The organism is Candidatus Omnitrophota bacterium, assembly GCA_030688425.1.
Classification (GTDB): Bacteria; Omnitrophota; Gorgyraeia; order Zapsychrales; family JANLHA01; genus JAUYIB01.
Map to the genome: position 1 here is coordinate 1 of JAUYIB010000022.1, position 41142 is coordinate 41142.

Consider the following 41142-nt stretch of genomic DNA (forward strand, 5'->3'; position numbering starts at 1 on the left):
GATCTGCCCGGACAGTCCTTCCAGCACGATCTGTGATTTTTGCTTACTGGTCCATTGGCGGTATTTCATGAATAAGGCTCCTTTCGATTGCGAGCCCTATTCTAACAAATTGGTCAAGCTCTGTTAACTAGTGGCAGTATACAAGAACTTATGCTTCGGGCCGGCGCTTGCGCTGGAATGTGTTGGACGAGCGGGGGCCCGGGGAGTATATTGAAACCCAAGGAAGATCGCGATGAAAATGCCCCCCTATCAATGCCCTGAGCACGGGAACGCATTGATTAAAAAATCTGTTGTGTATGGTTACCCGATACCGGGGAAAGATTACAGCAAGTGCATTTTGGGGGGTTGCTGCGTTTCGGAGGATTCGCCGAAACACGGCTACGAATGCCCGGTGGACAAAATGGTTTTTTATCTGAAAGATGGAAGGCTTACGGAAGAGGTGTAAAATAGTATGAAAGAGGAGAAAACATGTTCCGCGTTTTCAACATAACCGCGTTATTCATGTGGGCTGCCGTCTTCATCTTCACGGCGGCCCGCAAGCCCCTGATGCGGGACGCCTTCCTTTATTCTTCCTACTATATTATCTTTGCGTTGACCGTTTCCTGGGCGTATTCGCTGGTCATGCTTTGGCGCGAGAAGTCCCCCCGGCCGCCGCAGTTTTTCAGGACCCATTGGAGAGGACTGGCATTCTCGTTTGTTCTGGCGTCTATCGTCTTTGTGTCGGTGCCGAAACAGCTCCGGGTCCTGAACGACGAGACCAATCTTTTGTCCGTCGGGAAATCCATGATGTCTAACAGGAATGTGCATAACATCATGGAGGGGCAGCGGGCCTATGGGCGGTTCTGGCCGCTGGAACCGGCTCTTTTGGAAAAACGGCCGCTGTTATTCCCGTTTTTTGTTTCCCTGGCGCATACCGTGTCCGGTTACCGGGTGGAAAATGTTTTCGCGTTCAATTATTTCGTCCTGTGGGCGGTTTTGTTCTTGCTGTATTGGCTTGTGCGCCCGGGGATAGGCGAGGCGGGGGCCGCCGCCGGATTGCTCCTGGTGATGTCCCAGCCGATCATGTCCTGGTGCGCGACCAGCGGCGGATTTGAGCTCTTCAATTTCCTGTTCATCCTGATCAGTTTTATTCTTTTGCGGTCGTTTCTTCGGGCTCCGGGCGGCGCTGTGTTTCTGGCGCTTGTCCTCAGTTTAGCCATGCTGGGGAACATCCGCTATGAATCGCCCGTATTCTTCGTCGTGACAATGGTGATTTTGGCCGCGGCCGGTTATGTCCGGCGCGAATACCTGCCGCGCCCGCCGGTTTATGTGCTCACTCCGTTTTTCTTCCTGCCCTGGCTCTGGCAGAGGGCCCTGATGTTGACCGAGAAAAACTACGATTTCCCGGGAAGGACATGGCTGCAGGAACTTCAGCTGGAAAACGCCTCGCGGAATTCCCCGGCGTTTTTTAAATACGTTTTGGGTTTGAACGGGGAGCTGGGATACGCGGGTCTGGTGAATTGCGCCGGGATTCTCGCCGCGGTTTATTTTGCCGTGTTATTTTTCAAAAATTTACGTCGGCGGCCCGTTGCCCGACCCGATGCCGTTCTCTGGGCGACAGTTTCCTTGTGCCTGCTGATCGTGTTCGCCGGCGCATTGTCCTTTTGCCACAGCATAGCGGTCCATCCCTTCAATGGACGTTATTACATGGCGTTGCTCGTCATCCTGTCTGTTTTGCCGGTCTTTGTTCTTGTCCAGATCTTCAGACGCAAGGGCTGGCCGGCGGCCATCCTTCTGACGGGGGCCCTGGCGCTGTTCCTTTATTATCATGGTGCCGCCGTGGAAGACCGCTGGACGAATTCTTTGTATGCCACGAGGGAGCTGAGGTTCATCACAGATTTTTTGAAGAAAAACGCGGATGAGAACACGCTTGTCATTTGTGACCGGCCCGGCCAACTGATCGTCCACGGTTATGGGGCTGAATTCCCCGGCACGGCCAACAAGGATGTCTTGGATAACTTAAGAGCTTACAAGAGCCATATGTTTAGCTCGATTTATGTGATCCAGCCGGTGGGGCGATCCCCCTGGCCCAGCCAGGCGCTCGACAGAGCTTATCAACTGGAGCCGATCGTCGAAACACGGATCTCGGACGAATATTCCCTGCGGATTTCAAAAGTTAAAATTTCTGATTAGCGGCGGGACGCGTATGGTCATCCTCTTGATGGTCGCTTTAAGCTCTTATTTTTGTGCCGGGGTATTCTGGCCGTTGCGTTTATCTGAAAAATTTGTTTATGCCATCTCGATTTTTATCATTCAGATCCTTTTTGTCATTCTTTCCGCAGGTCATTTGGGTTTTCTGAACAGGCCGGCGGTCCTGGCGGCCTGGGGAGTTTTGTCCGCGGCCGTCTTTTTGTATGCCCAACACAAGCAGCCCGTTATTCAGCAGATGGCCGTTGACCGGGACAGGCTGATGTCGGGAACGCGGAAGATTTTTCGAGAACCAAACGGCTCCTTTTTTGCGTTTTCTATTTTTTTGTTCGGCTGGCTTCTCGCGTCGGCATATTTTTTCCCGCCCCGAGCCGTTGATGATATCGATTATCATCTGCCGATGGTTTGGGAGCATTGGTTCAAGGGACAGATAACACTTGTCCCTCCGCCCATCCAGCCAGAATTCGCCTTCCCGCAAAACGCCGACCTGTTTTTCCTCATGCCGGTCATTTTATGGGGGACAACCCGGTGGATCGATGCTGTTCAGCTGATCTTTTCTGTGTGCGGCTCCGTGGTCTTGTTTGCGTTATTGCGTTCCTGGGGAGTGACGCTCAGCCGCTCATTTTTTATCGGCCTAATGTTTTTTTGGGCTCCCGTCATTATTTTTCAAAACGGGAGCTGCAATCACGATGTCATTTTTTGCGTGACAGCGTTGATCATCCTTTACTTGTGCACACGGATCATCCATACTCCGTCTTTTGGACGGATAGGGCTTTTATGCGTCCTTTCAGCCGTCTTCATAGGCATGAAACAGACGGCGCTGGTTTATCTCTTGGCGTTTATGCCGATATTGTTTTTGCGCCGAAAAGAAGTTTTGAGATGGGAGTTCTTTGCGATTCTGGTTTTGGCGGCGAGCCTGTTTTGTTTTGTGTATTTCCGGAATTTCCTTATTTTCGGAAATCCTTTTTATCCGGCTTCGGAATTTTTTAAGGGTGCCGCCGGGGGTTTTTTTGATGGTCTGCTGTATAAGCTTGATTCCTTTGTTTCTGAACGACAGTTGGGAACCCTGAGCCATGGGTTCGGTCTTGTGTTTTGGTCATTCGCCGTTCCCGGAATCGCGTTGACGATGGTCCGCTTGCGGAAAAAAATATTCAAGCGATGGCCCCTGTTCTATTCCGCGTTTTTAATGCCTGTGTTCATGCTGTTCCTGCTGTTGAATCCTAAATGGAACATCGATTGGGCTCCGCGGTATGTCTTGATCATGATTCCTCTTGGGTATTTGCTGTTGGCCAAATCGAGTTATTTGTTGAGCTGGAGGGCGTTTTCCCTGGCGGCCATATTGACGAGCATGCTGGCCATTTTTATGATTCCTTTCCGATGGATGCCGCATCATCTGGTTCATATTGCGCTGCAGGACCGGCTGAAAGGTGACAATTTTAAGGAATATCATTATCTGCAATACGCGGGGTGGTATGTCAAATTCACCTATTTTTGGGTGGAACCGCTGGAATTGCTGACGAAAGACGCTGGCGGTCTATCGTGTTATGTCGCCTCAGACAAGGATTGGCTGGCCAATATGTACGGGACACGGCTTCAAAACCGGCTTTGGCAGACACAGGACCCCAGGCCGGATATGCCGGATTGTTTGATCTATGAGCAACTCGCGGATCCTTACGACTTTCCGATGGACCAGATTCCCATGGAATATATATTAGCAAGCCCGGAATACAGCATGATCGTTGCCGGCCCAACGTCATGGTTTTTTATAAGGAACAGCCTTTTGGAAGACTCTTTGCGCCTGCGCCCGCTGCTGGATTTTTACGAGTCATTTTTTACGCAACAGATCGAAAGTGCCCGGGAAATATACGCGGAGCTCCAAGACGATCGCTCTCCGCTTGTGGTAACGGATGCCCTGGGAAACGGGTTTAAATATTTATCATTGTCCGGGGAGATCCCGAACCCTGTGCATTTTATACCTTCGAAAATGATCCCGTACCACCAACAGCATATAAAGCTGCTGGACGCCATCAGGATTCTGTGATCATGAAAAAGCCGGGGAAAACGATGTTTCATCTTTTGTGCTGGGGGCTGCTCATTGCGGACATTTTGTTTTTTCACGGTCGTGTTTATTTGAAATGTTTTTTCTTGATGGTGTCTGCTTACTTCAGATAGATGAGCATTTGATATCCATCCGCCCGGTTAGCGGGGGCGCTGAGGATGTCGAGGTGTCTTTGTAACGGCGGCCCCCCAGCAAGGTGTTTTTGGGGTTCGCCCTGGGGGTTGTTTTCTACACTGCCCTCGCGACATTTCTCAACAATAAGCATTTTAATTCCTTCCCGTGGTTCGACGTCCACGAGATATTGTGTCCTTTTATGATGGCGGGAGGCTTTCCTTATTCGGATGATGTTGAGAGATATTCTGCACCTGAGAGCTTTTTGAAATCGTCGGGCCCGGCTGTATAGACAAAGCGGTTTTTTGTGATATGATGGCGCGCATCGAGTTTGCGGGCAGGGAGGCCCGGGCGCATGTCTGTGGATGGGTTGATAGTCCTTGCTTTTGTTGCCGGTTATCTGGCGATCGTGCTGGAGCACAATGTCAGCGTCAACAAGGCGGCCGCAGCGATCTTGACCGCCGTGGCGTGCTGGGTTTTGATCACGTTCCGGACCACGTCCCGGCCGGGGGAGGCCTTCCTTCACCTGAACGAGCACCTCGCCGACATCTCGCAGGTCATCATTTTTCTCATCGGCGCCATGACGATTGTCGAGCTGATCAACTCCCACGACGGGTTCCGGGTCATCACGGACGCCATCCGGACTCGCAACAAGCGGGTTTTGTTGTGGCTGATCTCCCTCATCACGTTTTTCGTCTCCGCGGTCCTGGACAATTTGACGACATCCATCGTGATGGTGTCCCTCTTGCGGCGGCTGGTGAGCGACAAGCAGGACCGGATGATCTTCGCCGCCATGATCATCCTCTCGGCCAACGCCGGCGGCGCCTGGTCGCCGATCGGCGACGTGACGACCACCATGCTCTGGATCGACCAGCGCATCAGTTCCTGGAAATTGATTTCGTTCATTTTTGTGCCCAGTCTGCTGTCGCTGTTGGTCCCCCTGCTGTATTTTACCTTTCGCGTTAACAATGAGGATGTCATTCCCCCGTCCGCTGTTGAAGAAAAGCCCCGGGCCTGGGGCGCCCGGCGGGTGTTCGTCCTGGGGATCGGCGCTCTGGTCTTTGTCCCGGTCCTGCGCGCGTTGACCGGACTGCCGCCTTACATCGGCATTCTGCTAGGGATGGGAGTCATGTGGGCCGTGACCGACCGCATTCACCAAGAGCGCCATTACCTTCGCGTTCCGCATGTGCTGACCAAGATCGACATGTCGAGCGTCATGTTTTTCCTGGGTATCCTTCTCGCCGTTGCCGCTCTGGAAACGGCAGGCCTGTTGGGCCAGCTCGCGTCCTGGATGGACGCCCATCTGGGCAGCAAAGACGTGATCATCTGCGTGATGGGGATCGCGTCTGCGATCATCGACAACGTGCCCCTGACAGCCGCCGCCATGGGCATGTATCCGGTCAGCGTTTATCCGGCGGATTCCAAGCTCTGGCTGGAGGCCGCCTATGCCGTCGGGACGGGCGGCAGTCTCCTGATCATCGGTTCCGCGGCCGGCGTTGTCGTGATGGGCATGGAGCACATCCGCTTTTCCTGGTATTTCAAGAAAATCGCCCTGCCCGGGCTTGTCGGCTACCTGGCCGGGTTCTTCGCCTTTCTTCTGGCTTTTAAGCTTTTCGGCTGAGCCGTCTTTCAGAGACCATAAGGTATTTTTAAAAAGACCATGAAAGTTACCCGACTCCGTATCGCTGCGGCGTTCGCGGCCGTTTATCTGATCTGGGGCTCAACCTATCTGGCCATCCGCTTCGCGATTGAGACCCTGCCGCCGTTTTCCATGGCCGGGTTGCGATTTTTGATCGCAGGGATCGCGCTTTACGTTTTTGCCCGCTATGTCCGGCGGCATCCTGCCCCGGAGCCGAGACATTGGAAGCCGGCGCTGATCATCGGTTTTTTGCTGTTGCTGGGCGGAAACGGCGGGGTGGTGTGGGCCGAACAGTATGTTCCCTCGGGACTTGCGTCGCTGTTCATTGCCACGGTTCCGTTATGGATGGTCCTGTTGGAATGGTTGTGGCACCGGCAGGCAAGGCCCGGGACAGGTGTTTTTGCCGGGATCGCCCTGGGATTTTGGGGCGTTTGGCTTTTGATGGCGCCGGGTTTTTCTCAGAATCCGCATCAACCCATTCACCTGGGGGGAACGCTGGCCCTGCTGACGGCCTCGTTGTCGTGGGCGGTCGGCTCGGTGTATTCCCGGAAGGCTGTTTTGCCGGATTCTCCGCTGGTGGCCACGGGCATGGAAATGACGGCCGGAGGGGCATGCCTGTTGCTCCTCGGGCTCCTTCAGGGGGAGGCGGCAGGATGGGATCCTGCGGCCTTTAGCATAAAGTCTGTGCTGGCTTTCCTGTATCTGGTGGTCTTTGGGTCGCTGATCGGATTTACCGCTTATATTTGGCTTTTGAGGGCCGTAGGCCCGGCCAGGACTTCGACGTATGCCTTTGTCAATCCGGTGGTTGCGGTTCTGCTGGGCTGGGGGCTGGGAGGGGAAGCCCTCACTGGCCGGACCATCCTGGCGGCGCTGACGATCGTGGCCGCGGTTGGCGTGATCACGTTTCACCAAAGGGAAGAGGGCGGCGAAGTTGAAAAACGCGAAGAATAGAGAAGTCGGGGCAACAGGCCGGCAAACTGGATTTTTTATGGGGTGTGATGGACATCACACCCCTCTTTTTATTATTACTTTATAATAATCATCGCTTGAGGAGGCGCATGATTAAAAAGATTTCCAATTTTGAAACCAGCATCCATGTCCTGGGAGACAATCACGAGGACTTGCTGGACAAGACAAACCAGCTTGATGACGCCCTCACCAGGCTCCGCTATGAGGGCAAGCTCTGTTTGAAAAAAAATATCCGGTCAGCGGAAAAGCTGGTCGGATTTTTTAATGCCACGATGCTGCCGCACATCGTGGTGGAGGATATCCTTTTCGATTTTGTCGAGCGGCATATTCCCAAGATCCAGATCGTGGTCCGCCATCTTCAATCCGAACATAAAGAATTGACGGCGTGTCTCAAGGAGATGGCGCAGCTGCTCCGCCGGCTCGCCGCGCAAAAGAGTGAGCCCCGCCGCGCCGAGATCATCGAGCGCGTGAAAGAGCGGGGGACCTACCTGAGCCATTTCATGCGCCAGCATATCCAGATCGAGCATGACAGCATTTATTTGATCGCGATGGAGGAGCTCCAGCCGGCGGAGAAACGCCGGCTGTTGCAAAAACTGCACGACTGTCCTTCCTGGAAAGCCCTGTTGAAAAACGGTGCGGGCCGGACTCGCCCCTGGAAAGGCCGGCTATGAATATTCTGGTTGCCGGCATCAGCCACAAGACTGCGCCGATCGAGGTCCGCGAGAAACTTTATCTCAAGGACGCGGAGCGGGCCTTGCTGTTGAGCGCGCTGAAAAATGACCCGGCCGTGGCCGAAGCCATAGTTTTGTCCACCTGCAACCGGACCGAGATTTACGCCGACGCTGTTGATGGTATGACGCCCGAGGCCTTGCTGCGGCATTTGCTTCGCATCAAGCATTTCGGGGGGGCAGACGACTGGGGCCGGCATTTTTACGCTTTTCAGGGAGCCGATGCGGTCCGTCACCTTTTGCGCGTGGCCACCGGGCTGGATTCTCTCGTTTTGGGGGAAAAACAGATTCTCGGGCAGATCAAAACCGCGGTGGATTTGTCCCGGGAGATGGGCATGCTCGGGCGGCCATTCAATATTTTGTCGAATATCACGGTGCGCGCCGGCAAGAAGGCCCAGAATGAAACCCAGGTCGGTTACGGCGGGGTTTCCGTGAGCTGGGCCGCGGTCACGATGGCGCAATCCCTTTTGGGATCGTTTGAGGACAAGTCGGTCCTGGTCATCGGCGCGGGAAAGATGAGCAAACTGGCGGCCAATCATTTTGCCAACCGCGGGATCCGGGAAATCCTGGTGATGAACCGGACCCAGGAAAAGGCCGCGTTGCTCGCCCGGCAGTTCGGCGGCACGGAGGTATCGTTCTGGGACTTGAAGGAAATGCTGGAGAGGGTGGACGCCTGCATCTGCGCGGCCAGCGCCCCGCATTATCTGATCACCAATGAATTGATCGCCGGAATCCTTCCGAAAAGACAGGGGCGTCCGCTGGTCTTGATGGATATCTCCATGCCGCGCAACATCGAGCCGCTGGACCAGGAGCTTCCCGGTGTGCGCCTGATCACGATCGACGACCTGGACGAGGTCACGCAGGGCAGTCTTCAGCGGCGGCAGGAGGCGGTCCGGCAGGTCGAGGAGATCGTCGAGCAAAAGGTGCTGGAGTTTCATAATAAAATTCTCAAGACCGGTCCGCTCGAAATTGCGGCCGGGGAGGCTTTTCTTTAATTAATTCTTATTCTTCTTATTCAGGGAAACGTTCCTGTTGAATGGTATGAATCAGCGGTTCCAAACAAAACGCGGAGGATGAGATATGGGCCTTAAAAGAATCCCGCAAATGCGGGGAAAAGTCATTTGGATCTTCATGATGGCGGGGCTGTGGGGCATGGCCCTGGCCGCCGGGTATGCTTCGGCGGAAGAGGCAAAAGTGTCGCAGACGGTCGACGGATTGACCGCAGCCAAGGGCGCCGAATACGTCGGCACCGAAACGTGCGCGAGTTGTCATGAAGAGGCATACAAAGAGTATCAGCTTTCCACGCACGCCCGTATCGAGGTGAAGGGCGAGACGGAAACCGCCCAGGGCTGCGAAATGTGCCACGGCCCGGGCAGTGTTCACGTTGAGAACGGCGGCGGCAAGGGGACGATCATCAATCCTAAGAAAAATCCTGAAATTTGTTTCACCTGTCATCTCGACAAGAAAACGGAATTTCGCTTGCCGTTTCATCACCCGGTCGTTGAAGGGAAGATGGGTTGTGTGGACTGCCATCAGCCGCACGGTGTGGATGTGAAGCCGTGGACATCCACCTCCATGGAAGACATCAATGAGGCGTGCTTTAAATGCCATTCGGAACAGCGCGGGCCGTATGTCTGGGAACATGAAGTTCTCCGTGAAGGATGCACGACCTGTCACAAGGTTCACGGTTCGATCAACGACAAAATGCTGGTGGCCCGAGATAATAATCTCTGCTTGCGCTGCCACGCCCAGATGAACTTTCCCACAATCGGCAACTCGAGCCATTCGAGTCGCCTGCCTAACAGTACTTGCATGTCCGCCGGCTGCCACACGGCCGTGCACGGGTCAAACTTTGACGAACATCTCCGCTATTAATTAAGGAGGGGTATCATGAAAAGAACATTCGTATATCTTATCGCAGCCCTCGTGATTGCGGCGGGGTGTGCGTCCTCTGTTTGGGCAGAGGAAGACGGGCAATGGTCTCTGGGTGTTAACGCGGGACGTTACGCCGCTGTCAAGGGGGACGTGGCGAAATTCCGCGCCCATCACTGGATGAAGGACGGTTACGTCGGCGGCATTGAGCACCTGTCCTTTGACGAAAAGGTGGGGACGGCGGATTTTTCTTTCGAAGGCTATACGATCCCCGAGGAGAACGATAACGAAGCGATTATTATTCTGAAAAAGGGGGAAGAGGGCTTTATCAAGACGGAATACAAATCGTTCCGGAAATATTACGACACCACCGGTGGGGTTTATAATCGATTTGTTTCAGGTTCCAGGGACCTGACCAACCAGGACCTGAAAATGGATATGGCTCACTTCATGTTGGAGCTCGGGTTGGGGACGGAAGCGCATCCGGATTTGAACCTGATGTATGAGCGTCATACCAAGAAGGGAAAAAAGTCCCGTCTCACCTGGACAAGCGTGACCGAAGGGGCCACGACCAAGTCCATCGGGCCGGCCTGGCAGCAGGTGGACGAGACCGCCGATATCGTGACCCTGAAAGGGACCAAGGAAGTCGCCGGTATCACGCTGAAAGGGGAACAAAAAGCGGAATGGGTGGAGTCGCGCAATGTCCGTGAAGAGAAATCGCTGGATGATACGGGGGCTTTATCCACCAATACAAAGATCCGTGTCCAGGAACAAAAACCGGAGGCCAGGGTCCTGGCTTCGACCCTGAGGGGGGAGAAGTGGATCATCGATGACAAAACATTTGCGGCCATCGGTTACCGTTTCGCCCATGTCAATAATACGGAATATGAATGGCTTCGGGAGTACGATCAGAATTACAGCCCGACGAGTTACGGCTCTTACCCGGAGCAAAAACTGCCGTCTGATGCCGAAAATCGGATGAACGAGCATATCTGGACCGGCCATTTTCAGAACAACCTCACACCAGACCTGAGTTTTATATCCAAACTGAAGGTGGCGGCCCAGGAAAGGGAAGGGAGTTCGACCTATCCTAATGACAAGACCCCATCGACCCCAGACGGGATCGTGAACACGACGGAAGTCAGCAATGTGGAGAACAAGGTTAATCGGATCGGAGAAAACATCGCCCTGCGTTATACGGGCTTTTCTCATGCCACTCTTTATGCGGATGCGGAAATGGAGCAGACGAGGAATTGGATCTCGGAGTTCAGAGACAGCATCGCCGGCCAATCCGCGGTGAACGCCTCCGATCAATTCTTCCGGGAGACGATTACGAATATCAATAAAACGGTATTGACCGCAGGGGCGCGCATCATTCCGTCCAAGACCATCAGCATGACTGCACATGTCCGGCACAAGGATGAGATGAATGATTATGACGACCTGATAGAATCCCCCATCACGACTTCGGCAAAATCCGCTTTTTTGGATGCGCTGCAATTGAAAGGGGATGAAGTCGCTACCAAGTTCACCTGGAAGCCCGCTAAATGGTATCAGAATTCATTCCGTTATCAGTTGATGAACAACAAGTACTACCCCCGTGTTGAGAATGAGGGTAATACCGAAAATTTGATGAGGTCGCACACGTATACGTATGATATCACGGTGCAGCCGATCAACCCCTTGCTGATGACCGTGGCATTTTCTCATCAGCAGTATTTCACGAAAACGACTGCGGGCAGTGCCTCATCGACAGCGGTTCCGGCGTTCAATTCCGGGGTCAATAGCTGGCTGTTTTCCACCAGTTATATGGCTTCGGAAAGCATCAGCCTGATCAATACCATCCTGTATTCCCGGGCTGACAATTACAATGATTTCAGCGGTACGGGGCTCCCCCTTGGTGCTGATTTTAAACAATACGACATGACTACCAGTCTGGAATGGACACCCAAGAAGGGGATGAAGGTGAAGCCGACATACGAATATGCTTCGTACAAGGCCAACCCTTTGGTCGAGGTCGGTGATTACAGCGCCCACATTGTCTGGATGGACGTTGGTTTTGATTGGTAAATCATCGGGTCTTGAGAAAGAGAGCTTTCTCGTCTTTCCCCGGATTCTGCAATGAAGCCTTCTCAACTCCCTGTGGTTCTGTGACCGCGGGATTCCTGTGGAAGGCTTTATTTCTTGTCAGTGGATTTGAGAATTGATTCAATAAACAAATTTGTATGCGAACCCCATTTTTATTTTTTGTCATATTCTTCACCTCTGGGACCCTGGCTTTGGCCCAAGAGAGTCAGGGGAATTCCTGCATCACCTGCCATTCGGACATGTGGGAGGAGATGAAGGGAAGCATCCATTCGCAAAACGGGATCACGTGTAATAAATGCCATGGAGGCGACCCCACGCAAGCCGACATGGACCGGGCAAAAGCGCCGGAGACGGGATACCGGGGAATTCCGGACAAGAAAGATATCCCTCTTATCTGCGGAGAATGCCATGCTGATGTGGAGGTCATGAACTTCTACGGTATCCGCACGGACCAGCTGGCCCGGTATAAGACAAGCGTCCATGGGAAGAAGCTTTTGCTGGAGGGGGACAATCGCGTGGCGGCCTGCAGCGATTGCCATGGATACCACGATGTTCTTCCTGTCTCGGATCCCGGCAGCCCTGTCTATCCTTCCAACCTCCCGAAGACTTGCAACCAATGCCACGGCAACGCAAAACTCATGGGTTCCTACGGTCTGCCCTCGGACATTTATGAGACCTATCGGAACAGTGTTCATGGAAAGGCGTTGTTCGAGAAGAAGGATATCTCGGTGGCCCAATGCGCGAGTTGTCATGGCGGCCATGGGGCTGTCCCCCCGGGAGTTAAAGATGTCGGGGCCACCTGCGGCAAATGCCATTTGAATGAAAAGAAGTATTTCCTGGAAAGTGTCCATGCCCCTTTGACGGAAAAGGGGAATTTCCATGAGTGCATCTCCTGCCATGGGAATCACGGGGTCCAGCACCCGACGCCAGACCTTTATCAAACGGCCTGCGGGACATGCCATGATCCGCAAAGCCCGGAGGCGCAGCAGGGTCAGGAGCTGGCCCGGATGATCCGGGGGGCCCAGCAGAGTTTGGCCGGTGCGCAGGCCCTTGTTAAGCAGGCGTCCGTTGAAGGGATCTTCGTTGAGCAAGAAGAGGCTTCTCTGGATGAGGCCAAGACAAAATCCATCGAGATGGGGCCCGCGCAACATACCCTTTCCCTGTCAAAGATCGCCGACTTGCATGACAAGATCGTCGCAACTGTCGGGGAGGTCGAAGCCAAGATCCTTGAGAAGAGGGAGAATCTCCGGTGGCGCAAGGTTTCCCTTATTTTCGTTTGGATTTTTGTGCTGGGCATGGTCGTCGCTTTGAGGGCTAAATATAAACAGCTGAACGCGGACAGGAAAGACTATGAGTGATCCCGCGATGGATAAGCGCCAGGCGAACGGCCCTGCTGGAAATGCCGGGGACGGCAAGGTTTCCCGCCGGGATTTCCTGGGGATGATGATCAACGGGGGACTCCTTGTCACGTTGGGAGGGATGATCCTGCCGGCGTTGCGGTATCTTTGGCCGGTAACGCAAGGGGGGCCTACGTCCGGTGCCTTGGAAGTCGGGCGGGTCGATGATATCCCTGTCTGGGGCGCCAAGAAGGTGGTCATGGGCGGCAGCGCGATCCTTGTGATTAGAACGCCGGACCAAATCAAGGCGTTCTCGGCCAGTTGCACCCACCTGGGATGCCTTGTGGACTGGGACGGCCCCAAGCGGGAGATTTTATGCCCCTGCCATGCCGGATCCTTTGGGCTGGATGGGCGGGTTATTGCCGGGCCTCCGCCCCGGCCCCTGCCGACTTATGAAGTCAAGGTTGTTGACGGAAAGATCTTCGTGACGGTATGAGATGCTCCATTCCATGGAGAAAGAAATGCTAAAGGGCTGTATCAAACGCTGGTTCTATGAGCGGTTTGAGGTCGAAAAACTCAAGGAACCCGTCAAATATCAGATCACAAAACCGCTCCCGAAGAGTATCGGATGGTTTCATACCCTGGGGAGCATGTCGCTTTTTCTTTTTTTCAGCCAGGTCATCACCGGGATCTTGTTGCTGATCTATTATCGCCCTACGGTGGATGAGGCCTTTGAGAGCGTGAAGTTCATCACGACAACGGCTCACATGGGATGGCTGTACCGGCAGGTCCATGCGTGGGGCGCCAACCTGATGGTGATCATTGTTTTTCTCCACATGTTGAGGACCTTCGTCACGGGGTCCTTTAAAAAACCGCGGGAATTGACCTGGGTGATCGGGGTCTTCCTTTTTGTGCTGACATTGGTGTTTGGGTTTACCGGTTATCTTCTGCCCTGGAACCAATTGGCCTACTGGGCGACGACTGTGGGGACGGAGATCGCCGGATCCATTCCTGTCATCGGAGAGCCCCTGAAAACCCTGCTCCGGGGCGGGAGTTCCGTGGGGGGCGAGACCATTTCGCGGTTCTTTGTCGTGCATGTGATCATCCTGCCATGGGTGGTTTTCTTCCTGGTGGCGGTCCATCTTTTTCTCGTCCGCCTTCAGGGGATCGCAACGACAGAGCCCGTCGGCAAAGAAGAGAAAGTTAAGGAGAAAGAGGGTATCCCCTTTTTCCCGCATCATGTCGTTAAAGAGGGGATTGTTTTTTATTTTCTGTTGGGGATCTTGATCACGTTGTGTATTTTGATGCCGTTTGACCTGGGGGAGAAGGCTGACCCCCTTCAGACGCCCCATGCCATTAAGCCGGAGTGGTATTTTCTTCCCATGTACCAGGTCCTGAAATATTTTCCAAAGCTAACCGGTATTTTTGTCACGTCCCTGGCCCCGCTGTTGCTTTTTCTCTGGCCTTTTTTGGACAGGAGCAAAGAGCGGCACCCTTTGAAAAGACCCGTTTCCATGACGATCGGGGTCTTGGTGGTCCTTTCGTTGGTGGTCTTTGGGGTGCTGGGGCATGTGGCGGAAACGAGAGTCAAGGTCTGGGGGAAGGTATATGAATTCGATATTTATGGTAAGCCGCATTTGATTTCACCTGCCGCCGGAGATCCGGGCAGCCGGTCTTCGGATCAGCGGGAGCCTCATTAATGCGCAAAGGGGGAGAAAAAATGGATAAGGAAAATTCTTGCGCTCAAGTCGGTTGGCTGTCGGTGGCATTGGTTGCTTGTCTTTTTCTCTGTGCCGTCCCCGCCTCTGCTGCAGAGCATGAATATATCGGGGCGCAGAAGTGCGCCATGTGCCATAAAAAACCGGAGAAAGGGGAGCAGTACCGAGTTTGGCAAGAGTCAAAACATTCCAAGGCCTATGAAACCCTGGCCACGCCTCAGGCGAAAGAGTTTGCCGCAAAAGCCGGGATTGATGACCCTCAGAAAAGCGGGAAATGCCTGAAATGCCATTCCACGGCGTATGGATTCTCTGAAACCAAGGTGACGGAAAAGATCCCCGTGGAAGAAGGGATCTCCTGCGAGTCCTGCCACGGCCCGGGGAAAGATTATATGAAGAAGAGTGTGATGGAGGATAAAGAGGAAGCCGTCGCCCAGGGTTTGATCATTCCGACGGAAGAGACCTGCCGCAAATGCCACAATGAAGAAAGTCCTAATTTTAAAGAGTTTGATTACCCGACGATGTGGGAGAAGATCAAGCACCCGATTCCAAAACAATGATAGGTCCGTGAATGAAACTTCCAAGGATTCCGCAACAGGTCGTTAGTCTATGCGTTCTTTTTTCGGTCGCCATCACGGTTTTCATCTGCGCCCGTCGATTTTTCATGCCACCGACGTTTGGCCTGTACGGGCATTACCGCGCGAAAGCGGTTGATGAAATCAAGGCTAAAGAAACCAAGTACGCGGGAGCCGAGGCCTGTGCCGAATGCCATGATGATATCTATGCCCTCAAGGCGAAGTCATACCATAAAAACATCTCTTGTGAGGTTTGCCACGGCCCGGGGGAACAGCATATCCAGGATCCAACGGAATCAAAGCCGGAAATCCCCCGGTACCGCAGCCAATGCACCATCTGTCACGATTATAATCCGGCGCGGCCTACGGGATTTCCACAAATCATTGCCAATCAGCACAACCCCGGGAAATTTTGTACACAATGCCACCAGCCCCATAATCCAACGCTCCCTCATACGCCCAATGATTGCAGCGCCTGTCATCGAGGGATCGCCAGCCAGAAGATGGTTTCCCATCACGCCGCGTTGGAATGCACGACGTGCCATGAGGCCGCTCCCGAGCATTTAACGAATCCCCGGGCTTTTGAGGTCAAGAAGCCGGAAAATAAAGAATTTTGCGGTCAGTGTCATGCCCGCGACGCCAACAGCCCCGCGGAAATTCCGAGGGTCGATCTTCTGACCCATGGAGGGCGTTATCTGTGCTGGGATTGTCACTATCCCCACAATCCGGAGGCGAACCGATGACAACAGAAAATATCATCAGCAGGAGAGACTTTCTGATCTATTGCATGAAAACCGTGCCGTCCGTGGCATTTTTTCTTCTGACCTTTCAGATCGACAAACTCCTGGCCATGGGGATCGAGGAGTATGATCCCACGAAGCACAATTATGCGATGGGGATCGACATCAGCAAATGCATCGGCTGTGGGAAATGCGTGGCGGCGTGCAAAGAAGAAAACGGCGTATGCAAGGAACCCTTCTTTTTCAGGACCTGGGTGGAGCGATATATCACCCCCACCGATGGAGAAACCAGGGTCGATAGCCCCAACGGAGGGATGGACGGTTTTCCGGATTTCAAAGGCGAAGGAGAGATTTTGAAAGCGTTTTTCGTCCCCAAGTTATGTAATCATTGCGCTAATCCTCCCTGTGTCCAGGTGTGTCCCGTTGGGGCCACGTTCAAAAGCCGGGACGGGGTTGTGCTGGTCGATCAGGAATATTGCGTCGGCTGCCGTTATTGTATCCAGGCCTGCCCTTACGGGGCGCGCTATATGCACCCGGAAAAGCACGTTGCCGATAAATGCACGCTTTGCTATCACCGGATCACCAAAGGAAAGCTCCCTGCCTGTGTTGAGGTCTGTCCGACGAAAGCGAGAGTTTTCGGGGAATTGGGCCAGCAAAGCAGTCCGATCTCGAGATTCCTCCGTTTTAACGACACGAGGACGTTAAAACCGGAGTTAAACACCAAGCCCAAGGTCTTCTACGCCGGCGCGGACGGAGAGGTGAGATAAAATATGCACCCACCTTTCAGCGGATTCATTTATCCCAATGAATATGAACTCCAGTGGGGGTTGCTGATCGTCATTTATCCGTATTTGACCGGCCTGGTCGCCGGGGCTTTCATCCTCGCCTCCCTGAATAGGACCTTTAACGTCAAAGTGTTGGAACCGGTGTATCGATTGGCGCTTCTGACGGCCCTGTCTTTTCTCATCGTCGCGCCTTTGCCGCTTTTTTCCCACCTGGGTCATCCCGAGCGCGCATTAGAAATGCTGTGGACCCCTCATGTCAGCTCGGCCATGGCCATGTTCGGCTTCGTTTATGCGTGGTACTTACTCGTGGTTTTATTGCTCGAGATTTGGTTTGATTACCGTAAAAATATAGTGATCTGGGCAAGAGAAAAAAAGGGATTGGCAAAATATTTCTATGGGTTGCTAACCTTGGGCGCCACGGATATTTCCGAGAGGGCCGTGCACTTTGACGACCGGGCAGGGAAGATCATCACGATTATCGGAATCCCATCGGCTTTTTTATTGCATGGGTATGTCGGGTTTATTTTCGGCTCCATTAAAGCAAACCCCTGGTGGAGTTCGGTCCTGATGCCCATTGTGTTCCTGTTCTCGGCCATTGTCTCCGGGATTGCGATGGTCTTTCTGCTGCACATGATTACTGACATGTTCCGCTGGAAAGCCCCCGACATGGCCTGCCTGAACAAGTTGGCGGAGTTTTTGCTCTATGCCATGCTGATTGATTTCTCACTGGAAACTCTGGATTTTATTCACCGGCTCTATGAATCGGAGGAGTCCATCCATATCCTGTCCGATTTGATAGAAAACCGGTTGTTCTTAAGTTTAATCATCACACAGATTATCTTCGGCACCCTGACACCTATCGTTGGCATCACCGTCGCCAGGTTTGGCGGGTTGCCCGACGAGATGAAGAGGATGATCTATTTCCTTTCAACGCTTTTGGTTCAGGTTGGCATTTTCAGTACTCGCTGGAACGTGGTGATCGGGGGACAGCTTTTTTCGAAAAGCTTAAGGGGGCTGACCGTCTATAAAACGCAGATTTTCGGGTTGGAAGGTATTGTGATGTGTATTTTCTTGCTCACATTGCCATTTGTCATTTTGTTCGTGCTTGCCAAAATTCTCCCACCCTGGTTTGAGCCGGAAACGAAAAAGGCCTGAGGTCGGCATATCAATGGACCAGTTGCTGATTTTTAGCTGACACAAAAACCCAATGATCCAAAAAACATAAGGAGGACGACAATGAAAAAAGTTCTGTGGGTAACACCTTTCCTAATCGCAGCCTGGGTGACACCAGCTCTTGCGAATGTGGAACAGATCAAGATCTATAAGGGGGCCTTCCCTGATTCCAAGCCGAAGTGCCTCTTTTGCCATGTGGACGCCGTTCCCAAGAAGGACGACGGGAAGCATGAGCCGAACGCCTATGGCCAGGCGGTCCTCAAACTCAATCCCAAACCAACAGCAGACACTTATCAGCAGGCCGGCCCTGCCGAAGACTTCAAGGAATAAGGGAAATCAATACCTCCGTTATTTCGCGCGCATAGCGGGCGGGATCCGGATTGATTTTATCTCTCAGGGGCGCTCGAAGAGTGTTTGCGTCCCCATTGTTTTTACAGGGATATTATAAAAACTTTCCTTGATTCCGGGAGGGGCGTGGTGTATGAACAGTAATATGGGGAGGGTTTGAATTGACGCAGGAATCTTCAAATAAGAATTTGGCGGCACGGAGATGCAAGTTTTCCGATTATTTTTACAACGGAGTGACGGCGGCCGGAGTCATTCTGACAATCGTTTTCTTTGTCATTGAGGCGGTCCTCTTCGGGATCGATTTTTTCTCCGGCGGCGCAAATTTTTATTTGGGGATCCTGACATATGTCTTTCTGCCTCCTTTTTTGATCATCGGCCTGATTTTGATCCCCCTGGGGGCCTTGGGGAAACGGCTAAGGATACAAAAAGGCCAATTGGATGGTGTTTTGAGGCCCCTGGTTTTTGACCCCACCGTCCCCACGCACCGCAACGCGGCGATCGTTTTTTTGTCCGGATCGACGATCCTTCTGGTCATGACCATCGTCGGCGCTTACAAGGCGTTTCATTACACCGAGTCCGTGCATTTCTGCGGGATTGTCTGCCACGAAGTCATGAAGCCGGAGCACACGGCCTACATGAATTCTTCTCATGCGCGTGTCAAGTGCGTGGAATGTCACATCGGGCCCGGAGCGAACTGGTATGTGCGATCGAAGATGTCAGGCCTGCGGCAGGTGTACCGGACCGCGGCCAACAATTTCGACAGGCCGATCCCCACGCCGGTGCACAATTTGCGCCCTTCTAAAGAAACCTGCGAACAGTGCCATTGGCCCGCCAAATTTTTTGGGGCTCAGCAGAAGGTCTATACCCATTACCTGGCCGATGAGACCAATTCGCCATGGGAGGTCCAGATGCTGATCAAGGTCGGCGGCGGCGACCCGTCGAAGGGTGCCGCCATGGGTATCCACTGGCACATGAACATCGAAAACACCATTGATTATATTGCGACGGATGACAAACGGACCGTGATCCCTTGGGTGAGATCCACCGATCCCCACGGCACTGTGACGGAATACATGTCCACGGAAAATCCCATAACCCCGGAGAAGGTCGCCACGTCCGAGGTCAGGCGCATGGACTGTATCGACTGCCACAACCGCCCGAGCCACGTGTTCCATCCCCCGGACCGCGAGCTGGACCAGTCGTTCATAATCGGCCGGCTGGACGTTTCTCTCCCTTATTTGAAACAAAAATCCATCGAATTGCTGAACGCTTCTTACACGAACGAACATGAAGCTGAGCAGGCGATCCTGACCGGGCTGTCCGATTATTACCAGAAAAGCTATCCAGAGATCGTCAGGGAAAAAGGCGCCGCCATCCAGCAGGCCACGCAGGAGCTCATCCGGATATACAAGAACAATTATTTCCCGGAAATGAAGGTGGACTGGCGGACCCATCCGAACCACATCGGGCATATGATCTCGGATGGCTGTTTCCGGTGCCACGACGGGATGCACAAGAGCAAGGACGGCAAGGTGATCAGCAACGACTGCAACGCCTGCCACACTTTTATCGCCCAGGGCCCGCCGGACGAGGTGGCCAAGACCCCGTCGATGGCCCAGGAGTTCCGCCACCCCGTTGACGTCGGCATTGATGTCACGGAAGAGAAGTGCACGACCTGCCATGCCGCGCAATAATCCTCTTGCCATATCCCTGGGCCGCCATATCCGGGCCGCCGCCGTTTTTGTTCCCCTTGCGCTGACAGCTGTCCTTCCGCCGGCCGCGGGCCAGGACCTGGACAACGATAGCTGTCTGGCCTGCCATAGCGACAAGGACTCCGCCCCTTTCGTCGATATCGAAAAGTTTGAAAGGTCCATTCATGGCCAGAACGATTGCATCAGTTGTCATGACGATATCACCGGAATTCCCCACGCCGAAAAATTAAAAAACGTCAGTTGTTCCGGCTGTCACGCGGTCGAGTCCGAAATTTATATTAAGAGTGATCACGGCCTGGCTTTAAGCAAAGGCACCACCGAAGCCGCGACCTGTGTCAGTTGCCACGGGGAGTCTCACGCCCTCCTGGACTCCCGCGACCCGGAGTCGCCTGTATATCGGTTGAATGTTCCCGCCACCTGCGCGAAATGCCACGACAATATCAAGGGGATGGCGCAGTTCCATCTTTCGCAAACAATGCCGATCGAGTCATATCAGCAAAGCGTTCACGGTCTCGCCTTGACGGAGAAGGGCAACAACGCCGCGGCCGTCTGCACGGACTGCCACGGCTCGCATGATTTGCATAAATCCACGAACCCGCAGTCAAAACTTTTCTGGCAAAATATTCCCGCCACCTGCGGCAAATGCCATGAAAATGTCCGGCAGACCTATGACCGCAGCATTCATGGGAAGGCGGTCAAGGCCGGAAAGCGTGACGCCCCTGTCTGCACCGACTGCCATGGCGAACACACCATAGATGCGGTCAAGCTTGCGACATCGAAAGTTTATCCGTCCCATATCTCCGAAACATGCGGGCAGTGCCATGCTTCGGAACGGATCACGACCCGCTATCAACTGCCGAAGTACGTGGTTGAGACGTACATGGAAAGTTATCATGGGCTGGATGTCCGTTTAGGGTCGGTCACATCCGCGAATTGCGCGTCGTGCCACGGCGTGCATGATATCCTGCCGTCCATAGACCCGCGTTCGTCAATCCATAAAGATAACCTCTCCAAAACATGCGGGAAGTGCCATGCCGGCATGACCGGCCAGGTCGCGAACGGGCAGATCCATTCGGGCCGCAGGCCTTCTCTGGAGCATTTCGCCGTCATGGTCGTGCGCCGGTTTTACGTCCTGCTGATCGCCTTTGTCATCGGCTTTATGCTGTTTCACAACGGCATCGATTGGGCGCGTAAACTCCGTCAGCATTACCGGGCGCACGCCGCAGTCGGAAAGACGATGCGCATGACGGTCAATGAACGAGTCCAGCACTTCATCCTGCTCCTGTCATTTTCGGTGTTGGCGTATACGGGTTTCGCCTTGAAATACCCGGAGACGTGGTGGTCGGCGCCATTTGCCGGGCATGGCGAGTGGAGGCGGCTGGGGCACCGGATCGCCGCGGTCGTTTTTTGTGCCTTTCTGATTTATCACACCATATACTTGTTGGCGACAAAGCGGGGACGCGAGAAAATAAAGGCGCTCTGGCTGAAGGGGAGCGACTTTGTCCAGCTCTGGGAGACGCTCCTGTATAATCTGGGAAAGCGGACACAGCGGCCGCTCTATTCACGGTATAGTTATGTTGAAAAGTTTGAGTACTGGGCCCTGGTTTGGGGGTCGATCGTTATGATCGTGACCGGGACGCTGATGGTCGCCTCGGACTGGCTGTTAAGCGTTCTTCCGAAATGGGTTTATGACGTGGTCGCTGCGGTGCATTATTATGAGGCGGTCCTGGCGTGTCTGGCGATCATCGTCTGGCACGGTTATTCGACGATGTTTGATCCGGACGAATATCCCATGAAGCTGACCTGGCTTAACGGCTTGCCGTCAAAGGCGGATAAGAAACACCGGCGGGATGATCCCGAAAAGCCCGTTGATCCTCCGGATCAAAACGAACACGGCCAATAAGCGTGGACAGGGTTCATTCTTGAAAATTCCGGCAGGCGGGGGGGGGGAGTGATCAGTTGCGGGATGACCTGTTTGCCAAATGGCTGTGAAGATTATGACGGAGTTCGCGCGATGAAGGCGCGGATGCGGACGCCCTTGCTGTAGGCCTCGCCCAGGGCGCAGATATCCTTGCACTGGATGGACATGCCGGCCCCCAGCTTTTCGTCCACGTCAACTTCCTGCCATTCCCCGGCCGCGGCTAAAATCGTCCGGGCGGCTTTTGAGATGTCCTCGCCGCGGAGATCCGGCAGGGTTTTTTTCAAAATGTCTTCAATTTCGCTCTGGGTCAGCGGCATATGTGCCCTCCTTCATGAGAACAGCCCGCGGTTGCAGGATCTTCAAAGCCTGTTTCGAATTTATTGTATCAAAAAACCGCGGCTTTGAGGGAAGAAACTCACCGGAGAGGACCCGGGGGAAGACCATTTTTTGTAGTCGAAGATTTGGCGGCGCTGTGATAGAATCTTTTGAGTGAAGTCCCGGCCCGGTGGCGTTTCTTGACCCCGGAAAGCCCCGGGGCCGAATCCGCCATGGCAGAACATTCTGCGTCCATCCCGATTGCCGACATCCCTTTATTTCGAGGCCTTTCTCCCCAGGATCTCCGGGCCATCCAATCTTGTCTGATTGAAAAGCGTTTAACCAAAGGCCAGTTTCTTTATACGGAAGGCGACGGCTGCCAGCGGATATTGATCGTGCGGTCGGGGCGGATCAAGATTTTTAAAATGTCGGCGGAAGGGCGCGAGCAGATTCTGGAAGTCTTGAATGCGGGGGATACCTGCGCCTGCAACCCCGGGAAACAGAATTGGTGCTGCTCCTCCTCGGCCCAGGCGTTGACAGACTGCGTTGTGTGGTATCTTCCGCGCGAGCAATATGTCCGGCTGGTCCAGGACAATTCGCGCCTGTCCCGTGCCCTGATCCAACTGCTGGCGGAACGGCTTTTCCGGTTCGGAAGCCTCATTGAGCAAGTGTCCCTGAACGACACCCAAAAACGGCTCGCCCGTTTTATCCTGGACATGAATGAAAACAGCGTGGCCAAACGAAATCATCAGAACCTTGTTTCCATTCCCTTCACAAGAGGCGAGATCGCGCAGAGGGTCGGTTCGACCCGGGAGACGGTGACGCGCCATCTCAACGCGTTCAAGAAGGCAGGTTACGTCGAGATCCTCCCGGGGGAGATCCTGATCCGGGATGTTGAAGGGTTAAGAAAGATTTCCTCGCAGGACGCCCCCGCGTCGCCGTAATGTCTTCCCGGCACCATGCTGTTCGCAGGCAAACTTCAGTCTTAGGCGTAAAATTGACAGGAGTTGACAGAATGTCCGACACCCACGAAGCCTTTCATCTGCTGAGGGCCGCCCACGAAGAGATCTCGGATGAATTGCGAAAATTCGAGACCACGCTGGTGAACCTGCGCTATGAAGGGCGGTCGAGCGATGGAAGGAATGAGGCGGCAATGAAGGAGGTCTTGGACTTCTTCAAGGAGACAATGGTGCCGCATATCGATGATGATGAGAGAGCCTTCGATTTTTTGGAAAAACATATCCCGCGGCTCTCCCCGTTGATCGGGCTTCTGCGCAAGGACCATCAGGAGTTCCGTGAACGGATAGCGGAGCTGGGAATTTTCTGGGCCGAGCTCCACCAGGAGAATGTCCTGTCCCGGCGGCTGGAGAGGGTGGAGCGGTTGATGAAGCAGGGGACGTTTTTGATCTGCTGCATGCGCCATCATCTGCGCGCGGAATATGAAAAGATTTATCTGGCATTGGACACGGAGCTCAAGCCATTGGAAAGGGAAACGCTTTTCCAGGGGCTGAAAAGATTGTGATGGGAAGGCCGGGGGATGCTTAAGTTCTTCTCGGACAGGGTCCGCTTCAACCGCAACGAGTTCTCCGGAAGCTTCGGCGACATCGGGACAGACTTTCCCTTGATCACGGGGATGATCCTGGCCTGCGGGCTGGACGTGACCAGCACGTTTGTCATGTTCGGGGCGATGCAGGTCCTCACCGGAGTGGTCTATGGGATCCCCATGGCGGTCCAGCCGCTCAAGATCATGGCCGTGATCATGATCACCCAGAAATTGAGCGGCAACATCCTTTACGGCGGGGGGCTGGCGATCGGTGTTCTGATGCTGGCCCTGTCCCTGTCCGGCCTCCTGGGATGGGTGGCCAGGGTCATTCCCAAATCGGTGATCCGCGGCGTACAGTTCGGGCTCGGCCTGCAGCTGGCCATGCTCTCCCTGAAGGATTATATCCCGTCGGAAGGGGCGGGCGGATATGCGCTGGCCGGCATTGGGTTTTTGATGATCGTTTTTCTGCTGGGAAACAAAAAGTGCCCTCCGGCGCCGTTTGTGATCCTCCTGGGGATCATTTACGCTCTTGTTTACAAAGCGGATTTTTCAGCCCTGCCCGGCACTTTCGGCGTGACCTGGCCCCAGCCGCGCGTCCCGGCCCTTTCGGACATTTTGACAGGGCTGGTGATGCTGACCCTGCCGCAGGTTCCGCTGTCCATTTGCAATTCCATTTTCGCCACCCGCCAGACGGTTGAAGATTTTTTTCCGGAAAAGCCCGTGACGGTCCGGAGGATCGGGCTGACATATTCGCTGATGAACCTTTTGAATCCGTTTTTTGGCGGCATTCCGACCTGCCACGGGTCCGGCGGCATGGCCGGCCATCATGCCTTCGGCGCGCGGACCGGCGGCTCGGTCGTGATCTACGGAATCTTTTACCTGGTCCTGGGCCTGTTTTTCAGCAAGGGGTTTGGGGAGGTGATCCATTTCTTTCCCAAGCCGGTCCTGGGGACGATCTTGGTCTTTGAAGGCCTGGCCCTGATGCGGCTCATGAGGGATTTGAGGGAGTCCCGCGGTGAATTCGCCCTGGCGCTTCTGGTCGGCGTAATGGCGGCCGGGTTGCCGTACGGTTATCTTGTGGCCATGATTTTAGGAACATGTTTGAAGCGCTGCGTGGACAAACAATGGATCCGATGGATGGATTAATGAGCGCGTGAGTTATGGAGCCCTGGTTTGCCGGGCGACATAACTCATCCGCGCGAACCCGTTCACTTCGTTCAGGGTGGTTTGGCCCAGAGGGGCCAAACCATTAACCCCGGACGACTTGCCCCGCCCCGCGGTTGGGGCAGCCGGGGTGAAGCGATCCTGCGAGTGAGCGTTGACGGAGCAGGGTAAATGTGATTATCAGCGGTTTAAAGGGGAGGTTGTCATTCCTTTTGTTTTAATTGTTGTTGTCTCTTTCGTGGCTTCCGGGTTGACGCTATTTTCCGGGTTCGGCCTCGGCACGATCCTGATGCCGGCCTTTGCCCTGTTTTTTCCCATCGAGCTCGCCATCACGTTGACGGCGATCGTGCACTTGTTGAACAATATTTTCAAGCTGTTTTTGGTGGGACGGCGTGCGGACCGGCGCATTGTTCTTCTGTTCGGCGTCCCGGCCTTGCTTGCGGCGCTCATCGGCGCCAAGGTTCTTGTGTGGTGCGACCGCTTTGCCCCCTGGCTGCAGTATGAGTTGGGCGGCCGGGAATTTGCCATAACTCCAGTGAAGGTTCTCATCGCTGTTCTGATCATTGCTTTCACGGCCCTGGAATTGAGCCCGAGGTTTGCGCGGGCGGCGTTCGACAAGAAATATCTGCCGCTGGGCGGGGCTGTAAGCGGATTTTTTGGCGGGGTTTCCGGGCATCAGGGCGCCTTGCGCAGCGCGTTTTTGATCAAATATGATCTGCCCAAAGAGGTTTACATCGCCACCGGGGTCGTGATCGCCTGCCTGGTGGATGTGTCCCGGATTTCTGTTTACGCGACACATTTGTCGTCTCAAAATTTGCAGGCGCATATTCCTCTTTTATCCGCGGCGGTGGTCAGCGCCTTTGCCGGAGCCTGGCTGGGCAACCGGTTGATCAAAAAGATCACCTTGCCGTTTGTTCAATGGCTGGTCAGCGGGATGCTGATCGTTGTCGCTCTGTTGCTGGGGTTGGGGTTGATTTGACCCCGGTCGGACATTAAAGAATTTTAGAATCAGCGGAAAGGATTGATCGATGGTTCGTCTTATGGGATGGGTTTTGTGTTTTGTTCTGGGAATGAGCGGTGCCGCGCAGGCCGCGGAAGAGGCCGGGCGCTGGACGTACAAAGCCGGGGTCGAAGAGAGGGTCCGGTATGAGCAGAAGTATGATTTTGATTTCAACGACGGCCGCAAGGACAACGGCGGGGCATTTTTCCACCGTTTGCGGCTGGACCTGAAATCCGTCTTGAAGGATGAGGACGGGGACAAATTGGAAATTTTTGTGCAAGGGCTCGACGCCCAGACCGGCGGGTACCGGATCAAGCCCGTTGCCGCGCAGAAGGATGATTTCGATTTTCATCAGGGGTATATCCGCTGGAACCGGATTCTGGGTTCGGATTTCGGCCTTAAGCTCGGCCGGCAGGAAGCGGAATACGGCAAAGGCCGGCTGATCGGGGCGCCGGCCTGGTCGAACCGGATGCGGACGTTTGACGCCGCCATTTTTAATTATGAGAACGCCGGTTGGAAGGGTGACGCGATCTATCTGCAGGATATGAAGTACGACGACAATAATTTTAACGATTCTTCGCCGCAAGAATTCCTGGCCGGCGTTTACGGCGGGTACCAGAAAGACAAGGCCTCTTTTTTGACCGAGGGGTATTTTTTGACCCAGCGGATCACCAGCGGGACCAGTGACGTGGAGCGTCATACCTTCGGCCCGCGCCTGCAAGGGAAACTCGGCCGCCTGCTGGATTTCGACATTGAAGCGCCCTACCAGTTCGGCTCAACCGGCGGCAAGGATATCCGCGCTTATGCCCTGGCTGTTGTCTTGAGCAGGGGGTTTGACAAGACGGCATGGAAATCGAAGGTCAATTTTGAGTATAATCAGGCCTCGGGCGACCGCGATCCCGGCGACGATGTGTCCGGCACGTTTAATCCGCTTTACCAATCCACCCACACAGCGTACGGTCTTCTGGATTTCTTCCGTTGGCAAAATATGCGGGAGGCCGCGCTCGGCGTGACGGTGTCCCCCACCGCCAAACTCAAGCTGACCCCGCAGACGAATTTCTTCTGGCTGGAAAGCACGTCGGACGCCTGGGTCAATTCTTCCGGGACGGTCCTGCGCAGTAAAACCAGCGGGGAACGCGGACATTATGTCGGGCAGGAGGTCTCTCTGCGTGCAGCGTACGCGTGGAATTCCCATGTTCAATGGGAGACGGGTTACGCGCATTTTTTCACCGCTGACTACGTGGGCGACACGGGTTCCAACGACGACACGGACTGGATCTATACTCAGGTCAATCTCAAGTATTAATGAGCCATCAACTTGTGGAGCCGTAGGCTGGCGCAAGTTTGCCTGACTTTACCAACTGAACCAGCGGTGCGGTGGGGGAGGGGGCAGGCCGAGGTGCTCCATGATGTCCCCGAGAGCGCCTTGTTCTGGCAGGCCGTAAGCTCCGTCCGAAGCGATGATGGCTTTCCCGGTCGCGATAAGAGAATTTTTGGCTTGAGGGTCCAAGGTTTTGTTCAGGGACCGGCAGATGCTGCGGGCGTCAAATCCGTTCTTGTCCCCGAAGTCGATGACACGGTATGTGGCAAGGATTTGCTGGTAGCTGTTCAGGCCGATCTGCCGGGCTATCTGCACAATGATGCGGCGTTCCGTGTCGGTGAATTGCCGGTCGCTTTTGGCCAGGTAACAGAGCGTCAGGATGATCTGGAAGGGGACGCTTCGCCGGACGGCGGCGATGGTTTCCCTTTCTTCCCGGGAGATTTTTTCAGCCCAGAGAGCGCCGGCCCCCAGGCCGACCGTGAACGCGGCCGCGAGAATGAGCGGCTTGAAGAGAGCACGGAGTTTGGGTGGAGAGATCGTCATCGTTTGGGGGCCGCAAGTGCGCGCCGTCGGGAAAACGAAAATTATGATGGGCCGACAGACGGATATCATATATTATATATAAAATAACGGTGGAACGCACGGTTTCTCGCGTTTCCGCGTTCTCCTTCGTTACCGGGATGGCGCGGCCCCCCGGAAGGTGGAAACGCAAGCCGGCCTTGTCATGAAAAATTCCAGTTCTTATTTCCTTCCTGTCCTGTGTTGCCTGACGCTCGGCCTGCTGGCCGGCCTGTCGCTGGTCCACCTGCCCGCGGTTTACCGTGTTTTCGTTTTCATGCACAAAAACGCGCTGGATGTTTCCTTCACGGGCTTTTCTGTCCTGACGGTCATTTATTTGGCGGTCAATTATCTTACGGTGGCATTCTTCGGTTACCGGCTGAGCCACCGCCTTTATCGGTATCCGGCAGATATGGGACGCGGGCTGCAGGTTCTCGCGTCTTTTTTTGTTGGTTTTTTGTGCACCATCGGCCTGTTGAGGGTGATGACCCTTTTTGTTCCCTACAAGCAGATTTATTGGCCGACGATGGTGGTGATCGGAATTCTGATGTTCTTCCATCGTCCGGATAGCCCCCGTAATGGCTGGCGGGGCATCTTCGCGGGTTGGAAAAGATTTTTGAGCGCCCGATTCCTGTGCGTCGGGGTCATCCTGACGGTATTTTTTGTGTATGCCCTGCTCCATCAAGTCCGGTTCGCGGATTTCATCTGGGTCGGCCACGGGCCTTACCAGTATGCCTATCTCCACAATATGTGGGACCAGGCCGCCCTGTCCCATTTCCCCGTGCTTTCCAAGCATTATGACGAGCTGATTTTCCATTACTGGTTGTTGTCCCCTATCCAGTGGCATTTTAATCCGATCCTGCCATGGTGGGTCACCTTGGGCGTGATCAAGGTCTCTGCCTGGGTGTTCCTCTTTTCCATTTTCAGGAACCTTGGCGCGTCTAACGTCCTATCCCTGGTGATGTCTTTGTTCCTATTCCTGGGAACAACATCCCTGGATCCGACGAAGTATTATTTGATCTTTGATTCCGCGAATTTGCTGTTTTTTTGCGCACATTCCGGCCGGGTGGTGGGGCCTGTGCTGGTGCTTATGATGCTGGCGGAAATTTTTGCGGCCCCGGGAGAGCGAAAACCGTTTCCCTGGGTGTTTTTTCTGCTGGCGGGGCTGGGATTGACGGCGACGTCCTGCTCGAACGTCTTCTGGCTGCTGATGGTGGAGGCGGTGCTTTTGATTTCCTGGGTGGCTTACCGCCGGCCTTACCGGTTGAGAGATGAACCCTGGAGCGGAACACTGATCTGTTATCTTTCCGTGGCCGCCTGCCTGTTGCTTTATGGCATGGCGTTTGATGGGCGGTATGTTTATGCGGCAAGGCTGGCGGCTGTGGCGGCGGTCCTTTTGATTTTGTTTTTCCGGATGGCCGTGAGGGGTTACGGGGTTTGCGTGAACTGGGACCGCGCGGCGAACGGGCGATTGCTCCGGCTGGCCGTCCTGGGGGCGGCCATGGCGGCCGGGATGATCTTTCTGGGCAATCTTTTTGTCGAAAACCGCTTCGCCGTCGCGTTTCTTAAATTTTTAGGGAAATTCCTGGGCGAGATTCCGTTTCAGCCTCTTTCTCCCGGATTCCGGGCTCCCATGGAGCCGGTTGAGACGGGAGGCTTTGCCCTGGGAGATTACCGGGAGGTCGCGACTTACAACGAATATTGCCTCGGGCTGTTACAATTCGTGGGCTATTATGGTATGATATTGGCGGCCATTTTGACCACGAATTATTTTTTTGTTTCCGGCGCGGCCAGGACGCCGCTTTCCAGGGCTGACGGCGTAATCTATGACGTTTTTCTGATGGCTGCAGCGGTATTGCCGTTTTTTCTTTTTTTTATGGATTTCGTCAAGTTCGGCACGCGTGCCTGGCTTAAGTCGCGGTTCCTGGAAGGGCCGGTTTACCTGATCCTGTTCGCCATGTGTTACGCGATAGTCCGGTTCGGTTCGCGGGTTGTTCAGGGAGTGGCTGTTGTTTTGTTCTGCGTTTATATGCTTGTGCCGTTTGTGGCCACTGAACGACACCGCCAGATATTGCACAATTGGAATCTTTTGATCGAGTATTACCAAGACAACCGTGATGCGCCGGGAGCGCTTCACGGGAAGTGAGGGTTCGCAGCGATGAGCAAGCTTCATTTTGTTCTGGACGTGGACGGTGTCCTGACCACCGGGCAGTTTTTGTATTCCAGCGACGGAAAAGCCTATAAGGTTTTTGGGCCGCATGACGCGGACGGGCTGAAGATGTTGAGGGACAAGGTCAACATTTCCTTTATCAGCGCCGACCACCGGGGTTTTGGCATTTCGAAAAAGCGGGCGGACGACATGGGCTATCCGATTGCGCTGGTCCTGGAACAGGACCGCCACGAGTATATGAGAAAGACATACGGATTCGAGAACCTGATTTTCATGGGTGACGGGATTTTCGACGTTCCGATCCTTAAGGATTGCCTGTTCGGGATCGCCCCGGCCGGGGCGCGGAAAGAGGCGCGGAAAGCCGCGGATTTTGTCACCGAATCCGGGGCCGGAGGAGGCGCCGTGCTCGACGCCTGCCAGGAGATTTTAAAACGGTTTTTTAAACCCAAGAGGAAACGATGAAGTATAAAGCGTGTATTCTGGCCGCGGGCGCCGGCGCCCGCATGGGGACCTTGTCCCAGCACGTCAACAAGGCCCTCCTGCCGGTCAATTTCAAGGCCACGATCTCTCATATCATCGAGAAATTTCCCGCGGATGTCGAGGTCGTCGTGGCGGTCGGCCATAAAAAAGAGACCCTCATGGATTACCTGGCTCTGGCGCATCCCGACCGGACGTTCAAGTTCATCCGGATTCCGGAATACGTCGGACCCGGGACCGGCCCGGGGTATTCGCTCCTGCAGTGCCGCCAGGAGCTGAACTGCCCGTTTGTCCTGTTCACCGCTGACACCATTGTCCTGGAAGAGGTGCCGGTTCCTGACAAAAATTGGTACGGCGTCGCGCCGGTTGAGAACACGGAGGACTATTGCACGATCAAGATCAAGAACAACCTGGTTTGCCAGATCGACGACAAGGTCAAGACCGACAACCGGTTCGCCTGGATCGGGCTGGCCGGGATCCACGACCACCAGGTCTTTTTTTCAGCCCTGGAAAAGAACAAGGACGTGATCGCCGGTGAGATCCAGGTATCCAACGGCTTCAAATACCTCATCGAGAAACAGCTGGTCCCCATCCATTTCACCTGGTTCGACACGGGCACCCTCAAGAAATACATCGAGACCAACAAAAACCTTTCCGGCCAGAACCAGGGGTTCGATTTCAGCAAGAGCGACGAGTTCCTGTATTTCGTCGAAGACCGGGTGATCAAGTACTACGCCAACCCCGAGATCATCCGCAAGCGTTATGAGCGGTCGCTGGCGCTGGGCGGGCTGACCCCCAGGATCGAAGACCGCCGCGAGAATTTTTATGTTTATAAAAAAATCGACGGCCAGACACTTTACAGCATCCTGAACAACCAGCTGCTCAACGATTTTCTGTCGTGGGCCGAGGCCTATCTTTGGAAGAAACAGGAGTTGTTCGCGGACAAGAAAAACGAATTCTCGGCGGCCTGCCGGAAATTTTATTACGACAAGACCATGGAACGGCTCAAGACTTTTTACGCCAAGACGGGCCTGTATGACTGCGCCAGCAATGTCAACGGCGAGGACATCCCGCCGCTGAAAGAGCTATTTGAACAGGTGAACTGGGATTACATCTGCGACGGCATCCCCGCGACCATCCACGGCGATCTTCAGTGTGACAACGTCCTGGTCATCAAGGACAAGCGCGGCCGCAAGGAACAGTTTGCGCTCCTGGACTGGCGCCAGGATTTCGGCGGGCTTATTGAGATGGGGGACCTTTATTATGATTTGGCCAAGATGTACGGCGGGTTGACGTTGTCCTATCAGCTCATCAAGGAGGGGATGTTCAATTTCGACATGAGCGGATCGAGCGTTTTTTACAAGTATTACGTCAAGAGTGACCTTCTGGAGGCCCGCGAGGAGTATGAGAATTTCATCGTCCACAACGGTTTCGATCTGCACAAGGTCAAGGTCATGGCCAGCCTGATCTTCCTCAACATGTCGCCCCTGCACAACGACCCCTTTGATCACCTGCTGCATTTTCTCGGCAAGAAGATGCTGTATCATCTTCTCACCGAGGACCAGGGCCGGAGCCAGGCGAGCCTCGCGCCTCTGGGATAGATCTCCGGCGGGATAACCTATGGCAAAAATCGGCATCTTCCTTCCCTGTTACAACGTTCAGAATTCGATCCCAAACGTCCTGGGGTCGTTTTCTGATGAGACCCTGCGCTCGGTGGCGGAAGTGGTGGCCGTGGACAACTGCAGCCAGGACAAGACCCTGGACATCCTCAAGGGTCTCCAGCGCCAGGGCGGGGAACTGGGCCGCCGTCTGGTCATCATCAAGAATCTGCAGAATTACGGCCTGGGCGGAAGCCAGAAGATCGCTTACCAGTATTTTCTCGACCACGGCTTCACGCACTTCATGATCATTCATGGCGACGGGCAGGGGGGCGGGGAGGATGTAGCGCGGAGTTTTTTAAAAGTCCTTGCGGAGAACCCGAACGTCGACCTGGCTGTGGCCAGCCGTTTCACCCAGAAGAGCGATACCGCCGGCTATAACCGCATGCGGGTGATCGGGAATTTGCTGTTCAATTTTCTCACGTTCCTGCTGACCGGCCAGAAGATGACGGATTCCGGCGCCGCGATCCTGCTCATCCGGACAGACATCCTTAAACAATATCCTTTCCGGCACCTGACGAATTCGTTCCAGTTCAACCCCGAGCTCAACGTCCTTTTCTATGCCACAAAAGGGCTGAAGATCGTCGAGATCCCCCTGAAGTGGGTGGATTCCAGCGACAAGTCGAACATTACGGCCCTCAATTACTGCTGGACCCTCCTGAAAATCCTTCTGCGTTACCGCTGGAACAAGACGTTCCTGCGCAAATCCGGCTGGCAGTTATTCCACGACCAGTCGCAGGAGATCCTTCCCCAGTTCCAAATCCTCAAGGCGTAATTCTTTTGATGGTGGTTATGGCCGCCCTTGAATACGGCTGCGGAGAGCGAAGGCCAGGACAGCCGCCAGGGACAAAAGGCTGAGCAGGGCTCCGGCATAAAAAGATACCGGCGCGAAGCGGAACCGTACCGTGTGAAGGCCCGGAGGCAGGAAGACCGCCCGGATCAACCCGTCGGCAAAAAAGATCTGCGTTGGCTTTCCGCCGACATCCGCCGTCCAGTCCGGGTGGTAGCTGTCCCCCAGCATCAGGAATCCCGCGTGCTCCATGTTGGCTTCGACGATGACGTCATTGGCGGTGTATTTGACGATCCGGGCGGAAGAGCCGTCTGACAGAGGGACGGCCTGAAGTTGTTCGACGATCTCAGGCACGGCCGGATGATGGATCACCGCGACCTGCCGGAGATTGTTGCGCAGGAGTTTGATTTTCGCAACGGCAGAGGTTTCGTCCGGTTCGAATTCGGCCTTGTGCACAATGAACGCCCTGGGGTAGGCCGACGCGTGAAAAAGCAGCGCGGCCTCGCCGGAATAAACGGTTTTGGCAAAGATGTTGACGGCCTGCGGCGGAATGGTGGCCGGCATTTGCGCGGGCGCGACGGTGAATGCGATGTTCAGGAGGTCAAGGTAAGGGCGCGGCCCGGGCATGAGCGTGATGGGGATTGCCCACAGGGACGCGTGTTTCAAGTCCTGCTGAAAATATCCTTCAATGAGAAAGTTGTTCACAAAATTGACGTACCGCCGGGGAAGAAGGCCGCTGGCAACGCCGAAATCGTTCACGCCGTAACCGGAGGCGGTGTTCGGATGAAACGTCCAGAAGATCCCGTAAGCGCGGATGGGATCAGCGGATTTTTTCATGGCCTCGATGTAGGGGACCTTCGGATAACTGTCAAAGCGGTTGACCCGCCCCCTGTGGATGTATCCGAAAAGCTCCCCGGTGAGGAGGAGGAGAACCAGGCCTCCGATCCAGAAATTCTTGACCCGCGACAGGTTTTTCAGCGACAGCGCAAAGGACAGCGCCGTGAGCGCTCCGACGGCCCATAGCCCGGCGTGCAGGGACAAGGGAAAATGGGCGGCCTGCCGGTAGACCCACAAATATCCTGCGACCATCAGCGCGAGGGGAAGGACAACAGATAGGCTTTTGACAAACGCTTTGCGGTCGTTGAGGATCACCTTGATCCCCATGCCGGCCAGGATCGCCACGCTGAAAGCGAACAGATGCCCGGTGTGCACAAAGAACCGGCAGTCGCGCAGGATGGGAAGATATCCGATCCAGTTGATGAAGGGAAAGCCGAAATAGGATTTGGAGATGTTCAGGAACGCCGCGAGGAAAAAGAAATAATTCAATCCCCGCCGCTGGTTGCGGAACAGGCCGATGAATGCCAGCGCCAGAGGCAGAAACCCGACGTATCCGCCCAGCCATCCGGCCGGCGTGAATTCAAAATTGACCGGTTCCTTTTGGAAGAAATACGGGGAGGCCAGGGTGATGAGCCGGGAGAGCGGAAGCCCGTCGGGCTTCAGCCCGATGAGGGGAGGGTGGTTATGCCACAGCTCCGCATGGAGGTTGCGCAGGAAGGGAAACAGGACCATGGCGGAAAGCCCCAGCCCCAGGAGATATCCGGCCGCCAGTACGGCAGAGACACGGCCCAGCGGTGGCCGCGGCCGGACGGTCAGGACCCGGAAGACAACGTAAAGGCCTGCGAAGAGGTTAACAAAGAAAACGTGCTCAGGATGGCCGGCATAAAACGTCGCGGCCACAGCCACAGCCACCAGCCCGGCCGACGGTAGGCGCGGGTGGCGCACCAGCCGCTCCAGCGCGAGCAGAACCAGCGGTGTTAATATTTCCACGTTGGTAAACAGGTATTGCAGGAGGACCATCGGCCCGCTGAGCGTGAACGCGATCGCCGACCCCAGCGAAGGAACGGGCTTATAGCGCAAGGTCCGCATGAAGGCGTACGTGAACAGGCCGCCCAGGAGAAATCGCAGAAAAATCATGACATCCCAGGCATAGAGCGACGGCAGGACGTAGAGAACAAAATTCAACGGGAAGAAAATTCCCAGTTCCAGCATGGCGATGAATGGATAGCCGCAGGCCTGGTGAGGGTTCCAGAGAGGAATCTCTCCGGCGCGCAGGGAGCGCCTGACGAATTCGTAGAAGGGTTCTTCCATCATGGACGAATCCGTGCTGGTCACGGGAAAGAATTTGGGTTTGTTCTGTTCCTGCCCGTAGGGTCCGGAGGAAAGGGCCTGGGGGTTGGCGGTGGTGACCTTGAAGGTTTTACCGAAGAAAACGACGTCGTAGAAGGAGGCGCAGAGCAGGACGGCGATGGCAACGGCAGCGAGGCAAAATTCTCGGAATGGTTTGGGATGGCTCATGTTAGAATCAAGTTGTTAAGATTTCCCTTATTATACATGAGGGCTTGAAAAAGGAAAGGGCGCCGCTTCCGGGTTCGGAGACTGTTGTGGCAGCCCCCCCGGGGTGATGGCGCGAATCCCGATATTGCAAACCCCTATCTGATGGGGTAAGATAATACCTTAATATGCCTTCCGAATATGCCAAACATAACGTGCATCTGAAGGATGTGAAATTGTTCCAGGGTTTATCTCCCGCAGTCCTGGCGTCCCTGAAACCGTTGCTGCAAGAGCGGAGCTATCAAAAGGGGCAAATTCTGCTCATGGAAGCCAACCGCTGTGAGCAGGTCTTTATTGTCCAGAGCGGCCGCGTCAAAATGTTCAGGACATCGGCCCATGGCAAGGAGCAGATCCTGGAGGTTCTCGAAGCGGGAGATTCCTGCGTCTGCAACCCCGGCGACCCCAAATGGTGTTGCGCGTCCACGGCCCAGGCCATGACAGACTGCAAAGTTTGGTATTTTCACCGGGACCAGTACACCCGGCTTGTCCGCAGTAATCACGAGCTCATGATCAAGTTGAATCACCTCTTTGCCGAGCGTCTTAACCGTTTTTGCTCCCTGATCGAGGGGGTCTCCCTGGATGACCCTCAGCGCCGGCTGGTGAAGTTCATCCTGGACATGACCGCCAGCGCCAACGGCAAACCCCTGGATTCCCAGCATTTTAAACTCCCTTATACGCATGAGGAAATATCCCAGAGGATCGGGGTTGTCCGAGAGACTGTGACCCGCCATTTGAATAACCTTAAACGTCTGAAACTTATAGACATACAACCTCACCGTATCGTTGTCCTGGACCGCGCCGGCTTGGAAAAGCTGTTAAAGTCCTGAATCCGGGCCTTTCCGGAAGTTTTTTCTCCCCTTGTGACTCCAGTCACAGACAGTCTTCCCTAAATATCTTATACTTAGGCGGATTCAAAAAGGATCCCATGCCAGCCCTGGACAGCGGATGTCCGCTTCGGGGCCAGTCTCTTTATCCTGAAGGCATATCCAGATCCAAGCACCACCCCAACCACGAGGCGCCTATATGCTGAAAGCGGAAGAGATCATGAAGTCCATCGCAAAAAGCCATGAAGATTTTTTGGCCACCAACGACCGGCTGTATGAATCTGTCAGTGACCTGCATTACGGCGGCAAATGTTCCTTTGAGAAAAGTCTCCGGGACATCGACGCTATTCTGAAATACTTCCGCGGCATTCTCGGCGGGCACATCCAGGAGGAAGAGAAGGTGATCTTCCCGTTCCTGAACAGGCATATCCCCAAACTGGAACCGGTTTTGAATTTTCTGAGAGGGGACCACAAGGAATTCCAGGAAAGCCTGATTTCCGTCGACGTTCTGTTAAAGAAGCTCAGGCAGGAAAAAAACGGCATCCGCCGGCGCGCCATTACAGAAAAGCTCTGGGAAAAAGGCATCTATCTGTATTGCCTGATCCGCAATCATATCAAGGCCGAAGACGAGAACGTTTACAAGGCCATCCAGTGCCAATTGCACCGTGACGAGCGGCGGAGGCTGGCCGAGGAGCTCAATCGCAGAAAATTCTTGAAAAAGGAAAGAGGGCGGTCATGAACCAGGAATTTACCTTGATGATCCAGGCGGCGTTTGCCGTCGGAATTGTCCACACGCTTTTGGGGCCCGATCATTACGTGCCGTTCATCGCCCTGGCGAAATCCCGGCGATGGACGCTGGCCAAAACGATCGGCGTGACGCTGTTGTGCGGACTGGCCCATATCGCCGGCGCCGTGGTTCTCGGGCTGGGGATTGTCGGCCTGGGGCTTTCCCTGCAGCGTTTCGGGGTGATCGAGTCTGTCCGGGGAGGGGTTGCCGCCTGGGCGCTCATGGCTTTCGGTGTTGCCTACATGGTTTGGGGCGCGCGCCGGGTTTTTCAAAAGAGAGAAGCTGAGGTTAAAATCGAAGACAGGGCCAACAGCCCTGTCTTTTGGTTTATGTTCTTGATCTTCCTTTTCGGGCCGTGCGAGCCGCTGATCCCGTTGATGACGCACCCGCTGTGCTGGTCTGAACCGGCGCGGCTGTTCATTATCGTCGGCGTCTTCGGACTCTCAACGCTGGCCGCGATGACGGTTGCCGTCACGGTCTCTGTCTGCGGGCTGAACGTGCTGGGGCTCGGCCGTGTCGCGCGGTTTTCCCATGTCCTGGCCGGCGGCGCGATCGTTCTTTGCGGGGCCGCGATCCGATTCCTTGGCCTATAAAAAAATAGAAAAGAAAGCAGGTCTTATGTCACGTCCAAAAGTCACGATCGACGGCAATGAAGCCGCGGCGCATATCGCTTACCGGATCAGCGAAGTGATCGCGATCTACCCGATCACCCCGTCTTCAACGATGGGGGAACTGGCTGACGAATGGGCTTCGGCGGGGCTTAAGAACATCTGGGGGACGATCCCGCTTGTTCAGGAGATGCAGAGCGAAGGCGGCGCCGCCGGTGTTGTCCACGGCGCTTTGCAGACCGGGTCTCTGACCACCACTTTCACCGCGTCCCAGGGCCTGCTGCTGATGATCCCCAATATGTACAAGATCGCCGGCGAGCTGACCTCGACGGTGTTTCATATCGCGGCGCGTTCCCTGGCGGCCCAGGCCCTGTCCATTTTCGGCGACCATTCGGACGTGATGGCGGCGCGGAGCACCGGCTATGCCATGCTCTGTTCCTCATCGGTCCAGGAGGCCATGGACCTGGCGCTGGTCTCCCATGCCTCGGCCCTGGAGGCCCGCGTTCCCTTCCTGCACTTTTTCGACGGATTCCGCACCTCGCATGAGGTTTCCAAGATCGAACAGCTCACAGATGATGATATCCGCGCCATGATCCGGGAGGACCTGGTCCTGGCGCACCGGCAGAGAGGCCTTTCCCCAGACCGGCCGGTGATGCGCGGCACGTCGCAGAACCCCGATGTCTATTTTCAGGGGAGGGAAACGGTGAACCCTTTTTATGAGGTCTGCCCCGAGATCGTGCAGAAATATATGGACCAACTGGGCGGGCTCACCGGGCGGAAGTACAAGATCTTTGAATATTACGGTGCCCCGGACGCCGAGCGTGTGATCGTTCTCATGGGGTCAGGCGCCGAAGTGGCCCATGAAACCGTGGATTACCTGATCAAGCGCAACGAAAAAGTCGGGGTCCTGAAAGTCCGGCTGTACCGGCCGTTCTCGAACAATGCTCTTATCCAGGCGGTCCCCAGGACCGTGAAGGTCCTGTCGGTGCTGGACCGGACCAAAGAGCCGGGCGCGGCCGGCGATCCGCTGTATCTCGATGTGGTCAACGCGGTCATGGAGGTCGGGCCGGAAAAATGGGGCAAGGACTTCCCGAAGATCCTGGGCGGCCGTTACGGGTTGTCGTCCAAGGAATTCAACCCGGCCATGGTCAAGGGGATCTTTGACGAGATGGCCAAGAGCGCGCCCAAGCGGCATTTTGTGGTCGGGATCAACGACGACGTGTCCCGCAAGAGCATCGAGTATGACAAAGAATTCAATACGGAGAACGAGGGCTCCGTCCGGGCCGTGTTCTACGGCCTGGGCGCCGACGGAACGGTGAGCGCCAATAAAAATTCGATCAAGATCATCGGCGAGCACACGCCCAACTATGCGCAGGGGTATTTTGTGTATGACTCGAAGAAGTCGGGCTCCATGACGATTTCCTTCCTGCGGTTCGGCCCCAAACAGATCCGTTCGTCCTATTTGATCACCAAGGCGAATTTCGCGGGCTGCCACCAGTTCGGTTTCCTCGAGCGGTATGATGTCCTCAAAGAGATCGAGGAGGCCGGCGTATTTCTGCTCAACGCGCCGTACGGCCCGGATCAGATCTGGGACCATCTTCCGAAAGAGATCCAGGAAACGATCATCCGCAAGAAATTGAAGTTTTATGTGATCGACGCTTTAAAGGTCTCCCGCGAGGTGGGGCTCAAGGGCTTGATCAACACCATCATGCAGACCTGCTTTTTCGCCGTCGCCGGCGTCCTGCCCCGCGAGGAAGCGATCGAAAGCATCAAGACGTTTATCAAGAAAACCTACGGCAAGAAGGGCGAGGAAATTTTAAATATGAATTTTAACGCCGTGGACCAGGCCCTGGCAAATCTCCATGAGGTCAAGGTCCCCGGACAGGTGACGAGCAAGTTCTCCCGCCATCCGGCTGTGCCGGCCGGGGCCCCGGACTTTGTCCGCAAGGTCACGGCGCGGATCATCGAGCAGCGCGGGGACGAGATCCCGGTGAGCGCCATGCCGGTGGACGGCACGTTTCCCGTCGGGACGTCACAGTGGGAGAAGCGCAATATCGCCCAGGAGATCCCGGTCTGGGAGCCGGAGATCTGCATCCAGTGCGGCAAGTGCGTCATGGTCTGCCCCCATGCCGTGATCCGGACCAAGGTTTATGAGCCCGCGTCCGTGAACGGCTCCCCGGCGACGTTCAAGTCTGCCAAGGCCAAGGACAAGGAATATGAGGGATGGGATCTCACGATCCAGGTCTCGCCCATGGATTGCACCGGATGCGGCCTGTGCGTGGATGTCTGTCCGGCCAAGAGCAAGACCGAGGCCAAAATCAAGGCCTTGAATATGAAGCCGCACAACGATTTTCTTGAAGCGGAGAATGTCAACTGGAGTCATTTTCTCAAGATTTCCGAAGTGGACCGCGGCCGGGTGAAGCAGAATTCCGTGCGCGGGGTCCAATTCCTGCAACCGTTGTTCGAGTTCTCCGGCGCCTGCGCGGGATGCGGGGAGACGCCTTACATCAAGCTGGTGTCCCAGCTGTTCGGCGACCGCTCGATGGTGGCCAACGCGACCGGCTGTTCATCCATTTACGGCGGTAATCTGCCGACAACGCCGTGGACAAAGAATAACGACGGCCGAGGTCCGGCCTGGGCCAATTCCCTTTTTGAGGACAACGCGGAGTTCGGCCTCGGGTTCCGGCTGTCCGTCGACAAGCAAAAAGAATTCGCGTCCGAGCTTTTGAAACGGCTCGAATCCCAGGTCGGCACGCAGCTGGTCACGGAGGTCCTGAACGCCAACCAGAGTGACGAAGCCGGCATCCTGGAGCAACGAAAGCGCGTTGAGATTTTGAAAAAGAAACTGGAGACCGTCAAGGTCCCGGAAGCCCGCCAGCTTCTGGGCGTGGCCGACATGCTGGTCAAGAAAAGCGTGTGGATCATCGGCGGCGACGGGTGGGCTTACGATATTGGTTTTGGCGGACTCGATCACGTCCTGGCTTCCGGCCACAATGTGAACGTCTTGGTGCTCGACACCGAAGTTTACTCCAACACGGGCGGGCAATGCTCCAAAGCCACACCGCGAGGCGCTGTGGCCAAATTTGCCTTTAGCGGAAAAGCTCTCCCCAAAAAAGATTTGGCTCTCATCGCGATGAGCTATGGCAGTGCATACGTGGCACGGGTGGCCATGGGAGGCGGGGATACGCAAACCTTGAAGGCATTCCGGGAAGCAGAGGCTTACGACGGACCATCGTTGATTATAGCCTTCAGTCCCTGCATCGCCCACGGATACGATCTGATGTATGGGATGGAACAGCAGAAAGCAGCCGTGCAATCGGGCTATTGGCCGCTGTTCCGCTACAATCCCGAGCGGACCAAGGACGGTGGCAATCCCTTGCTGTTGGATTCGCGAGCGCCGAGCATTCCCGTCCAGAAGTACATGAATAACGAGACGCGATTCAACATCTTGAATCACAGCGATTCCGACAAGGCTGAAAAACTACGACGCATGGCTCAAAAAGAGCTAATGGATCGCTGGCGACTTTATGAAAGACTTGCCGCGCCGCCTGCTGTCAATACGAAAACTACGGCTGGA

34 protein-coding genes are annotated in these 41142 nt (G+C 55.0%); 31 read left to right on the forward strand and 3 right to left on the reverse strand.

Translation table 11 applies throughout. The features are described from left to right. The first annotated feature begins 468 nt into the window (after positions 1 to 468). From Q8Q08_10245 to Q8Q08_10330, 18 genes are all read left to right on the forward strand, one after another. A complete protein-coding gene (locus tag Q8Q08_10245; protein MDP2654395.1) occupies positions 469 to 2172 on the forward strand; it encodes a hypothetical protein in 1704 nt (567 codons plus the stop codon). Positions 2173 to 2185: 13 nt separating this feature from the next. Beyond that, complete coding sequence (locus Q8Q08_10250) at positions 2186 to 4228, forward strand: hypothetical protein (GenBank protein MDP2654396.1); 2043 nt, start codon at positions 2186 to 2188, stop codon at positions 4226 to 4228. 484 nt (positions 4229 to 4712) lie between these two features. Further along, positions 4713 to 5978: a sodium:proton antiporter NhaD gene (gene nhaD, locus Q8Q08_10255; protein ID MDP2654397.1), complete on the forward strand. Its 1266-nt coding sequence runs from the start codon at positions 4713 to 4715 to the stop codon at positions 5976 to 5978. Between the two features lie 39 nt (positions 5979 to 6017). Then, the gene (yedA, locus tag Q8Q08_10260) at positions 6018 to 6947 is read left to right on the forward strand and encodes a drug/metabolite exporter YedA (GenBank protein MDP2654398.1); all 930 of its coding nucleotides are present in this window, start codon (positions 6018 to 6020) and stop codon (positions 6945 to 6947) included. 107 nt (positions 6948 to 7054) lie between these two features. Then, on the forward strand, positions 7055 to 7636 hold the full coding sequence (locus Q8Q08_10265) for a hemerythrin domain-containing protein (GenBank protein MDP2654399.1): 582 nt from the start codon (positions 7055 to 7057) through the stop codon (positions 7634 to 7636). Then, complete coding sequence (gene hemA, locus Q8Q08_10270; GenBank protein MDP2654400.1) at positions 7633 to 8688, forward strand: glutamyl-tRNA reductase; 1056 nt, start codon at positions 7633 to 7635, stop codon at positions 8686 to 8688. The genes Q8Q08_10265 and hemA overlap by 4 nt, the downstream gene beginning before the upstream one ends. A gap of 85 nt (positions 8689 to 8773) precedes the next feature. Further along, the gene (locus Q8Q08_10275) at positions 8774 to 9568 is read left to right on the forward strand and encodes a cytochrome c3 family protein (GenBank protein ID MDP2654401.1); all 795 of its coding nucleotides are present in this window, start codon (positions 8774 to 8776) and stop codon (positions 9566 to 9568) included. Positions 9569 to 9583: 15 nt separating this feature from the next. Next, positions 9584 to 11635 (forward strand): hypothetical protein, encoded by a 2052-nt coding sequence (locus Q8Q08_10280; GenBank protein MDP2654402.1) that lies wholly within the window; start codon positions 9584 to 9586, stop codon positions 11633 to 11635. A 155-nt stretch (positions 11636 to 11790) separates the two neighbouring features. Beyond that, a complete protein-coding gene (locus Q8Q08_10285) occupies positions 11791 to 13011 on the forward strand; it encodes a cytochrome c3 family protein (protein ID MDP2654403.1) in 1221 nt (406 codons plus the stop codon). Then, a complete protein-coding gene (locus Q8Q08_10290; GenBank protein ID MDP2654404.1) occupies positions 13004 to 13486 on the forward strand; it encodes a Rieske (2Fe-2S) protein in 483 nt (160 codons plus the stop codon). Before Q8Q08_10285 ends, Q8Q08_10290 begins: the two co-directional genes overlap by 8 nt. A gap of 13 nt (positions 13487 to 13499) precedes the next feature. Then, positions 13500 to 14690: a cytochrome bc complex cytochrome b subunit gene (locus Q8Q08_10295; protein ID MDP2654405.1), complete on the forward strand. Its 1191-nt coding sequence runs from the start codon at positions 13500 to 13502 to the stop codon at positions 14688 to 14690. 20 nt (positions 14691 to 14710) lie between these two features. Further along, positions 14711 to 15265, forward strand: a complete 555-nt coding sequence (locus Q8Q08_10300; GenBank protein ID MDP2654406.1) for a cytochrome c family protein — start codon at positions 14711 to 14713, stop codon at positions 15263 to 15265. An 11-nt stretch (positions 15266 to 15276) separates the two neighbouring features. Further along, complete coding sequence (locus Q8Q08_10305) at positions 15277 to 16023, forward strand: cytochrome c3 family protein (protein ID MDP2654407.1); 747 nt, start codon at positions 15277 to 15279, stop codon at positions 16021 to 16023. After that, complete coding sequence (locus Q8Q08_10310) at positions 16020 to 16787, forward strand: 4Fe-4S dicluster domain-containing protein (protein MDP2654408.1); 768 nt, start codon at positions 16020 to 16022, stop codon at positions 16785 to 16787. The genes Q8Q08_10305 and Q8Q08_10310 overlap by 4 nt, the downstream gene beginning before the upstream one ends. Positions 16788 to 16790: 3 nt before the next feature. Beyond that, positions 16791 to 17960, forward strand: a complete 1170-nt coding sequence (gene nrfD, locus Q8Q08_10315; GenBank protein MDP2654409.1) for an NrfD/PsrC family molybdoenzyme membrane anchor subunit — start codon at positions 16791 to 16793, stop codon at positions 17958 to 17960. An 81-nt stretch (positions 17961 to 18041) separates the two neighbouring features. After that, positions 18042 to 18308, forward strand: coding sequence for a hypothetical protein (locus Q8Q08_10320; GenBank protein ID MDP2654410.1), 267 nt, complete (start codon positions 18042 to 18044; stop codon positions 18306 to 18308). 206 nt (positions 18309 to 18514) lie between these two features. Next, positions 18515 to 20020, forward strand: coding sequence for a NapC/NirT family cytochrome c (locus Q8Q08_10325; GenBank protein MDP2654411.1), 1506 nt, complete (start codon positions 18515 to 18517; stop codon positions 20018 to 20020). Then, positions 20007 to 21941, forward strand: a complete 1935-nt coding sequence (locus Q8Q08_10330) for a cytochrome c3 family protein (GenBank protein MDP2654412.1) — start codon at positions 20007 to 20009, stop codon at positions 21939 to 21941. Before Q8Q08_10325 ends, Q8Q08_10330 begins: the two co-directional genes overlap by 14 nt. Before the next feature lie 92 nt (positions 21942 to 22033). On the opposite strand, the gene Q8Q08_10335 is transcribed toward Q8Q08_10330, so the two are convergent. Beyond that, positions 22034 to 22276, reverse strand: coding sequence for a hypothetical protein (locus tag Q8Q08_10335; protein ID MDP2654413.1), 243 nt, complete (start codon positions 22274 to 22276; stop codon positions 22034 to 22036). Positions 22277 to 22507: 231 nt separating this feature from the next. Between Q8Q08_10335 and Q8Q08_10340 the strand changes: the two genes are divergently transcribed. The 5 genes from Q8Q08_10340 (at position 22508) to Q8Q08_10360 (ending at position 27287) form a co-directional block, all read left to right on the forward strand. Beyond that, positions 22508 to 23218 (forward strand): Crp/Fnr family transcriptional regulator, encoded by a 711-nt coding sequence (locus tag Q8Q08_10340; GenBank protein MDP2654414.1) that lies wholly within the window; start codon positions 22508 to 22510, stop codon positions 23216 to 23218. Between the two features lie 71 nt (positions 23219 to 23289). Continuing rightward, positions 23290 to 23796 (forward strand): hemerythrin domain-containing protein, encoded by a 507-nt coding sequence (locus Q8Q08_10345; protein MDP2654415.1) that lies wholly within the window; start codon positions 23290 to 23292, stop codon positions 23794 to 23796. A gap of 15 nt (positions 23797 to 23811) precedes the next feature. Next, positions 23812 to 24963 carry a putative sulfate/molybdate transporter gene (locus Q8Q08_10350; protein MDP2654416.1) on the forward strand — a complete coding sequence of 384 codons (1152 nt, stop codon included), beginning with the start codon at positions 23812 to 23814 and terminating at the stop codon, positions 24961 to 24963. Positions 24964 to 25186: 223 nt separating this feature from the next. Further along, positions 25187 to 25960, forward strand: coding sequence for a sulfite exporter TauE/SafE family protein (locus tag Q8Q08_10355; GenBank protein ID MDP2654417.1), 774 nt, complete (start codon positions 25187 to 25189; stop codon positions 25958 to 25960). A gap of 49 nt (positions 25961 to 26009) precedes the next feature. Further along, on the forward strand, positions 26010 to 27287 hold the full coding sequence (locus Q8Q08_10360) for an alginate export family protein (protein ID MDP2654418.1): 1278 nt from the start codon (positions 26010 to 26012) through the stop codon (positions 27285 to 27287). Between the two features lie 48 nt (positions 27288 to 27335). Here the strand turns inward: Q8Q08_10360 and Q8Q08_10365 are convergent, their stop codons facing one another. After that, positions 27336 to 27845, reverse strand: coding sequence for a hypothetical protein (locus tag Q8Q08_10365; protein ID MDP2654419.1), 510 nt, complete (start codon positions 27843 to 27845; stop codon positions 27336 to 27338). A 181-nt stretch (positions 27846 to 28026) separates the two neighbouring features. On the opposite strand from Q8Q08_10365, the gene Q8Q08_10370 reads away from it, so the two are divergent. From Q8Q08_10370 to Q8Q08_10385, 4 genes are read left to right on the forward strand one after another with little or no spacing between them, the layout of a single operon-like run. Beyond that, positions 28027 to 30006, forward strand: coding sequence for a hypothetical protein (locus Q8Q08_10370; protein ID MDP2654420.1), 1980 nt, complete (start codon positions 28027 to 28029; stop codon positions 30004 to 30006). A gap of 12 nt (positions 30007 to 30018) precedes the next feature. After that, the gene (locus Q8Q08_10375; GenBank protein ID MDP2654421.1) at positions 30019 to 30492 is read left to right on the forward strand and encodes a phosphatase; all 474 of its coding nucleotides are present in this window, start codon (positions 30019 to 30021) and stop codon (positions 30490 to 30492) included. Further along, a complete protein-coding gene (locus tag Q8Q08_10380; protein MDP2654422.1) occupies positions 30489 to 32108 on the forward strand; it encodes an NTP transferase domain-containing protein in 1620 nt (539 codons plus the stop codon). The genes Q8Q08_10375 and Q8Q08_10380 overlap by 4 nt, the downstream gene beginning before the upstream one ends. Positions 32109 to 32127: 19 nt before the next feature. After that, positions 32128 to 32940 carry a glycosyltransferase gene (locus Q8Q08_10385; GenBank protein ID MDP2654423.1) on the forward strand — a complete coding sequence of 271 codons (813 nt, stop codon included), beginning with the start codon at positions 32128 to 32130 and terminating at the stop codon, positions 32938 to 32940. Between the two features lie 15 nt (positions 32941 to 32955). On the opposite strand, the gene Q8Q08_10390 is transcribed toward Q8Q08_10385, so the two are convergent. Then, the gene (locus tag Q8Q08_10390) at positions 32956 to 35310 is read right to left on the reverse strand and encodes a YfhO family protein (GenBank protein MDP2654424.1); all 2355 of its coding nucleotides are present in this window, start codon (positions 35308 to 35310) and stop codon (positions 32956 to 32958) included. A gap of 164 nt (positions 35311 to 35474) precedes the next feature. Between Q8Q08_10390 and Q8Q08_10395 the strand changes: the two genes are divergently transcribed. The 4 genes from Q8Q08_10395 to nifJ form a co-directional block, all read left to right on the forward strand. Next, positions 35475 to 36173 (forward strand): Crp/Fnr family transcriptional regulator, encoded by a 699-nt coding sequence (locus Q8Q08_10395; protein MDP2654425.1) that lies wholly within the window; start codon positions 35475 to 35477, stop codon positions 36171 to 36173. 196 nt (positions 36174 to 36369) lie between these two features. Then, positions 36370 to 36909, forward strand: coding sequence for a hemerythrin domain-containing protein (locus Q8Q08_10400; protein MDP2654426.1), 540 nt, complete (start codon positions 36370 to 36372; stop codon positions 36907 to 36909). Continuing rightward, on the forward strand, positions 36906 to 37550 hold the full coding sequence (locus Q8Q08_10405) for a hypothetical protein (GenBank protein ID MDP2654427.1): 645 nt from the start codon (positions 36906 to 36908) through the stop codon (positions 37548 to 37550). The genes Q8Q08_10400 and Q8Q08_10405 overlap by 4 nt, the downstream gene beginning before the upstream one ends. 25 nt (positions 37551 to 37575) lie before the next feature. After that, the coding region (gene nifJ, locus Q8Q08_10410; GenBank protein MDP2654428.1) for a pyruvate:ferredoxin (flavodoxin) oxidoreductase at positions 37576 to 41142 on the forward strand (3567 nt) is incomplete at its 3' end.

What these genes read in the sequence shown, in the direction of transcription:
- Q8Q08_10330 (MDP2654412.1), top strand. Translation starts at nt 20,007, where the DNA reads ATGCCGCGCAATAATCCTCTTGCCATATCCCTGGGCCGCCATATCCGG.
- Q8Q08_10400 (MDP2654426.1), top strand. Translation starts at nt 36,370, where the DNA reads ATGCTGAAAGCGGAAGAGATCATGAAGTCCATCGCAAAAAGCCATGAA.
- Q8Q08_10295 (MDP2654405.1), top strand. Translation starts at nt 13,500, where the DNA reads ATGGAGAAAGAAATGCTAAAGGGCTGTATCAAACGCTGGTTCTATGAG.
- Q8Q08_10340 (MDP2654414.1), top strand. Translation starts at nt 22,508, where the DNA reads ATGGCAGAACATTCTGCGTCCATCCCGATTGCCGACATCCCTTTATTT.
- Q8Q08_10335 (MDP2654413.1), bottom strand. Translation starts at nt 22,276, where the DNA reads ATGCCGCTGACCCAGAGCGAAATTGAAGACATTTTGAAAAAAACCCTG.
- Q8Q08_10310 (MDP2654408.1), top strand. Translation starts at nt 16,020, where the DNA reads ATGACAACAGAAAATATCATCAGCAGGAGAGACTTTCTGATCTATTGC.
- Q8Q08_10265 (MDP2654399.1), top strand. Translation starts at nt 7,055, where the DNA reads ATGATTAAAAAGATTTCCAATTTTGAAACCAGCATCCATGTCCTGGGA.
- Q8Q08_10390 (MDP2654424.1), bottom strand. Translation starts at nt 35,310, where the DNA reads ATGAGCCATCCCAAACCATTCCGAGAATTTTGCCTCGCTGCCGTTGCC.
- Q8Q08_10385 (MDP2654423.1), top strand. Translation starts at nt 32,128, where the DNA reads ATGGCAAAAATCGGCATCTTCCTTCCCTGTTACAACGTTCAGAATTCG.
- Q8Q08_10300 (MDP2654406.1), top strand. Translation starts at nt 14,711, where the DNA reads ATGGATAAGGAAAATTCTTGCGCTCAAGTCGGTTGGCTGTCGGTGGCA.
- Q8Q08_10280 (MDP2654402.1), top strand. Translation starts at nt 9,584, where the DNA reads ATGAAAAGAACATTCGTATATCTTATCGCAGCCCTCGTGATTGCGGCG.
- Q8Q08_10345 (MDP2654415.1), top strand. Translation starts at nt 23,290, where the DNA reads ATGTCCGACACCCACGAAGCCTTTCATCTGCTGAGGGCCGCCCACGAA.
- Q8Q08_10320 (MDP2654410.1), top strand. Translation starts at nt 18,042, where the DNA reads ATGAAAAAAGTTCTGTGGGTAACACCTTTCCTAATCGCAGCCTGGGTG.
- nhaD (MDP2654397.1), top strand. Translation starts at nt 4,713, where the DNA reads ATGTCTGTGGATGGGTTGATAGTCCTTGCTTTTGTTGCCGGTTATCTG.
- yedA (MDP2654398.1), top strand. Translation starts at nt 6,018, where the DNA reads ATGAAAGTTACCCGACTCCGTATCGCTGCGGCGTTCGCGGCCGTTTAT.
- Q8Q08_10405 (MDP2654427.1), top strand. Translation starts at nt 36,906, where the DNA reads ATGAACCAGGAATTTACCTTGATGATCCAGGCGGCGTTTGCCGTCGGA.
- hemA (MDP2654400.1), top strand. Translation starts at nt 7,633, where the DNA reads ATGAATATTCTGGTTGCCGGCATCAGCCACAAGACTGCGCCGATCGAG.
- Q8Q08_10245 (MDP2654395.1), top strand. Translation starts at nt 469, where the DNA reads ATGTTCCGCGTTTTCAACATAACCGCGTTATTCATGTGGGCTGCCGTC.
- Q8Q08_10395 (MDP2654425.1), top strand. Translation starts at nt 35,475, where the DNA reads ATGCCTTCCGAATATGCCAAACATAACGTGCATCTGAAGGATGTGAAA.
- Q8Q08_10285 (MDP2654403.1), top strand. Translation starts at nt 11,791, where the DNA reads ATGCGAACCCCATTTTTATTTTTTGTCATATTCTTCACCTCTGGGACC.
- Q8Q08_10250 (MDP2654396.1), top strand. Translation starts at nt 2,186, where the DNA reads ATGGTCATCCTCTTGATGGTCGCTTTAAGCTCTTATTTTTGTGCCGGG.
- nrfD (MDP2654409.1), top strand. Translation starts at nt 16,791, where the DNA reads ATGCACCCACCTTTCAGCGGATTCATTTATCCCAATGAATATGAACTC.
- Q8Q08_10375 (MDP2654421.1), top strand. Translation starts at nt 30,019, where the DNA reads ATGAGCAAGCTTCATTTTGTTCTGGACGTGGACGGTGTCCTGACCACC.
- Q8Q08_10380 (MDP2654422.1), top strand. Translation starts at nt 30,489, where the DNA reads ATGAAGTATAAAGCGTGTATTCTGGCCGCGGGCGCCGGCGCCCGCATG.
- Q8Q08_10365 (MDP2654419.1), bottom strand. Translation starts at nt 27,845, where the DNA reads ATGACGATCTCTCCACCCAAACTCCGTGCTCTCTTCAAGCCGCTCATT.
- Q8Q08_10290 (MDP2654404.1), top strand. Translation starts at nt 13,004, where the DNA reads ATGAGTGATCCCGCGATGGATAAGCGCCAGGCGAACGGCCCTGCTGGA.
- Q8Q08_10350 (MDP2654416.1), top strand. Translation starts at nt 23,812, where the DNA reads ATGCTTAAGTTCTTCTCGGACAGGGTCCGCTTCAACCGCAACGAGTTC.
- Q8Q08_10275 (MDP2654401.1), top strand. Translation starts at nt 8,774, where the DNA reads ATGGGCCTTAAAAGAATCCCGCAAATGCGGGGAAAAGTCATTTGGATC.
- Q8Q08_10305 (MDP2654407.1), top strand. Translation starts at nt 15,277, where the DNA reads ATGAAACTTCCAAGGATTCCGCAACAGGTCGTTAGTCTATGCGTTCTT.
- Q8Q08_10360 (MDP2654418.1), top strand. Translation starts at nt 26,010, where the DNA reads ATGGTTCGTCTTATGGGATGGGTTTTGTGTTTTGTTCTGGGAATGAGC.
- Q8Q08_10370 (MDP2654420.1), top strand. Translation starts at nt 28,027, where the DNA reads ATGAAAAATTCCAGTTCTTATTTCCTTCCTGTCCTGTGTTGCCTGACG.